The sequence below is a fragment of the Actinoallomurus sp. NPDC052274 genome (assembly GCF_040679475.1).
GTDB lineage: Bacteria > Actinomycetota > Actinomycetes > Streptosporangiales > Streptosporangiaceae > Actinoallomurus > Actinoallomurus liliacearum.
Genome location: NZ_JBFAUT010000010.1, coordinates 1 through 55,173, shown reverse-complemented (window position 1 = coordinate 55,173; position 55,173 = coordinate 1). Strand labels below are relative to the sequence as shown.

The 55,173-nt window shown below is 69.4% G+C and carries 57 protein-coding genes, 2 tRNA genes and 1 pseudogene (1 of these 60 only partly in view); 29 read left to right on the top strand and 31 right to left on the bottom strand.

Annotated features, from left to right (window positions below; genetic code table 11):
* Both AB0K82_RS11535 and AB0K82_RS11530 read left to right on the top strand, forming a co-directional pair.
* Positions 1–920, top strand: the 3' portion of a protein-coding gene (locus tag AB0K82_RS11535) for a fatty acid--CoA ligase (RefSeq protein ID WP_364395502.1). The gene continues 760 nt to the left of window position 1, outside the view; only the last 920 of its 1,680 coding nucleotides appear in the window; the start codon falls outside the window, past its left edge; its stop codon occupies positions 918–920.
* A 335-nt stretch (positions 921–1,255) separates the two neighbouring features.
* A tRNA-Ser gene (locus AB0K82_RS11530) sits at positions 1,256–1,345 on the top strand.
* Positions 1,346–1,561: 216 nt separating this feature from the next.
* Here AB0K82_RS11530 and AB0K82_RS11525 read toward each other — a convergent pair.
* Together AB0K82_RS11525 and AB0K82_RS11520 are read right to left on the bottom strand one after the other, a co-directional pair.
* Positions 1,562–1,921 carry a hypothetical protein gene (locus AB0K82_RS11525; protein WP_364395500.1) on the bottom strand — a complete coding sequence of 120 codons (360 nt, stop codon included), beginning with the start codon at positions 1,919–1,921 and terminating at the stop codon, positions 1,562–1,564.
* 177 nt (positions 1,922–2,098) lie between these two features.
* Positions 2,099–3,067 carry a LysR family transcriptional regulator gene (locus AB0K82_RS11520; protein WP_364395498.1) on the bottom strand — a complete coding sequence of 323 codons (969 nt, stop codon included), beginning with the start codon at positions 3,065–3,067 and terminating at the stop codon, positions 2,099–2,101.
* Positions 3,068–3,150: 83 nt separating this feature from the next.
* Here AB0K82_RS11520 and AB0K82_RS11515 point away from each other — a divergent pair, with 83 nt between their 5' ends.
* Positions 3,151–3,876, top strand: a complete 726-nt coding sequence (locus tag AB0K82_RS11515; RefSeq protein WP_364395496.1) for an SDR family oxidoreductase — start codon at positions 3,151–3,153, stop codon at positions 3,874–3,876.
* A 42-nt stretch (positions 3,877–3,918) separates the two neighbouring features.
* On the opposite strand, the gene AB0K82_RS11510 is transcribed toward AB0K82_RS11515, so the two are convergent.
* Positions 3,919–4,431 (bottom strand): GNAT family N-acetyltransferase, encoded by a 513-nt coding sequence (locus AB0K82_RS11510; protein ID WP_364395494.1) that lies wholly within the window; start codon positions 4,429–4,431, stop codon positions 3,919–3,921.
* Positions 4,432–4,679: 248 nt separating this feature from the next.
* Here AB0K82_RS11510 and AB0K82_RS11505 point away from each other — a divergent pair, with 248 nt between their 5' ends.
* The gene (locus AB0K82_RS11505) at positions 4,680–5,285 is read left to right on the top strand and encodes a hypothetical protein (protein WP_364395492.1); all 606 of its coding nucleotides are present in this window, start codon (positions 4,680–4,682) and stop codon (positions 5,283–5,285) included.
* Between the two features lie 200 nt (positions 5,286–5,485).
* Here the strand turns inward: AB0K82_RS11505 and AB0K82_RS11500 are convergent, their stop codons facing one another.
* The 3 genes from AB0K82_RS11500 to add all read right to left on the bottom strand — a co-directional run bounded on the left by AB0K82_RS11500 (position 5,486) and on the right by add (position 8,730).
* Positions 5,486–6,178, bottom strand: a complete 693-nt coding sequence (locus AB0K82_RS11500) for a zf-HC2 domain-containing protein (protein ID WP_364395490.1) — start codon at positions 6,176–6,178, stop codon at positions 5,486–5,488.
* Between the two features lie 351 nt (positions 6,179–6,529).
* Positions 6,530–7,492 carry an aldo/keto reductase gene (locus tag AB0K82_RS11495; RefSeq protein WP_364395488.1) on the bottom strand — a complete coding sequence of 321 codons (963 nt, stop codon included), beginning with the start codon at positions 7,490–7,492 and terminating at the stop codon, positions 6,530–6,532.
* 239 nt (positions 7,493–7,731) lie between these two features.
* Positions 7,732–8,730 (bottom strand): adenosine deaminase, encoded by a 999-nt coding sequence (gene add, locus AB0K82_RS11490; RefSeq protein ID WP_364395486.1) that lies wholly within the window; start codon positions 8,728–8,730, stop codon positions 7,732–7,734.
* A gap of 535 nt (positions 8,731–9,265) precedes the next feature.
* On the opposite strand from add, the gene AB0K82_RS11485 reads away from it, so the two are divergent.
* From AB0K82_RS11485 to AB0K82_RS11475, 3 genes are all read left to right on the top strand, one after another.
* Complete coding sequence (locus AB0K82_RS11485) at positions 9,266–10,090, top strand: chaplin family protein (protein WP_364395484.1); 825 nt, start codon at positions 9,266–9,268, stop codon at positions 10,088–10,090.
* A 360-nt stretch (positions 10,091–10,450) separates the two neighbouring features.
* Positions 10,451–11,569: a C40 family peptidase gene (locus AB0K82_RS11480; RefSeq protein WP_364395482.1), complete on the top strand. Its 1,119-nt coding sequence runs from the start codon at positions 10,451–10,453 to the stop codon at positions 11,567–11,569.
* A gap of 241 nt (positions 11,570–11,810) precedes the next feature.
* On the top strand, positions 11,811–12,401 hold the full coding sequence (locus tag AB0K82_RS11475) for a response regulator transcription factor (RefSeq protein ID WP_364395480.1): 591 nt from the start codon (positions 11,811–11,813) through the stop codon (positions 12,399–12,401).
* A gap of 215 nt (positions 12,402–12,616) precedes the next feature.
* Here AB0K82_RS11475 and cphA read toward each other — a convergent pair whose 3' ends face one another.
* Positions 12,617–15,265 carry a cyanophycin synthetase gene (gene cphA, locus AB0K82_RS11470; RefSeq protein WP_364395478.1) on the bottom strand — a complete coding sequence of 883 codons (2,649 nt, stop codon included), beginning with the start codon at positions 15,263–15,265 and terminating at the stop codon, positions 12,617–12,619.
* Positions 15,266–15,267: 2 nt separating this feature from the next.
* Entirely contained in the window at positions 15,268–16,098 is an 831-nt protein-coding gene (locus AB0K82_RS11465) for a cyanophycinase (protein WP_364395476.1), read from the bottom strand.
* Positions 16,099–16,837: 739 nt separating this feature from the next.
* Between AB0K82_RS11465 and AB0K82_RS11460 the strand changes: the two genes are divergently transcribed.
* Complete coding sequence (locus tag AB0K82_RS11460; RefSeq protein WP_364395475.1) at positions 16,838–17,530, top strand: hypothetical protein; 693 nt, start codon at positions 16,838–16,840, stop codon at positions 17,528–17,530.
* A gap of 25 nt (positions 17,531–17,555) precedes the next feature.
* Here the strand turns inward: AB0K82_RS11460 and AB0K82_RS11455 are convergent, their stop codons facing one another.
* Positions 17,556–18,779: a sigma factor gene (locus AB0K82_RS11455; protein WP_364395473.1), complete on the bottom strand. Its 1,224-nt coding sequence runs from the start codon at positions 18,777–18,779 to the stop codon at positions 17,556–17,558.
* Positions 18,780–19,013: 234 nt separating this feature from the next.
* Between AB0K82_RS11455 and AB0K82_RS11450 the strand changes: the two genes are divergently transcribed.
* Together AB0K82_RS11450 and AB0K82_RS11445 are read left to right on the top strand one after the other, a co-directional pair.
* Positions 19,014–20,429 (top strand): phospholipase D-like domain-containing protein, encoded by a 1,416-nt coding sequence (locus tag AB0K82_RS11450; RefSeq protein ID WP_364395471.1) that lies wholly within the window; start codon positions 19,014–19,016, stop codon positions 20,427–20,429.
* A gap of 295 nt (positions 20,430–20,724) precedes the next feature.
* Positions 20,725–20,797: transfer RNA gene (locus tag AB0K82_RS11445), tRNA-Arg, on the top strand.
* 70 nt (positions 20,798–20,867) lie between these two features.
* Here the strand turns inward: AB0K82_RS11445 and AB0K82_RS11440 are convergent.
* The 9 genes from AB0K82_RS11440 to AB0K82_RS11400 form a co-directional block, all read right to left on the bottom strand.
* Complete coding sequence (locus tag AB0K82_RS11440) at positions 20,868–22,112, bottom strand: tyrosine-type recombinase/integrase (RefSeq protein ID WP_364395469.1); 1,245 nt, start codon at positions 22,110–22,112, stop codon at positions 20,868–20,870.
* A complete protein-coding gene (locus AB0K82_RS11435; protein WP_364395467.1) occupies positions 22,112–22,294 on the bottom strand; it encodes a helix-turn-helix domain-containing protein in 183 nt (60 codons plus the stop codon). Before AB0K82_RS11435 ends, AB0K82_RS11440 begins: the two co-directional genes overlap by 1 nt.
* Complete coding sequence (locus AB0K82_RS11430; RefSeq protein WP_364395465.1) at positions 22,291–23,691, bottom strand: replication initiator; 1,401 nt, start codon at positions 23,689–23,691, stop codon at positions 22,291–22,293. The genes AB0K82_RS11435 and AB0K82_RS11430 overlap by 4 nt, the downstream gene beginning before the upstream one ends.
* A 95-nt stretch (positions 23,692–23,786) precedes the next feature.
* On the bottom strand, positions 23,787–23,918 hold the full coding sequence (locus AB0K82_RS11425) for a hypothetical protein (protein WP_364395463.1): 132 nt from the start codon (positions 23,916–23,918) through the stop codon (positions 23,787–23,789).
* Positions 23,915–24,283: a hypothetical protein gene (locus tag AB0K82_RS11420; protein WP_364395461.1), complete on the bottom strand. Its 369-nt coding sequence runs from the start codon at positions 24,281–24,283 to the stop codon at positions 23,915–23,917. Before AB0K82_RS11420 ends, AB0K82_RS11425 begins: the two co-directional genes overlap by 4 nt.
* A gap of 16 nt (positions 24,284–24,299) precedes the next feature.
* Positions 24,300–25,010, bottom strand: coding sequence for a DUF2637 domain-containing protein (locus AB0K82_RS11415; RefSeq protein ID WP_364395459.1), 711 nt, complete (start codon positions 25,008–25,010; stop codon positions 24,300–24,302).
* Entirely contained in the window at positions 25,007–25,291 is a 285-nt protein-coding gene (locus AB0K82_RS11410) for a hypothetical protein (RefSeq protein WP_364395457.1), read from the bottom strand. Before AB0K82_RS11410 ends, AB0K82_RS11415 begins: the two co-directional genes overlap by 4 nt.
* Before the next feature lie 28 nt (positions 25,292–25,319).
* Positions 25,320–26,678 (bottom strand): FtsK/SpoIIIE domain-containing protein, encoded by a 1,359-nt coding sequence (locus AB0K82_RS11405; RefSeq protein WP_364395455.1) that lies wholly within the window; start codon positions 26,676–26,678, stop codon positions 25,320–25,322.
* Between the two features lie 12 nt (positions 26,679–26,690).
* Positions 26,691–27,035, bottom strand: a complete 345-nt coding sequence (locus AB0K82_RS11400; RefSeq protein ID WP_364395453.1) for a hypothetical protein — start codon at positions 27,033–27,035, stop codon at positions 26,691–26,693.
* A gap of 143 nt (positions 27,036–27,178) precedes the next feature.
* Here AB0K82_RS11400 and AB0K82_RS11395 point away from each other — a divergent pair, with 143 nt between their 5' ends.
* Positions 27,179–27,559: a winged helix-turn-helix domain-containing protein gene (locus tag AB0K82_RS11395; protein ID WP_364395451.1), complete on the top strand. Its 381-nt coding sequence runs from the start codon at positions 27,179–27,181 to the stop codon at positions 27,557–27,559.
* A gap of 69 nt (positions 27,560–27,628) precedes the next feature.
* Here AB0K82_RS11395 and AB0K82_RS11390 read toward each other — a convergent pair whose 3' ends face one another.
* On the bottom strand, positions 27,629–27,862 hold the full coding sequence (locus tag AB0K82_RS11390; protein WP_364395449.1) for a hypothetical protein: 234 nt from the start codon (positions 27,860–27,862) through the stop codon (positions 27,629–27,631).
* The gene (locus tag AB0K82_RS11385; RefSeq protein WP_364395447.1) at positions 27,859–28,146 is read right to left on the bottom strand and encodes a hypothetical protein; all 288 of its coding nucleotides are present in this window, start codon (positions 28,144–28,146) and stop codon (positions 27,859–27,861) included. The genes AB0K82_RS11390 and AB0K82_RS11385 overlap by 4 nt, the downstream gene beginning before the upstream one ends.
* Positions 28,147–28,670: 524 nt before the next feature.
* On the opposite strand from AB0K82_RS11385, the gene AB0K82_RS11380 reads away from it, so the two are divergent.
* The 3 genes from AB0K82_RS11380 (at position 28,671) to AB0K82_RS11370 (ending at position 31,330) form a co-directional block, all read left to right on the top strand.
* A complete protein-coding gene (locus tag AB0K82_RS11380) occupies positions 28,671–29,633 on the top strand; it encodes a hypothetical protein (RefSeq protein ID WP_364395445.1) in 963 nt (320 codons plus the stop codon).
* Complete coding sequence (locus AB0K82_RS11375) at positions 29,630–30,337, top strand: HAD family phosphatase (protein WP_364395443.1); 708 nt, start codon at positions 29,630–29,632, stop codon at positions 30,335–30,337. Before AB0K82_RS11380 ends, AB0K82_RS11375 begins: the two co-directional genes overlap by 4 nt.
* 414 nt (positions 30,338–30,751) lie before the next feature.
* Complete coding sequence (locus tag AB0K82_RS11370) at positions 30,752–31,330, top strand: hypothetical protein (protein ID WP_364395441.1); 579 nt, start codon at positions 30,752–30,754, stop codon at positions 31,328–31,330.
* Between the two features lie 29 nt (positions 31,331–31,359).
* Here AB0K82_RS11370 and AB0K82_RS11365 read toward each other — a convergent pair whose 3' ends face one another.
* Positions 31,360–33,144, bottom strand: coding sequence for an ATP-binding protein (locus tag AB0K82_RS11365; protein WP_364395439.1), 1,785 nt, complete (start codon positions 33,142–33,144; stop codon positions 31,360–31,362).
* Between the two features lie 924 nt (positions 33,145–34,068).
* Between AB0K82_RS11365 and AB0K82_RS11360 the strand changes: the two genes are divergently transcribed.
* The 3 genes from AB0K82_RS11360 to AB0K82_RS11350 all read left to right on the top strand — a co-directional run bounded on the left by AB0K82_RS11360 (position 34,069) and on the right by AB0K82_RS11350 (position 37,030).
* A complete protein-coding gene (locus AB0K82_RS11360; protein WP_364395437.1) occupies positions 34,069–34,203 on the top strand; it encodes a hypothetical protein in 135 nt (44 codons plus the stop codon).
* 14 nt (positions 34,204–34,217) lie between these two features.
* Entirely contained in the window at positions 34,218–34,790 is a 573-nt protein-coding gene (locus AB0K82_RS11355) for a hypothetical protein (RefSeq protein WP_364395435.1), read from the top strand.
* Positions 34,791–35,962: 1,172 nt separating this feature from the next.
* Positions 35,963–37,030 carry an aldo/keto reductase gene (locus tag AB0K82_RS11350; protein ID WP_364395433.1) on the top strand — a complete coding sequence of 356 codons (1,068 nt, stop codon included), beginning with the start codon at positions 35,963–35,965 and terminating at the stop codon, positions 37,028–37,030.
* An 89-nt stretch (positions 37,031–37,119) separates the two neighbouring features.
* On the opposite strand, the gene AB0K82_RS11345 is transcribed toward AB0K82_RS11350, so the two are convergent.
* Positions 37,120–38,016: a LysR family transcriptional regulator gene (locus AB0K82_RS11345; RefSeq protein ID WP_364395431.1), complete on the bottom strand. Its 897-nt coding sequence runs from the start codon at positions 38,014–38,016 to the stop codon at positions 37,120–37,122.
* Positions 38,017–38,287: 271 nt separating this feature from the next.
* Here AB0K82_RS11345 and AB0K82_RS11340 point away from each other — a divergent pair, with 271 nt between their 5' ends.
* Positions 38,288–38,857: a PH domain-containing protein gene (locus AB0K82_RS11340; protein ID WP_364395429.1), complete on the top strand. Its 570-nt coding sequence runs from the start codon at positions 38,288–38,290 to the stop codon at positions 38,855–38,857.
* 435 nt (positions 38,858–39,292) lie between these two features.
* Here AB0K82_RS11340 and AB0K82_RS11335 read toward each other — a convergent pair whose 3' ends face one another.
* Entirely contained in the window at positions 39,293–39,856 is a 564-nt protein-coding gene (locus tag AB0K82_RS11335) for a helix-turn-helix domain-containing protein (RefSeq protein WP_364395427.1), read from the bottom strand.
* Between the two features lie 81 nt (positions 39,857–39,937).
* Here AB0K82_RS11335 and AB0K82_RS11330 point away from each other — a divergent pair, with 81 nt between their 5' ends.
* From AB0K82_RS11330 to AB0K82_RS11320, 3 genes and pseudogenes are all read left to right on the top strand, one after another.
* Complete coding sequence (locus AB0K82_RS11330; RefSeq protein WP_364395425.1) at positions 39,938–40,822, top strand: NAD(P)H-binding protein; 885 nt, start codon at positions 39,938–39,940, stop codon at positions 40,820–40,822.
* A 120-nt stretch (positions 40,823–40,942) separates the two neighbouring features.
* Positions 40,943–41,418 (top strand): annotated as a pseudogene (locus AB0K82_RS11325) (DUF6000 family protein).
* Positions 41,419–41,643: 225 nt separating this feature from the next.
* Positions 41,644–42,486, top strand: a complete 843-nt coding sequence (locus AB0K82_RS11320) for an acyl-CoA thioester hydrolase/BAAT C-terminal domain-containing protein (RefSeq protein ID WP_364395423.1) — start codon at positions 41,644–41,646, stop codon at positions 42,484–42,486.
* A gap of 115 nt (positions 42,487–42,601) precedes the next feature.
* Here the strand turns inward: AB0K82_RS11320 and AB0K82_RS11315 are convergent, their stop codons facing one another.
* On the bottom strand, positions 42,602–43,624 hold the full coding sequence (locus tag AB0K82_RS11315; protein WP_364395421.1) for a zinc-dependent alcohol dehydrogenase family protein: 1,023 nt from the start codon (positions 43,622–43,624) through the stop codon (positions 42,602–42,604).
* A 443-nt stretch (positions 43,625–44,067) separates the two neighbouring features.
* Between AB0K82_RS11315 and AB0K82_RS11310 the strand changes: the two genes are divergently transcribed.
* Entirely contained in the window at positions 44,068–44,694 is a 627-nt protein-coding gene (locus AB0K82_RS11310) for a protoglobin domain-containing protein (RefSeq protein WP_364395420.1), read from the top strand.
* Positions 44,695–44,722: 28 nt separating this feature from the next.
* Here the strand turns inward: AB0K82_RS11310 and AB0K82_RS11305 are convergent, their stop codons facing one another.
* A complete protein-coding gene (locus tag AB0K82_RS11305; RefSeq protein WP_364395418.1) occupies positions 44,723–45,070 on the bottom strand; it encodes a hypothetical protein in 348 nt (115 codons plus the stop codon).
* Between the two features lie 144 nt (positions 45,071–45,214).
* Between AB0K82_RS11305 and AB0K82_RS11300 the strand changes: the two genes are divergently transcribed.
* The 5 genes from AB0K82_RS11300 to AB0K82_RS11280 all read left to right on the top strand — a co-directional run bounded on the left by AB0K82_RS11300 (position 45,215) and on the right by AB0K82_RS11280 (position 48,615).
* Complete coding sequence (locus AB0K82_RS11300) at positions 45,215–45,763, top strand: YciI family protein (protein ID WP_364395416.1); 549 nt, start codon at positions 45,215–45,217, stop codon at positions 45,761–45,763.
* A gap of 150 nt (positions 45,764–45,913) precedes the next feature.
* The gene (locus AB0K82_RS11295; RefSeq protein WP_364395414.1) at positions 45,914–46,372 is read left to right on the top strand and encodes a hypothetical protein; all 459 of its coding nucleotides are present in this window, start codon (positions 45,914–45,916) and stop codon (positions 46,370–46,372) included.
* 450 nt (positions 46,373–46,822) lie between these two features.
* The gene (locus AB0K82_RS11290; protein WP_364395412.1) at positions 46,823–47,107 is read left to right on the top strand and encodes a hypothetical protein; all 285 of its coding nucleotides are present in this window, start codon (positions 46,823–46,825) and stop codon (positions 47,105–47,107) included.
* Positions 47,108–47,451: 344 nt separating this feature from the next.
* Positions 47,452–48,135: a dihydrofolate reductase family protein gene (locus AB0K82_RS11285; RefSeq protein WP_364395410.1), complete on the top strand. Its 684-nt coding sequence runs from the start codon at positions 47,452–47,454 to the stop codon at positions 48,133–48,135.
* A complete protein-coding gene (locus AB0K82_RS11280) occupies positions 48,136–48,615 on the top strand; it encodes a dCMP deaminase (protein WP_364395408.1) in 480 nt (159 codons plus the stop codon).
* Positions 48,616–48,617: 2 nt separating this feature from the next.
* Here the strand turns inward: AB0K82_RS11280 and bla are convergent, their stop codons facing one another.
* Positions 48,618–49,535, bottom strand: a complete 918-nt coding sequence (gene bla, locus AB0K82_RS11275) for a class A beta-lactamase (RefSeq protein WP_364395407.1) — start codon at positions 49,533–49,535, stop codon at positions 48,618–48,620.
* Between the two features lie 230 nt (positions 49,536–49,765).
* Here bla and AB0K82_RS11270 point away from each other — a divergent pair, with 230 nt between their 5' ends.
* Both AB0K82_RS11270 and AB0K82_RS11265 read left to right on the top strand, forming a co-directional pair.
* Positions 49,766–50,047 (top strand): hypothetical protein, encoded by a 282-nt coding sequence (locus AB0K82_RS11270; protein ID WP_364395405.1) that lies wholly within the window; start codon positions 49,766–49,768, stop codon positions 50,045–50,047.
* An 89-nt stretch (positions 50,048–50,136) separates the two neighbouring features.
* Positions 50,137–50,790 (top strand): DUF6518 family protein, encoded by a 654-nt coding sequence (locus AB0K82_RS11265; protein WP_364395403.1) that lies wholly within the window; start codon positions 50,137–50,139, stop codon positions 50,788–50,790.
* A gap of 338 nt (positions 50,791–51,128) precedes the next feature.
* Here AB0K82_RS11265 and AB0K82_RS11260 read toward each other — a convergent pair whose 3' ends face one another.
* From AB0K82_RS11260 to AB0K82_RS11240, 5 genes are all read right to left on the bottom strand, one after another.
* Positions 51,129–51,485, bottom strand: coding sequence for an STAS domain-containing protein (locus tag AB0K82_RS11260; protein ID WP_345366749.1), 357 nt, complete (start codon positions 51,483–51,485; stop codon positions 51,129–51,131).
* 37 nt (positions 51,486–51,522) lie between these two features.
* Positions 51,523–51,909, bottom strand: coding sequence for an ATP-binding protein (locus AB0K82_RS11255; RefSeq protein ID WP_364395401.1), 387 nt, complete (start codon positions 51,907–51,909; stop codon positions 51,523–51,525).
* Positions 51,910–52,391: 482 nt separating this feature from the next.
* Positions 52,392–53,555 carry an FHA domain-containing protein gene (locus tag AB0K82_RS11250; protein ID WP_364395399.1) on the bottom strand — a complete coding sequence of 388 codons (1,164 nt, stop codon included), beginning with the start codon at positions 53,553–53,555 and terminating at the stop codon, positions 52,392–52,394.
* Positions 53,543–54,220 carry a 4Fe-4S single cluster domain-containing protein gene (locus AB0K82_RS11245; protein WP_364395397.1) on the bottom strand — a complete coding sequence of 226 codons (678 nt, stop codon included), beginning with the start codon at positions 54,218–54,220 and terminating at the stop codon, positions 53,543–53,545. The genes AB0K82_RS11250 and AB0K82_RS11245 overlap by 13 nt, the downstream gene beginning before the upstream one ends.
* Positions 54,217–55,173: AAA family ATPase (locus tag AB0K82_RS11240; protein ID WP_364395395.1), on the bottom strand; the 957-nt coding region annotated here is incomplete at its 5' end. The genes AB0K82_RS11240 and AB0K82_RS11245, both read right to left, overlap by 4 nt.

Sequence of the window (55,173 nt, the reverse complement as noted above, 5' to 3'; positions counted from 1 at the left end):
ACGCCTGGGGCCTCCCGTACGCCGCCCTCATGGCCGGCGCGTCGCTGGTCATGCCCGACCGGTTCCTGCAGCCCGAGCCCCTCGTCCGGATCATCGAGGACGAGCGCCCCACCGTCTCCGGCGCGGTCCCGACCATCTGGAACGAGGTCCTCCGGTACGCGCAGGAGAACGAGTCCGACCTGAGCTCCCTGCGCCTCGTCCCCTGCGGCGGCTCCGCGGTCCCCGAGTCCATCCTCCGGGCGTTCGACGACCTCGGCGTCCGGATCGTGCAGGCCTGGGGCATGACCGAGACCTCCCCCGTCGCCTCGGTCGCGCACCCGCCGCCCGCGTGCCCCGACCCCCTGCGCTACCGCACGACCCAGGGCCGCGTCCTCAGCGGCCTGGAGGTCCGCGTCGTCGGCGACGGCGACACGGTCCTGCCCGCCGACGGCGCCTCCGTGGGGGAGATCGAGATCCGGGGCGCCTGGATCACCGGCTCGTACTACAAGGACGAGGACCCGTCGAAGTTCCACGACGGCTGGCTGCGTACGGGCGACGTCGGCACCGTCTCCTCCGACGGCTACCTCGTCCTCACCGACCGCGCCAAGGACGTCATCAAGTCCGGCGGAGAGTGGATCTCCTCCGTGGAGCTGGAGAACCACCTGATGGGCCACCCCGACGTCATCGAGGCCGCCGTCATCGGCGTCCCCGACCCGAAGTGGCAGGAACGCCCGCTCGCCTCGGTCGTCCTCCGCGAGGGCGCCACCATCTCCGTCGGCGACCTGCGGGCGTACCTGGCCGAACGCGTGCCCAAGTGGCAGGTCCCGGAGCACTGGTCCTTCATCGCCGCCGTCCCGAAGACCTCGGTGGGCAAGTTCTCCAAGCGCACCCTCCGCCAGATGTACGCCGACGGGATCCTGGACGTGATCGAAGCGGACTGACCGGCGCCCCAAGACACCCGCCCCCAGAGCCGCAGTCGCGGCCCCGGCCCGCGGCGCCGGCCCCTGCCAGAGCGCCGCGCCTCGCCGTCGCCCGGAACTCTTTGCCGCCGTCGTTGCTGTCCAGATGGAACAAAAGGGGCGGCGTGCCGTCCATGCCGACGGCAAGGTGTCCACGGCGACGGCGGGGTGACGTCGGCCGCGCTCAGCGCCCCGGATCCTCGTCGCCCCAGCGACGGAAATCCTCGGCGTAACGGCCTGAGTCGAGGGACACCACCGAACGCTTTGCTCACAAGGGCTGATGCCCGGTACGCTGTGTGCGGCCTGGTGGCCACCGAGGAGGCTTCGCCTAGTCCGGTCTATGGCGCCGCACTGCTAATGCGGTTTGGGCTTACCGTCCATCCGGGGTTCAAATCCCCGAGCCTCCGCTCCTTGATCAAGGGCCTTCCCCGACGAACGTCGGGGAAGGCCCTTGATCGTTCCTGGGGCTCCTGCGGTCCCAGTCGCAGTTCCCGTTGCGGTTGCTGCTCCTCGCCCCACAGGGCAGCGGCCATCCGGGCGCTGGCGTCCTGACCTGGGCGGCGGCCACTAAAACCTCAGATGAGAGCTGTGCCTGAGAAGCCGCCATGATGATGGGCAAGGGCTCATTGCGCGCGCCACGTGAACCGGGTCATCAGATGCGGCACGTCATGGGCCAGCCGCAGCGCGGCGAGCCCGGTCTCGGGCCGAACCATGGCACCCGCCGGGACCCACGCCTCCTGCCCGCACAGCACGATCTCAACAGGATCGGCATCCGGTGACTCTTCAAGCCAGTACCACGTCCGGTCGTGCAGCAGCGAAACGGTGCTGAAACCCTCGTGCACCGAGACGATCAATACGTCCTCACCGCCGCAGCCGTACGCGAACACCGGTTCATGGTCCGGAACGTACAAGCCGGCCAACTCATCGATCGTGACGACGCGGGATGACGTATAAGGCTGATACGTCTCCATCTCGTACGGCACGGGGCAATGGTAGAAGCGATCCCATGGACAAGCGCCGAACCTCTGGCCAATGGGATCGAGCGCGGCTTCGGGCGCGCCGCCCGCTCCGGTACGCCCTGCGGGTGTGCGGCGTGGGTGCCGGTCCCTGGCGTGTCGACCGCCGGCCCCCGCGCGAGTTCGTCGGACAGTGGCTGTGAATCACGTGCCCGGCGGGGCCGGTGGCGGCGAATGAATCATCCCGGTCGCGGTTTCCGATGCGGTTCCCCGACCAGGGCGGCCGGGTCGTACCCGGCCCGCGAGGGAAGGCAGCGCGGTGCCGTGGAGGCTGGTCGCTGAGCGGACGAGTGATGCGACCGCCGGTGAACGACTGCTTCGCGGCCATGCGATCACCGTGGTGACCTCCGGCGCGTCGACGACGGGCACCGCGACGTGCTCGGGCCACTGCCAGGCGCGGCTGGAGGCCGGGATGACGAGCAGCGTCCTGCCGAGCGCCACGAGCTGAGCGAGCTGCGACTGGGTGCGCACCTCCGGTCCGGGCCCGTCCGGGTAGGTCCCGTCGAGCCGGGGCCATCGAGCGATCGGCAGGTCCGGCACGTCGCGGACCTCCGCCAGCGTGAGCTGATCGCGTGCCGCGAGCGGATGCGCCGCGGGAAGAATCGCGACCTGGCCTTCCGTGCAGAGGTCCTCGGTGTCGAACCCGGCGAGGTCGTCGAACGGCCGGTGCATGAGCGCCACGTCGGCGCGCCCGTCGCGGAGCAGCCCTGCCTGCTCGCCGACCTCGCACAGGAGGACCTCGACCGGTGCCGCACCGGGTTCGCTCGCAAGCGCGTCGAGGAGCCGTTGCAGCAGCTCGTGGGACGCTCCGGCCTTCGTCACGAGCACGAGTGGCCGCTTCGGATCCCCGGCACGGCGCGTCCGGCGCGCGGCGGCCGCTACCGCGTCGAGGGCCGCTCCGGCCTCGCGGAGCAGCACCTGGCCGGCGTCGGTGAGCGCCACTCCACGACGGTTTCGGTCAAGGAGCTGGACGCCGAGCCGCCGCTCCAACTGGCGGATCGCGCGTGAGAGCGGCGGTTGTGCGATCCCGAGCCGAACAGCGGCGCGTCCGAAGTGCAGTTCCTCGGCGACGGCGACGAAGTACCGGAGCTCGCGGGTCTCGAGATCGTCCACGCGAGTAGCCTACCGAGTGATACCCCGTGGGTATCACAGCAGACTGAAGCGGTGTTGGACCCCGAGCGTGCGGCTCACCGAGCATGGGTCGAGTGAACGACACGAAGATCGCGCTGGTCACCGGCGCGAACAAGGGAATCGGTTTCGCCATCGCACGAGGTCTTGGGGCGATCGGCTTCACGGTCGCGGTGGGGGCTCGCGACGATGCCAGGCGCGAGGAGGCCGTCGAGCGTCTACGGGCTGCGGGCGTCGACGCGTTCGGGGTCGCCCTCGACGTCACCTCCGATGACAGCGTCGCCGCGGCGGCGGTGACGATCGAGCAGACGGCAGGGCGGCTCGACGTGCTCGTCAACAACGCGGGCATCTCCGGCCGGACGGACGGTGGCGCGCAGGATCCGACGACGCTCGACCTCGACGTCGTCCGCACGGTCCTCGACACGAACGTGTTCGGGGTCGTGCGGGTGACGAACGCGATGCTCCCGCTGCTCCGCCGCGCGGACTCGCCGCGCATCGTCAACATGTCGAGCAACATGGGCTCGCTGACGCTGCAGACCGGTCCGATCATGGCCGCGTACGCGCCGTCGAAGTCCATGCTCAACAGCGTCACGGCACAGTACGCCCGCCGACTCGCCGAAACGAACGTCATCGTGAACGCCGCCTGCCCCGGCTATGTGGCGACCGACTTCACCGGCTTCAACGCGCCGCGGACGCCCGAGCAGGGCGCCGCGATCGCGATCCGGCTCGCGACCCTGCCGGATGACGGACCGCGCGGCGGCTTCTTCGACGACGAGGGCGTCGTCCCCTGGTGACCTCAGACGGAATCCGCTGGGCGGCTTCCTCGACGAGGTCGTTCACGCGGGGTAGAGGGCTTTGCGGAGGGTGATCCCCTGTCGGTGGTAGGCCATCCGCTTCTCGTAGAACGGGACCGACAGCGGGCTGCTCAGGTTCGTGTCGGTCACCGCGATCTCCGCGCCCCTTCGCCGTCCCCACGCCTCGACGGCCGCCATGAGCGCCGTGCCGGCGCCCTGGCGGCGGCACTCCGCGGCGACGGCGAGTGCGTTGATCACGAGGCGTACCCGTGACAGATCGCGCTGGATCTGCCAGCGGGCGTCGGGCGCCGGCCGGATCACCGCCGCTTCGATGAGGCCGACCACCTGACCGTCGTCCTCGGCGACCAGCCAGGCGGTGTCCTCCTCCCGAGGCTCGCCGATGGCCTGCTCGAACCACTCGGCGAGACCCTCGGGATCAGGCTCCTGAACGACCTCCGGCACGACCGCGGCGTAGTGTCGGCCGGCGTCTCGCCACGCCCGCGCACAGCCTTCGCCGTCTCCCGGCCGGATCTCCCGCACTATGAGTCCGCTCACGCCATCCATCCTGGCCGCCGGTGTCGGTGGATCCGATCTGATCACCGGGACGGCGGCGCCGAACAACGGTCCGGCGAGCGCCGCACTCAGCGGAATCTCAGGAAGACCACGCGACCGGTGATTGCGTGCCTCGGGTGGGCGTGGGGAGAATGACGCGTTGCCCGGCGGCCCGCGCGCCCACCGTGATCGACCACCGATCGTGGCCCTGCGCCTGGGCTGCCATCCGGCGATCGTCGAGGAGTGGTGCGGTGCTACACGCCTTCGTCTACAACGAGATCGCGATCCTCGCCCGGCACTGGTTCGAGGTCAGCGTCAAGGACAGTCACCTCGAGCACGGAGCACGCATCGAGCTTCGCCTGCGAAGCCCTCAGCCACATCGCGGGACCGAGTCGGCGGCCCAGAAGATCGTGGCGGATCAGCCGCTGTGGCGAGCCGACCTCTTCGATCGCATCGACGGCGTGCGCGGAGGGTTCGAGGCGGCACACTTTCATCCGCGCTTCCATGATGCCGAGCCGTGCGAACGTCATTGGGCCGACGAGGTCAAGGCCGCCCCATGGGACTGGCTGCACGACCAGTTGTCCGACATCGCCGGCGTCGCCGCGGCGGCCGGAGTACGGCTGCGGGATGCCGCGGACGGCGAGCAGGTCCGGGCCGACGCCCCGGCGATCGTCGCTGTCGCGAGGAGCCGCGCCGCGATCCAGTGCGGGACCAAAGAGCAGTGTTACGCGTGGACTCAGGACGCGGCGGGCTCGGTGCACCTCATGCTGGACCGGCTCGCCAGACCCGAACTCCTCGATCGTGATCGCGTGTCCCCGTGGCTGGCGTCGCAGAACGCCGCTCACCGTGCCCCGTAGGGCGGCCGTCGCGAACGGGCGGAAGGCAGGTGCCCGTTCCTCACGGACACGCTGACGGCGCGGCGGCTCCCACCGCCCATCGCCGCGCTGCCCGGCCGGGATCCCATTTTCGCGCAGGCCAAGACGCAGTGCGTACGCCGGCCCTGAGCTCGTCATGCTCGCAGCGGCCGGCTCATTCTCATGGGGCTGCCGAGGGACTCTTATACGGGGATCCGCAGGAGTGTTCCGCCGTCGTCGATGAGCACGTCGAAACGTACGATCTGCGAGCGCTTGGCGACCGTTCCGCCGTGCACCTGAAGATGGGCCGGCGCGCCCGGCACGCCGTACCCCTTCGCCGGGACCGCCCACCCCGTCACCGCGCGCCGTTCCCCGGACCGGGTCACCGCCACCAGCCGGCACGTCAGCGGGCCGCGTATGCCGGCCAGGTCCAGGGCGACCTGTGTCCCCCACGGCGCGCTCTCGGTCGCGACGGTCCCGCTGGCGTGGGTCGTCGGGTCGGTGGCTGTGTGGCGTTCGCCCCGCGCGAGGAGGTCGGCGGCGGGGCTGCCGTGGTGGTGGGTGTACGCGCGGGGGCCGGTCAGGGCGGCGCCGATGGTCACGCCGCCGGCGACGATGGCGACACCCGCCGCCAAGCCGATCACGGCGTTGCCGCGCCGGCGACGGCGTGCGGCCCGGCGCCGGCGCCGCAGCAGGTCGGTGACGTCCGCCGGCGGCGCGTCGGGGACGGGCTCGACGGGGGCCACGCCGCTCAGGAGGTGCCGCATGCCGCCGAGCTCCTCGACCTCCGAGGCGCAGGCCGCGCACCCGGCGAGGTGCTCTTCGAACGCCCGGCGGTCGTCCTCTTCGAGAAGACCCAGCACGTAGGCGCCGACATCGGTGTGCGCGACGCTCATCCGGTCATCCCCTGGTCTCTTCCGCCCGGCACGCCCCGCCCCGGTGCATGTGATCGACCCTGGCGTTCACCGTATCCGGGCACGGCCGCCGTGCCCACCTCACAGCAGGCCCGCAGAGCCGAGTACGCGGGCCGGACCAGGGGCGGCCGAAGGTCTTCCGGCCGCCCCGCCCCCGACGATTCGGTCCCTGCCCGATCGCGCCTCGCCGCGCGAGGCGCGATCGGGCCGGCGAGCGGTCGTCCCGCCCGTGCGGGTCCGATGTCGGCAGGGAGTACGCGAAAAGACGCGCCGGGGTTCAATCGGCCGACGTGGAGATCGGCGCGATGCCCCGTCGCCGGACCGGGGGCCGCCTCAGCCCGTGATCTCGGCGAGCTTCGTCAGGTCCTCATCGCTCGGGGTCCACTGCGAGGCCTCGACGTTCGTACGGATCTGCTCCGGTGAGGTGGCACCGGCGATCACCGAGGACACGGTCGGCTGGGCGGCGAGGCCGCCGATGGCCACGTGCAGCATCGACACGCCACGCTGGTCGGCGAAGTCGCCGATCGCCTCGATGGTGTCCCAGTCCGCGTCGGCGTGCATGGCGCGCCGGGTGTCGCCGATCCGCGTCCCGGCCGGAGGAGCCTCGTCCCGCCGGTACTTGCCGCTCAGCAGGCCGGACTCAAGTGGGAAGTACGGCAGCAGCCCGACGCCGTACGCCTGGCAGGCGGGTACGAGCTCCGCCTCGGGGTCGCGGTGGAGCAGGTTGTAGTGGTTCTGCGCGCTGATGAAGCGGGCACCGCCCGCGGCGCGGGCGACGTAGTCGGCCTCGACGACCTGCCATCCGGCGAAGTTCGAGGAGCCGATGTAGCGGACCTTGCCCTCACGGACGAGTTCGTCCAGGGCGGCGAGCGTCTCCTCGATCGGGGTCACGCCGTCGGGAGCGTGGTACTGGTAGAGGTCGATGTGGTCGGTGCGCAGCCGGCGCAGGGACGCCTCGACGGCCCGGCGGATGTAGCGCCGCGACCCGCGCGCGCCGAAGTCGGGGCCGTTGGCGCCGCGCATGTCCATCCCGAACTTGGTGGCGACCACGACATCGTCGCGGCGGCCGACGAGGGACTGGCCGAGGAGATCCTCGGACAGTCCCGGCTCGGCGCCGTAGATGTCCGCCACGTCGAAGAGGGTGATGCCGGCGTCCAGCGCGGCGTCGACGACCTTTCTGGTGCCTTCGAGCGTCTCCGTACGGGTTTTCGTACGGCCCAGGTTGTTGCAGCCGAGGCCGACGACGGAGACGACGAGACCGGAGTCGCCCAGCGGGCGATACGCCATATCGGACATGCTTCCGACCCTAGTGAGGCAGGTCGCAGACGCGCGGACAGGGGCGGCCCGGGGATGGTGGTGTCGCGCCGGGGCGGCGCGAACGAGACCGCGGCCGCCGTACGAGGGTCAGCCGCTCCCGGGCCGTCCAGGGTCGTCCAAGGCCGGCCCGCGACGTCCAGGGCCGCCGGGCCGGCCCGTGACCGTCGGCCCGTGACCGTCGGCCCGTGACCGTCGGGGGGCCGACCGTGCCCGCCAGGTCAGGAGGCGGGGGCGGCCAGCCAGGCGTCGATCTCCCGGCGCAGCCGGGCCTTGGTCGGCTCCGGGGCGAAGGACGCCTCGACCCCCGCCCGCGACAACTCGGCCAGCACGGCGTCGTCGTATCCGAACGCCGTACGGATCCGGGCGTACTCCTCGGTCAGCGTGGTGCCCACGATCACCGGGATGTCGGTGTTCACCGTCACGACGAGCCCGGCGTCGCGCAGGAGCGGCAGCGGGTGCGCGGCGAACGAGGGGGCCACGCCGAGCGCGACGTTCGACGAAGGGCATACCTCGAGGGGCAGGCCGCGGTCCCGTACCTCGGCGAGCAGGTCGGGGTCGTCCAGGACGCGGATCCCGTGCCCGAGCCGCTCGGTGTGACCGACGGTCATCGCCTCGCGGATGCTCGCCGGTCCGCAGGTCTCCCCCGCGTGGTGGACGAGGTGGAGGCCCGCGTCCCGCGCCGACTCGATGACCTCGGCGAACGGCGCGAGGGAATGGGCCTCGTCGCCGGCCAGGCCGATGCCGAGAACCCCGTGCGTCGCGTACCGCGCGGCCAGGTCCACCGTGTGCCGGGCGCGGTCCACCGAGCGCCGGCGCGAGTGGTCCAGCAGGACCCGGCATTCGATGCCGTACGCGGCCTGTCCCTCCGCGAGTCCCTCGAGCACCGCCTCGAGGGGCATCTCCGGATGGCCGAGACGCTCACCGTGCGCGGCCGCGGTGAAGGTGACCTCGGCGTACCGGGTCCCCTGCGCGGCCTCGTCCGCGCAGAACTCGACGGCGATCCGCCGGAAGTCCTCCGGCCGGCGCAGGCAGTCGCGGACGAGCGCGCCGAGGTCGGCGAACCGGCCGAAGTCGTCGAACACGACCGGGCCGTCGGCGGGGGGCTCGGGCACCGGAACGCCGTTGGCGGTCCCGATCTCCCGGAGCGTCGCCCAGCGGATGGTGCTCTCGAGGTGGACGTGCAGGTGGGCCTTTGGCAGGCGGGTCAGGTCACGCACTCGAGGCAGCGTAGGAACCGGATACCGGCATGTCATCCGATTTTCCCCGCCCTCGCGGACGCCGGCGGACGGCCTGGCCGGGGGAGCCGCGGAACGCGGGTAATGGCGACATCAAGGATCGGCGTCGAATGGCGCGTTCTCCGTTGCCTGCCGTTTGCCTTCTCGGCTCCCGCCTGGTCTGGCCTGACCCTCGCCGTGGAGAACACCGCCGCGCGGCGGGTGACCCTTTTACGTAGCGATTCGACGTGCTCCGGAAGACGGGAATGGCGGTGTTAGCCTTTCCACCGGTCAGCAAGAACCTTCGACTTTCGAGATCATCGGCCACCTGGAGAGTGCGTGAAGCGGACCGACTCGTACGCGTGGAGCACATTCTGTGCCGCACGTCCGAATCGCCGCTCAAGCATCCGGGTCTCCGCTCTCGCGGACACGATGGGTGGATCTCGCCAATATTCCGATCCAACGTGATCGTGCGATCCCGCCGCGACGGAAAACCACCCGCATCATCGCTGGAAAAACAGACACCCTTGGGGGACCAATGCGTAAATGGACTGTTCGCGCCGCCCGAGCCCTCCTCGTCGGAGCCGCGTTCGCGGCGGTCGGCGGCGGCATCGCCAACGCCGACAACAACACCACGCGCGGAGACCGCAGCCTCCTCGGCGGCGTGCTGGCGGACGTGACCGCTCCCGTCACCGCCCCGATCACCGCCAACAACCTGCTGCGGAACACCACCGTCAACGCGAACGGCAACGCCGTCAACGCGCTCAGCCCGCGCTCGACCCTGGCCACGGGCGCCGCCCAGCGCCTGAGCTTCGTCAACCACCACCACGACCACGGCATCGAGGCGACCTCGATCGGCAGCGACGACAAGGTCCACGCGCCGCTGACCGCTCCGATCCTGATCTGCGGCAACGCGATCTCCGACAGCGGTCTGGGCACCGCGGCCTGCCGGGGCCACTCCAGCATCAGCAGCGGCGGCGCGTCCTCGCAGGCGAACTCGGCCTGCCCCGCGACGTGCTCGTCGTCGACCCAGGTGACGGCCGAGCCCGCCAAGCCCGCCGCTCCGGCCTGCCCGACCGCCTGCGACGCGGCCCAGCCGCCGGCCCAGACGACCGTCCACCAGGCGCCGGCCTGCGCTCAGGCCTGCTCGCAGCCGGTCGGCGCGCCGGTCTGCCCCGAGGCCTGCAACCAGTCCTCGGCGCAGGGCAGCAGCTCGTCGGCCACCCACCTGCTCAGCAACGACCAGGTCAGCGCGCCGGTCGCGGCGCCCATCGTGATCTGCGGCAACTCGGGCGCCATCCGGGGCCTGGCGGCAGCGGCCTGCGACGGCGACGCCTCCTTCGCCCGGGGCGGCAACTCCTGACCTTCGGCTCCGATTTCCGCCCGGCCGGTACTCCGGCCGGGCGGTTTTCGTTTTCACGGAGCTCCACGTCCTCACCTAATCGCCTTATTCAAGGCGGTTGGGCGGCGTTCTGTTTACCGGTGACTGGCCATTTCCCGTGTCGGTGCTGACCTTTCTTATATGGCGGCCGATCGAAATCCGGATAGCGGGGATTGCGGCGAAAAGGGTAATGGTACGTGTCCCGTCTTTCAGGGTAAGTGTTGCGCTGAAAAGGCTCACTCGCCATTTGGGGGACGGTGGATGAAGTCGACGTACCACGACCGTGTTCCGGCCGGTAAAGCCCACCTCGGCGCTACGCGTCCCGCTTTACTGCGATACCCGGTGATCGGCGTTAGCGTGCTCCTGGCCTTCTGGACGCCGTCCGGCGCGGCGGCCCGTACGGAGCGGGGATACGCCGTGATGGCGGCCTCGGCGCCGTCGCATCGGCAGTTCCGGGTCCTGCACGCCTATGAGCGTTACCTGGCCCGGATCGCCGCGCAGCGGGTCGCCGCCCGGCGGGCCGTTCGATTCGCCTATCGGCAGATGGGCAAGCCGTACCGGTTCGGCGGGGCCGGACCACGGTCGTACGACTGCTCGGGCCTGGCGATGGCGGCCTGGCGGAAGGGCGGAGTCAGCCTGCCGCACCGCGCGGACATCCAGTACCACCTGATCCGGCGCAAGGTCCCGATGAGGAGCCTGCGCCCCGGCGACCTGGTGTTCTTCTCCGGGGCGAGTCACGTCGGCATCTATGTCGGCCGTGGCCGGTTCGTCCACGCCCCGCACACCGGGACGGTCATCCAGCGCGGCTCCCTGACGGGCTGGCGGCGCCGGGCCTTCGCCGGTGCCGCCCGGCCGGGAGCCCCCGCGTACCGGGTGTGGCCTCGATGGGTCCGGACGCTCGCGGGCCGACCTCGCCGCAAGGCTCTCGGCTCGGTCTCCGTCCCGGCCCGATCGGCGGCATGGGACGGCCCGGTGTCCGTGCCGCGCCGCGGGCCGGCGGGGGCGGGCGGCTCGGCCTCCGCCCCGGCGCGGTCGGCGGCCGTCCCGCACGGGCCCGGGCCCGCGGCGAGCCGGACGAGCGACGCCGCGAAGCCGGACGGGACCCGACCGGCCGCTCCCGCCGGAGCATCCGCCGCGATGGCCGCTCCGACGCCGGCCGACGGCACCCGCACGACGCCGGCCGACGACACCGGCACGGCGCGGATCCGCGCGACGCCGACCGGCACCCAGGCGGCGCCGGCCGACGACACCGGCACCGCGCGGATCCGCATGACGCCGGATCGCATCCGTACGGCGGCGAGCCGCGTGACGCAGACCGGGATCCGGACGGCGTCGGGCGACACCCGGACGACGCCCGGTGGATCTCCGGGGACGCCCGGCGGGTCGCAGGCCTCCGGCGGTTCCGACTCAGTCGCCGCCTTGCAGGCCGCACTTGCGGGCTCCGCGCCCACGGGCGGGTGACGGCCCGTACCGAGTCGGTCGCTCTCTGCCTCAAACGGGGCATACTGCGGTGGCTTGACTAGTAACTTCTAGCTCGCGGCGCTTTGCAAGGTTTATCCGCGATGTACGGGGCAAAGTGCCTTACGGCTGTCGACAGGGGCGATGCATGAACAAAAGCGATCGATGTTCGGAGCGCCGACCGGGGTTAAGGCGGTGGGGATCATCGCGGAACGACTCGCGGCACGCGGCGATCCGTACGCTCGTGGCCGAGCATGTGCACGTGCTCCGGTTAGGGTTGTCCGCCTGTCTCGACCGGGAACCCGACATCCAGGTCGTCGCGGCTCTGTCCCACGGGGAGGGCCTCGCGGCGGCGCTGGCGGAGCTGCGTCCCGCCGTCGCGGTCATCGACATCGACCTGCCCGGCCCGGCGGGATCGACGGGCGTGGCACACCTGCGCGAGTTGACCGCGGAGTGCTCCGTCGTGATGCTGGCCGATCGCCGTGATCCCGTGGGCGTACGGCGGGCGCTGGCCGTCGACCCGCTCGGCCTGCTCAGCAGGCAGGCGCCGGCCGACGTCCTCATGCGCGTCGTCCGTCAGGTCGCGGTGGGCCGTCCGGTGATCGACCCGGAGTTGGCCGGGACCGCCCGCGCCGTCGAGGAGAATCCGCTGACACCTCGCGAGCTGGAGGTCCTCCGCATCGCGGCGAACGGGGCCACGACCGCGGAGATCGCCGCACGGCTGTCCCTGTCGGTGAAGACCGTGCGGAACCACCTGTCGAGCGCGATCACGAGGACGGCGGCGCGCAACCGGATCGACGCGATCCGGATCGCCAGCGAGCGGGCGTGGCTTTAGCGACCGGGCTTCAGCGATCGGGCTTTAGCGCTCGGGCTTCAGCGATCGGGCCGGGTGCCGCTGTCGCCGCACCCGGCCCGATCGGCGCGACCGCCGCGGACGCTCTCAGCGGATCGCCGTGCGCGGCCCGGAAGGGCCGTCCACGGGTCGCCGGGAGCGCCCTCGGCGGGGACGGCCCTCCGGTCACAGCGCGCCCGGGAGCGAGGCCTCTCCGGTCACAGTGCGCCCGGGAGCGAGGCTGCGCCGAGCGCGTCGAGCAGGTCCATGACCGGCTGCAGCTTCTCGTACAGCAGCAGGATCGGCTCGCCCGGCGCGGAGACGCCGAGCGCGATGCCGACCGCGTCCTTCAGGTCGCCCGCCGGGTGTACGTGGACGTCGGGGCGGGCGTCGACGAGTCCCCGCCTGATCAGCTCGGCCATCTCGCCGGGCCGCCTGCCGCGCAGGTCCTCGTCCTCGTACACCACCACGCGGCCGAAGGAGCGGGCGACCGCGCGGGCGGTGTCGATGACCAGTTCGTCGCAGCGGTCGCCGGGCAGCGTGACGGCGGCGACGCAGTCCCGCCGCCAGACCCGCCGCATGAGCTCGCCGACGGCGGCCACGGCCGCCGGGTTGTGCGCGTAGTCGACGACGATCGGACGGTCCTCGACCTGGAAGGCGCAGCCGCGGCCCGGGTTCAGGTCGTGCGGTTCGAACGTCCGCAGTCCCCGCGCGACCAGGTCGATGGGCATGCCGAGGGCGCGCGCCGCCGCGGCGGCCGCGAGCGCGTTGCCGATGACGTGCCGGGCAAGCCCGCCGAACGACCCGGCGACGTCGGCGGCCGGCAGTATCTCCGACCGGCCGGCTCCGCTGGCCTCGGTGAGCATGCCGTCCTCGACGAAGTACGCGATCCCGCCCGTCCGCAGGTGCCGCTCGACGCGCGGCGCGGCCGCGGACATGGCGAAGTAGCGGACGCTGGGCTCGCGGTCCCGTACGCGGGGACGGTCGGCGAGCGCGGCCGTCCGCGGGTCGTCGGCGTTCAGCACGAGCCGGCCGCCGTGCCGGATCTCCTCGGCGACCAGCGCCTTGATCTCGACGAGGTCGTCGACGGTGGCGATGTCGTCGACGCCGAGGTGGTCGTCGGTGACGTTGGTGAGGACGGCGACGTCGGCGCGATCGTAGCCCAGCCCGCGTCGTACGATGCCGCCGCGCGCGGTCTCCAGCACCGCCGCGTCCACGGTGCGGTCCGCGAGCACCATGGCCGCGGAGAGCGGACCCGACGCGTCCGCCCGGTAGACGAGCTCCTCGCCGACGTACACGCCGTCGGTGGTGGCCATCCCGACCCGCCGGCCGTCCTGCGCCAGCAGGTGCGCGATCATCCGTACCGTCGTGGTCTTGCCGTTGGTGCCGGTGACGGCCACGATCGGCACGCGCCCGGAGGTGCCGGGCGGATAGAGCCGGTCGATGATCTCCGCGGCGACGTCGCGGGAAGGACCTTCGTACGGCGCCAGGTGCATGCGCAGGCCGGGCGAGGCGTTCACCTCGATGACGCCGGAGGCGCCGGCGTCCGCCGGGAGCGGCGCGGTGATGTCCGGTAGGCGCAGGTCGATGCCGCAGATGTCGAGGCCGACGGTCGCCGCGACGCGGCGGCAGAGCCGTACGACGTCGGGGTGGACGTGGTCGGTGACGTCCTTGCTGGTCCCCCCGGTCGACAGGTTGGCGTTGCGGCGTAGCGCCACGACCTGGCCGGCGTGCGGCACCGAGTCCGGGGCCAGGCCCTGCCGCGCCAGGTGCGCCAGCTCGGTCTCGCCGAGCGCCAGGCGGGTGAGCGGCCGGTCGTGGCCCTCGCCGCGCGCCGGGTCGGTGTTCGCGGCGGCGACGAGGTCGGCGACGGTGGACCGGCCGTCCCCGGTCACCCGCGCGGGACTGAGCTCGGCGGCGGCGACCACGCGGTCGCCGACGACGAGCACCCGGTGGTCCCGGCCCGGAACGTAGGTCTCGACGAGCGCCTCGCCTCCGTCGGCGGAGGCCGCGTGGAAGGCGGCGGCGACCTCGTCGGGGTCCGTCAGCTCGATCCAGACGTTCTCCCCCTGGTGGCCGGAGAGCGGCTTGACCACGACGGGCGCGCCGATCTCCTTGAACGCGGCGATCGCCTCCTCGACGGTCGTCACGACGGTGCCCTCCGGCACCGGCAGCCCGGCGCTCTCCAGGAGCCGTTTGGTGAGCATCTTGTCGCCGGCGGCCTCGACGCCGATCGCCGAGGTCCGGTCCGTCATCGCCGCCCAGACCGTGCGCCGATGTCGCCCGTACCCGAGCTGCAGCAGGTTCAGGTCATCGACCCGGCGTACGGGGATGCCGCGCCGCCGGGCCGCCGCGGCGAGGGCGGCGGTGCTGACGCCCAGGCTCGTCCGCTCGTGCGTCGCGGCCAGGGCGGCGAGTTCGGCGTCGAACGCGATGTCCCCGTCGTTCAGCAGGCCGGTCACCGTACGGATGGCGAGGTCGATGAGGTCGCCGACGAGCGGCGTCTCCGCGGGTTCGTCCGCCGGGCGTTCGAGGATGAGGTCGTAGCGTCCCGGTATCCCGGCCCACACCGTACGGCCGAAGCAGACGTCCCGGCCGATCAGCGCGGACAGCTCCAGCGTGACGTGCTCGGTGACGTGCCCGAAGTACGTGCCGCGGGCCATCGCGCCCAGCAGTCCGCCGGGCCGGCCGGCGGAGCAGTGGTGCTCGGCCAGACCGGGGAGCGCGGCCACCAGCCGCTCGGCGAAGCCGGGGAAGTCCGTCGTCTCCCGGCCGGTCAGCTCTCCTAAATCGAGCCGAGCGATCACCACCGGCCGCGAGATGTAGACGTTGGGACCGTTCAGCCGGCGCAGATGCTCGAGGTGCATGGTCACTCCTCTGCTGCGGGTACGGGGCCGAACCACGGTTTGCGCTGTTCCATGTCGAACCAGCAGCCGGCCGGAAGGAGATGGAGGCGGACGTCGAAGAGGGCCATCGGATCGTCGTCGCACTCGGCGTACCCGACGGTGGCCTGGTCGGCGTCCACGATGGTCACGACCCCGCTGCCGATCACCTCGAAGCGGCCCTCGCGGACCACGATCGCGGTGTCCTCATCGATGCCGACGCCCAGCCGCAGGGTGTCGAGCGCGATTCCGCTGAGGAGCCGGGGCAGCCGGCCCCGTTCGGCGAAGTGCATGTCGATGAGCACGTCGTCGAGCAGGCCGAGTCCGGGGCCGATTCGGACCGTGGAGGCGGCGACCTCGTGACCGTTCCCGCCAAGGATCATCCAGCGGCCCATCGCGGTGGCGCCCGCGCTGGTCCCGGCGATGACGAGCCCGTCGGCCGTGAGGCGCTGCCGCAGCAGGGCGTTGGCCTTCGAACCCACGAGGCTGCGGATGCGGGACTGGTCACCGCCGCTGAACAGCACGCCGGTGGCCCCCCGCAGTACGTCGAGCGACGCCTGGCTGTCGGCGACGGCGCGGCGCGGCAGCCGGAGTTCGGTGACGGATGAGACGCCGAGCCGATGGAACACCTCGGCGTACTCGGCCGCGACCTGTTCGGGTTTCTCGGTCGCCGTGGTGACTACCACGATGCGGGATTCGTTCGCCCCGGCGAGGGAGACGAACTCCTCCAGCGGCCCGGTACCGCAGGTGCGGTTCTCCGCGCCGCCGATGACGAGGAGCCGGCCGTTGCGGCGTCCCTCCTCCGTTATGTCGGTCACGACAACTAGTTACCCTAATGTCACCTCAAGTAGTCAGACGGATCGTGACGCGGTCGTACACGAGCAGGGGAAGGCGCCGTCGACGTGGGCGGGTCGTCCAGGGCGGTCCTCGCCGGGGGCCTTGACCGGCGGCAGGACACCGTCGGGCCCGGGGTCCTCGCCGGGCGGCTGCTCCTCGGCCGCCCGGCGGCCGGGCCGCCGTCGGCCTGAGGGCGCCGGTCGCCGTCCTGCCGGTCTCCGCGGTTCTTTGACGGGCTCGACGTTTCGCACCCGAATCGCGAAGCCGGCGGAATGGCGCCCGGAGCGCGATGGGGCGGCGGGCGAGAAGGTCGCCGGTGCGAGAGTGTCGGTGCCGACCGGTAGGGTCACGAATAATCGCCCTAAAGACCGCGAAAACTGGACTTATGCGTAACGCCGTTCGCCGAACCGACCGCCATGGGTCTCTCCCGCCGAGGCTCCTGGCCCCTCCCCGTCGCCGGTTACGACTCGCTGAACTGGTCGAACGGCTCAGGCGGCCTGCGTGATCCGACAGATCCACTACCTCCATGGTAAGGGTTGTCTTACCCGCAGGATCTTTCGTTGCCGTTCTCGCGTCTAAGGTTCGCTGGATTCAGCGGTCACCGGAAGGACGTGGGGAAGGTACCGAAAAAGAGAGGCGCTGGTCATCCTCCGAGAGGCACACTCTCTCCGCAAGTGGAGCGAATGGGGGCGCGTAGCCCGGTTTGCTTTGGAGGTGTCCATGCCGCTCAAGGACGTTTATGCTGACGTTCGCCTTACCTACCGCCTTGTCCTGGCGGTCGATGTCGAGAAATACAGCACGCGCGACGCGCGTGGCCAGCTTCGGGCCCAGACCGATCTGCGCAATATTCTCAGCCTGGCCGCGCAGAACGTCGGCCTCGACCGCAGCCGCTGGTACGAACAGGTCAGCGGCGACGGCGAGCTCGCGGTGCTTCCCGAAGACGTCGACGTCTCCCTCGTCGTCGGTGACTTCACCCGCCAACTCGAGGCCATCCTCGGCGAGTTCAACCGGGAGCGCGGCGGCGGCAGGCGACTGCGGCTGCGCGTCGCGCTGCACCACGGCACTCTCACCCCCGGTCCGTTCGGCCCGGCGGGCGATGCCCCCATCGTCGTCAGCCGGCTGCTCAACGCCAAGCCGCTGCGCCGTCTGCTCGCCGACCAGCAGCACCGGGACGTCGCACTGATCGTGTCGCAGACGCTGTTCCAGGACGTCGTCCGTACCGGCTTCTGCTCCCTCGATCCGTGCGACTTCGAGCCGGTCCGGGTGAACGCCAAGGGCGTGCTCTACCACGGCTTCGTGCAGCGGCGCGCGGCCGAGGCGGAGATCGTCCAGCCGGTGCTGCGGGCGGTCGGCGAGGCCGGCGGCGCGGTCCACGGCGCGAACCTCGTCGCCCTGCCGGGCGGTCGGGGCTGACGACGGCGGCACGGCACCTCCGTGATCAGAGAAGCGAGAAGTCCCAGGAGACGGTGACCGCGGTGGAACGGCCTCCGCCGTCGGTCACCGTCACCGTGGTCTGACCGGGCAGGACGATGCCCTTCCGGTCCAGGATGACCTGGAGCGTGGCGTGCTCGCCGGCCGCGATCGCGCCGCTCGCGCTGGACAGGACGATGCTCGGGTCGGCGCTGGCCGCGGTCCAGTCGACGTCGCCGTCCTTGGCGGTGAGATCGACCTCACCGGTCTTGCTCGAGGACTGGATGTGGACCGCGAGGGGCGCCACCTCGAGGACGCCCTTGGGCGGCTGCGGCGTCTTCGAAGGCGGCGGCGGTTTCGTCGGACGGTTCGTCGGGAGGAGCTGCGGACCGGTGTTGGGCGGCGCCTGGCCACGGGACGGCGAGGAGACCGGGGGCCGGGTCAGGATCGGCCCATCGGAGGGAGGCGTCGTCCGGGAGGTCGGCGTCCTCGAGTGCGGCTTGCCCCCGCCGGGCCACTGCAGGTCCGGAACCGGCACGTTCGGGCCGATGAACATCATCACGGCGACGGCGGTCGCCAGCGCCGCCACCGATCCACCACTGGCGAACGCCCAGCGCCGCGCCAGCCGGGACGGCGCGTCGGGCTGCCGGGGCATCCCCTCGGCGGTCAGGGCGCCACCGCGCGCGGCGATCTCCGTCCGGTACCCGGCGAGCTCCGGGTCGGTCCCGGCGTGCAGCACCCGATGGCGGAGCGCCGGGGGCGGTTCGGGCACCGAGACCGCCGCCACGATCGTCTCGGCGTCGGGCGACAACTGGGCGCCCCGGTGCAGCCGCCGCTGGGCCCGCAGCGTCGTGACCCCGAGAGCCGCGGCCAGGTCCTCGCCGGTCAGATCGTGCCGGTGAACGAGGAAAAGGATCTCTCGGTAGAAGAAGTCCAGCCGGGCGAACGCCTCATCGTCCGCCATGGCGGCGGGCCGCTTGCGGAGGAGGCAGCGTCGGCGCGCCGCGGCGTACAGCCAGGCGCGGAGCCGCTCGCGTTCCCGCAGCCGCGGGGCGCGACGCGACGCGTCGATGAAGGTGTCGTGCACGACGTCCTCGGCGGCCTTGAGGTCACCGAGAAGCGCCGCACAGTAGTCGTACAGCCGCTCGGCGTAAACGTCGTACAGCGTCGCCAGGGCCTCTTCGTCCCCCTCGTGCAGCGCCTTGACCAGGCGTCTGTCGGCGGTGGGGGCGAACGCGGACCACCTTGCCATGCACGTGCTCCAGGTATCGGACGGTGCGGCTCTGTTTACACCAGTGTCAAGGATAGGTCACAAGATCACCCGAATTACCGCAAAAGCCGTGGCCTCGATCCATTGTCCAGTTCGGCGAACCCGAACGTGGCTCACATTTCGGGAAAATCGCGTCACATGCCACAATCCCCCTTGCGCGGTGGCTGATCGACGAGCGCGCCCCGTACGCGGCGGCACCGTACGACAGGGGGTTCGATGAGGAGATCACTCCGACGGGTCTGGGCCGTCCTGGCGGCACTCGGCGTACTGGCCGGCACGGGCGGAGCCGCCGCCGCGGCGACGCCGCCGTCCCGCGCGGCGGCCGTCCCGACCGGCGTCGTCTTCAGCACCCCGTCCGGGACCCGCGCCCAGCAGGACGCCATCGAGAACCGATTGATCCAACTGGTCAACGGGGCGGCCCGCGGCTCGACCATCCAACTCGCGATCTACTTCCTGCGCGACGGCGCCCTCGTCAACGCTCTCATCAACGCGCATCGCTCGCGGAACGTCGGCGTCAAGGTCGTCGTCGACGAACGCAACACCTGGGAGCCGCCCCGCGACACCCCGCTGCAGCCCGGCCAGGTCCGCGTCCGCAACGCCGGCGTCGTGAAGCTGGAGAAGGCGCTCGGCACGAAGATCACCGCACGGTCGTTCCTGCGCGTCTGCAGCCCCGACGGCGCCTGCATCGGCACCAAGGGCTCCCCGAAGAACCACAACAAGTTCTACCTGTTCTCCGACACCCTCGGCACGAAGAACGTCGTGGTGCAAGGCTCGGGCAACATCAGCCCGAACACCCGCCTCACCAACTTCAACGAGGCCGTCACCTTCCCCGGCAACACCGCGCTGTACGGCGCCTACCAGCGCTACTTCAACGACCTCGCGGCGATGCGCAAGAACGCGAACTACTACCGGACGTACAACGCCGGCGCCGTCAAGACCTTCTTCTATCCCCGCCGGGGAGCCACCCCGTGGGAGGCGGCCACCGATGACGTGTACCAGATCCTCAAGAACGTCAAGTGCACCGGCAACAAGAAGGTCGGCACCTCGGACCACCGGACGATCGTCCGGGTCAACATGTTCGAGCTGAACCGCGCGGACGTGGCGCACAAGCTCTTCGACCTGGACGCCAAGGGCTGTTACGTCGAGCTGATCTACTCGGCGATGAGCCGGACCGCCGAGAACATCCTCACCGCGAAGGCCGGGAAGTACCACGGCCCGGTGCTGCGCTGCTCCAAGTTCACCTACCCGGTCCGCGACGACCAGGGCCGGCCCGTCCTCGGCTCGAACGGCAAGCCGAAGACCCAGGGCGCCTTCACCCACGACAAGTACCTTCTGATCGAGGGCGTGTACTACGGGCAGAAGGACAAGAAGATCATCCTGGCCGGCAGCCACAACTTCAGCTACAGCGCGCTCCGCGAGAACGACGAGACGCTCCTGCGGATCGACAGCCCGGCGCTGTACAACGCCTACCGCGCCGGCTTCGACGGCGTCCGCGCCCAGATGACGAAGTACCACTCCGCGCCCATCGCCGGCTGCCACTCGCCGGGCGAGGACCTCCAGGCCCGTACGTACCTGCCCAAGCCCGCGGAACAGGAGCTCGAACGCGAGCTACAGGACGAGTACGAGAACTGACGCCGCGCACCGGCGTGGACGGCCGAGTACGAGAGCCGCCCGTGCGGATGGCCGAGTACGGGAGCCGCCGGCGCGCGCCGGCGCGGATGGTCGAGTACGAGAGCCGCCGTACCCGCCGCCGCGAGGGTCGGCCGCCGGCTGAATTCCGTCAGCGGTCCACTCCGTTCGGCGCGTACCCCGCGGGATCGAGCGACGGTGGCCTCCGGCGCGTACGCCCCGGCCAGGCCGCCGTCAACCCGGCTCCCGGGATTCGATTCGCGCGCCGAGGTCAAGTCCCGTACACTCTTGCAAGCCAGCAGCCGTAGCTCAACGGATAGAGCATCTGACTACGGATCAGAAGGTTGGGGGTTCGAATCCCTCCGGCTGCGCCCAGGTCAAAGGCCCCTTGCGATCACGCAAGGGGCCTTTTTGCTAACGGGTTTGCTAACAGCGACCGTCCTACGCCGCCGTGATCTGCTTGGCGAAGATGTCCGCCGCCTCTACGAGCTGTTCGTTGATCACGTGCGCGTAGACCCGGAGGGTGATCGATGGGTCGGCGTGGCCGAGGCGAGCCGCGACCACGTGAACGGGAACCCCGGCGAGCAGGAGCATGGTCGCGTGGATGTGCCGGAGATCGTGCAGCCGGGCCGGCGGGAGCGCGGTCGCGGGGGTTGCCTTGTTGTGCCGGGCGATCAGGGAGGCCATCAGCGACGACACCGTGTCAGGGTGGATCGGCTCACCCCATGCCGTGGTGAACAGGTAGTCGTCGTCCTTGCCGGCCGCACCCTTCCATTCCTCACCGGCCGCCAGGCGGTCGGCGTTCTGCCGCTGCCGGTGCGCCTTGAGGACCTGGACCGTCCCGGCGTCGATGCTGACGACACGGGACCGGCCGCTCTTGGTGGTCCCCTCGATGCGCTCCCCCGCGATGAACGCCGCCGAACCGGAGATGGTGATCTGCCTGCCGTCGAGGTCGACGTCACGCCACCGTAGGTTCAGCAGTTCACCCCGCCGGGCGCCGGTGTAGGCGGCCAGGTGGAAGAAGGCCGACAGCCGGTGTTCCTTGGCCACGTCGAGGAAGGTCCGGAGCTGCGCGGCATCCCAGACCTTGCCAGGCTCCCGGAGCTGCATCCGGGGACGCTTGGCCCGCTCGACCGGGTTCGAGGCGAGGAGCTGGTCAACGCGGACGGCATCGCCGAACGCCTTGCGAAGCACCGCATGGACGTAGGCGACGGTGCGAGGAGACAGGCCCTTACCGCCACGACCGCCGCTCGTCGCAAGGTCCCGATAGAGCTTGGTGATCCGGGCCGGGCGCACGGCCTGAAGTCGTAGGCCACCGATGTGCGGTTTGATGTGCCGTTCGATGAGATGCCGGTAGTCCGCCAGCGTCTTCGGCTTGATTTCGACCGCGTGCGCCTCAATCCATTCGTCGAGGTATTCAGCGACGGTTGCGCTATTCCGGTCGATGTACTCGCCCCGCCGAGCCTTGACCCGTGCCTCGTCGCGGGCGGCCTTGGCGTCTTCCTCGGTGGCGAAGCCGCCGACCCATCGGGGCTTGCTGACGCCGGTCTCAGGGTCCTTGACGCGGATCACGTACGACCAGGTCGCGCCCCGCTTCATGACGCCGTCACGCAGCTTGGGCTTGCTCTTCTTGGCCCGCTTGCGCGGTGTGGGCTCGTCGGGCGTCGCGGTCGCGGTCTTGGTCATCAGGCGGCGGCCTCTTCCATGAGCTGATCAACGTAGGCGGTCAGAGCGCGGTACGGGACACGGCGAGAGCCGTCGATGCGGAGCGATGCAATCGCGCCGGCCTTGATGAGTTCGTAGAGTTTGCTGCGGGAGATGCCGAGCGCGGTGGCGGCCTCGGGCACGGTGAGCAGGAGCTTGGTCATGCGGTGATCCCTTCGCCGAAGGCAGGGCTGAGCGGTGGCAGGGGCTTGCCGCTGAGCGCAGCGGATAGGAAGGCTTCGCCGGGGGTGTGGCCTTGGCCGACGTAGTCCCAGTGCGCGACGACGAGGACCTGGTCGTCGTCGAAGAGGGGCAGTCGGCCGGTGGTGATGTCGTGTTCGCGCTGGTTGAAGGCCATGCGCGCCTCACGCAGCGCGCCGAGGGTGGTGGAGTAGCGGCGGGACTTGGTCGAGAAGTGGCCTCGGAAGCCGAGCATGTGAGCCCAGTCCGCAAGCCGTAGATCGGCCATCTCCGCCAGTGCGCCCAGCCGCCGACACTCACTGATGAGCCGTCGGGCGTGCTCGCGGATGTTCAGCCGGTCGAGGTCGTCTGTCGGGCGGATGCGCCGGTCGAGGGTGCCGACGCACTCAGCGGCTTTGGTGGCGTATTTGGCGATGTAGCCGGCCACGGCTTGGTCGGTCAGTTCCCCGGTCGTGGTGATGGTCCGCAAATCAACTTGCGGACCCCACGCCAGCGAGCGCGCCGGTACGTCCTCCGCGTCGGGCGTGGTGACCGTGACCGCGCGGGCCGCGTGGCGTACGGCGTCGTCGAGGAGGTCATGCGTCGCCCAGGCCGGTGGGGCAGTGGTTGGCCCGTCGGGTCCGTCGAGGCGGATGACGGCGTGGAAGTGGACGACGCCCCGCCGCTGGTATTCGGCGACCTTGGCAAACGACACGGTGAGAGCGCCGCGAAGTTCGGCCACGGTCAGGCCCGCCGCTTTGGCCAGCCGCCGGCGCAGAGCGAGCGTGAAGCGCCGCCACAGTTCGGGGGCGAGGGCGTTGAACAGGACTGAGCCGGTGTAGTCGTAGCAGTCTGGGCACAGCGGTTCGCCCAGCCGCGGATCGTCGACCCCGTGCCGGTCGGTGCAGGACTGCGGACGCCCGTGCGGGCATTCGGGAAGGTCGCGGCGAGGGTGGCAGGGCTGGACGGCGCCGGCCTTTTCGCGTCGGGCGTGGACCGGCCCGAACGAGGGAGCGGTCAAGGTGACGAACACGGCCGGGTGAGCGGTGACGGTGTCGGGGACGCCCTTGCCGCCGACCAGGCCAGCCCGCACCAGTTGGTAAGTGTCGGCCCGGTAGACCTCCGCACACGCGGGACACCGCGAGGCACGACGGGTCTTGCACGCCACCCGCAAAACCCCGTCCGGCTCATGCGCGGTCGAGTAGCGGTGGAGCAGGGCACCGGTCAGCGGGTCCCGGTAATCGACACACCCGCGCAGGTGGATCGGTTGGGCGCAGCCGCCGGTCCGGCGGACCTGGGCGGCCCAACGCTGGTAGTCGGGGGAGCCAGCGCGGCGGGCGATGTCGCGGAGGGTGAGCGGGGAGGGGACGGCAGCAGGCAAGATGAAGAGGTCTCCCATCGTGTGAGCGGTTGGGGATGGCCCCCGACGTGGCGCGGAACTTGGCGGTTGTGTGGCCACGCCGGGGGCGCAGGGCGTCAGGAGAACCCGAGGCCCTGGCAGTGCTGGCAGGTCTGGCCCTCGGAGGTCAGGCCGCCGGTGCAGTGGCAGCACGCCCAGCGCTCCACATGCGGCACCAGCGCCGCACGCTCCTCGTCGAGCCCCATCACGCGGCGTCCTGGGCGGCCGTGGCCTCGAAGACGTCGGCGTAGCTCATCAGCGCTTCGTGGGCGGCCATGCGGCGGGCGGGGACGTGGACGACCTTGTACGTGATCCGGCCGAAGGTCTTGGAGGCGGTGTAGTGGCCGCCGGCGCCCCGCTCGTCGACCGGGACGGCGTCGAGCAGGGCGGCGATCCTCTCAACTTCGGCCGCCTCGTGCTCGTCGGTGTCGTGGGGGTGGTAGCTGAGCTCCCACCCGAAGGGGTTGACCGGAACGCCAGGGTTGGCCTCCAGGAAGTCAGCCAGCGCCCGGAGGCCGGCGATGGTCTGGTGGCGGGCGAACAGGTCACCGGGAACGATCGGCTGTGCGGTCATGACGTGATCTCCCTTGTCAGGCGGTGCGGATCTGGCGGAGCAGGTCAGAGGCGAGCTGGTTGGAGACCCCGAGCCGTGCGCGGAGCGCATCGCGGGTGATCGGGCGTCCGTGGCGTTGTTCGTGTTCGGTGGCGACGCGGCGGGCGAAGGTGAGCAGTTCGGCCGCCGGACCACCCGCCGGGCCGCCCGTCGAGGCAGGCTCGTCCCGACGCTCGTCCTGCTTCGGCGCGTCGTCCCGGACGAGGACGAGGTCCGAGGACGGCCGTCCGAACGACGGCGGCACCGGGGACGACTCGACAGCGCCCGTCGCGGACGAGGACGACGAGGAGGCCTCCGCCGGGTGTCGACCGGCGGAGCGTCGTTCGAGCATCGAGACAGCGACCAGGAACGCGCCCGCCGGGGTTGCTGCGGTGAGCCAGCCCCAGGGGGTGGGTTCGGCTTGGGCGAGGTTGGCGGCCAGGGACAGCACGACCCCGCCGGCCAGGACGAGCGAGGGCCAGGAGATCGGTCCGGTGCGGCGGCCGGTGCGGCGGTCGCGTTGGCGTTCGCGGGCGGCCATGACGCAGGTGAGGTCGATGCAGATGGCGATGGCCCAGGCCATCCAGCCGTGTTGTCCGTGCTGGCGGGCGGTGTCGCGGATGTGGGTGAACGAGCCCGCCGCAGCGATCCCGGCCAGCACGACGACCGGCCCGGAGTCGGCGAGCAGGCCGCCGAGGCGGGGGATCATGCCGCCTCCTGGTCGCACGCGGTGAGCAGGGCGGCCAACTCCGGATCGCAGCGGTGGGTCTCGGCCCAGTCGAGCAGCCAGCCCAACCCGCCGGAGTAGGCCGATTCCGTCTCGGCGCAGCGAGCGCAGGCCGCGACGTGGACACCGCGGGTGTCGTCGAAGGTGACCCGGACGGCGTCAAGGACGAGGCGGCGGGACGAGGACGGGCGGCCGTCCCGGAGGCGAGGACGAGCGGACGGGATGCGGACGGCGGGACGGCGCAGGGCGATGACGTTGGACACGGAAGTCTCCGGAAGGTCGAGGAGAAGTTCAGGCGGCTTGGTCGTCCGGGATGGCGCGCGGGCCGGTGCGGACGAGGTCACGCCAGGGGGTGGCGAGGTGGCGGTGTGCGTGGGCGGCGTCTTCCGCGTCGGTCTCGGTGGTGAGTGCGGAGCGGGCGCGGTGCCAGGACCCGTCGCTGCCGGCCACGATCGCCACGCCGGGGGTTTCGGCGGGGATGGCGCGGGCTGCTTCGAGTGCGGCGGGGTCCATGTCGCCGAGCGTCATCGTGGCCGTCTCCGGATCGTTGACGCGGTGACAGACCCGCCCGGACAGTTGGGAGCGCAGCGCGGTGACGCCGGGTCCGAGGTCGGAGCCGATGCGCTGGCCACAGACGATCAGGTAGACCCCGAACGCCCGCCCCAACTGAGCGATGCGCAACAGCGCCACCGACGTTTTCGCGACGGTGTCCTTTTCCGTCTTGTCGGCGACGAGGAAGAGTTCGGCGACCTCGTCGACCACCACCACGATCGGCATCGGGCGTAGCTCGTCGGGGAGTCGCCACACGTTGCGCACGCCGTGTTCGCGGCAGTCGGCCATCCGGTGCGTCAACTCCGACACCAGCCCATCGAGGAGCCGCACACACCCCGCCCGCGTGGTCGCGAGCGCGGACATACGGGCCGCGTAGGGGGTGAGTTCCACGCCGCCTTTGAGGTCGAAGCCGACCAGGGCGACCGGTTGCGGGGCAAGGCCGCGGATGATGGCGTTGAGCAGCGTGGACTTGCCGGATTGGGTGGCGCCGGCGAACAGCCAGTGCGGGACGGTCTTGAAGTCGATCACCCACGGCCGCCCGTTCTCCAGCACCCCAGGCCGCACCCTTAGCAAGTCATCCGGCTCAGGCGGCACCGGCGGTACCGAGGTCAGCGGGTCTTTGCGGGTGGCGATCAGCACGACCTTGCCCGGCCGGGACTCCAGCACCCGCACCGCATGAGCCCGCCACGCGTGCGCCAGCCGTTCGGCCACCTTGGCGAAGTCGTCCGGGATCTGACCGTCGTTCAGCGTGATCGGCAACCGCCAACCCAGCCGAGACGGCCGGATCAACCCGAGCCGGGGAGCCTTCTCGATCTCGACCCGCCGCACGTGCCGGCGCTCCACGATCGCCGTGGCCTCACGCGAGGCGGCACCCAGGACCGGGATCGAGTCGAGGGTGACGCGCCAGCGCCGCCGCTTGTGGGTGAGCTTGCAGGCCGAGGCGACGTGTTGCCAGGTCGCGTAGAGCCAGACCGCGCGGGCCGGGAACCCGACGCACAGCCAGAACGACAGCGGATGCACCCGCCGCCACGCCAGGCCCCCGGCAACCACGGCGACAAGACCCGCACCCGCTACCCACAGCGTTGCCTTGTCGAACATGACGAGCCCCGCTCAGGCGGCCCGGACGGTGGCCGACGCCGGAACCACAGCCGAGGCCCCGAACGAGATCCCGTGGCGCTCCTGCCCGCCGATCACCTGCTTCCACGGCCGCGCGATCAGATCCGAGACCGTCACGATCTGGCCCACCTGGACCTGCGGGTCACCGGGGACGTTCACCGTCACCAGGTCGATCCGGCCGGCCTCGGTCGCCACCGACAGACCCACCTGGAAGACCGTGCGGCCCCCGGCGTCGACCTTGACCTCACCGGTCTCGCGGTTGACCAGCTTGGGCGCAGGCGGCGCCACGCACACGAAGGTCAGAGCGCGGGTGTCGACCGGGATACCGATGTTCTGCATGACACTCCCTCAGGAACGGCCTCCCTAGCTTCTCTAGGAAGGTCAGTTTCATAGGTTAGTCAGGAAGGAAGGAGAGTCAAGCGATCTTGGGCAACTTTCTTGGGGAACCTAGAAACCTGGGCTGGATCGTCTACCCTTGACCTATGCCAAGTGCGCACCCGGACCGCCGGAAGCTGTACGTCCGCATCGCGGATGAGCTGCGAGAAGACCTCGCCGCCGGGCGGTTTCCGATCGGGGAGCCGTTCCCGCCGATCGGGGAACTGGCCGAGCGGTTCGGGTCGGCCAAGGCGACCATCGAACGCGCCGTGGATGTCCTGCGCAGCGAAGGGCTGCTAGAGAGCAGGCAGGGAAGCCGTACCGTCGTCATCGCATTGCCGGACTCATCAGCCGCCACCGAGAACGACTCGGCAGAACGCAGCGAAGAGTTCCAGATGATCTTCGGTCAGCTGCAAGAGATGCGCAGTGCCATCGGGCACCTACGCGCGAGGATCGAACAACTCGACGAGCGCACCAAGAACCTCTGAACGGGCGCCCGGTCCTTCTGCCCGTCGACTGCGCGCAGGGTACGGACGTACGGCGCGGTTGCGGGAGCGTTAGCGGTACCGACCGACGCCCAGCGTCCAGCGTGCGCCTTGACGCGGCGAGGGCCAGGGCCACGACTGGGACTTGATGACCGCTTGGGTCAACTGATCAGGATCGGCGGCCTCGATCAGCCGCCATCCGGCCGGGGGCGGGACGATCGCCCACCACGCTCCCGTGCGCGCACCGAACCAGAACACCAGCCCCGGGAACCGCCGATGCAGCACGGCGGCCGGATCGGCCGTCATGACTGTTCGCCTGGCCCCGCGTCGCGCCGCTTCAGGTACTCGGCGAGGCGTGCCGCCGCGCCGGCCGGGTCGTCGAGGGGGTGGCGCTCGTGGTCGTCGCGGCGCCACACGAACGCCCCACGCGAGGCGTCGACCTCCACCCAGATCTTCCGGTGGCTCAACTCGGTTCGTATCGACAGGGCCGGGCGAGCGTCGCTGAGTCCCGGCTTGACGCCGAGCCGGGCTAGTTCGCGGCACAACTCGACCAGCGTCTCCAGCTCCTGTTTTCGGTTGATCCCGTCCATGCTGTGCTCCCTCGGTCGGAAGCGAGGCCGGCGACAGGGGCCCAGGTCATCCCTCAACTCCACCCGCGCGGAGAGAGGCAGGCCACAAATGACCCGATCTCGCGCCACCGGCCCCGCAGCTCATCACAGCGCCACGGCCAGCGCGTTAGCTGATTCAGGCCGTCCGCTGCGCCCGTGAACTCGACAAACTCGCAACGCGACGCGCGACCTCAGCAGCCTTGACCTGCAAGTCGCCCAACTCCGCAGAAATCCGCGCGATCTCTTCGAGCAGTAGCCGACGCTCGACCTCCGTCAAGCCCGCAGCCCTCCTGTTCGCAGCCTGCCGACGCGCTCGATCAATCGACGCGACCCGCCCCACGCCCTCCAGACGGGTCGGCGTACCAAGCTCGGTGTTCCGTTCAACGTTCACGATCCCGAGCCTCGCCCGGCAGGGTGTTTCGCTGCGAGACCGCGCCTATCGCATCTCGGCCGTCTCGTTCTCTCTTCGTCTCATCTATTGCTCACCTCGTGTTACGTTCGCCCTAATGGACGAGCAAGCGAAGACGAATCCCCCCGTGCGGTTGAAAGCGCTACTCCGCGAACGCCATTGGCAGACCTACCGGACGTTCAGCGCCGAATACGACAAAGCCGCGCGCAAGGTCGACCCGTCCCTTGTCGGCAGAGGACCCAGCCGCGCGCAGCTCCACCGCTGGATCTCCGGAGATGTCAAAAAGCTCCCGTATCCCGACCACTGCCGCGTTCTTGAAAAGATGTTCCCCGGATGGACTGCGGAACAGCTATTCGAACGCGTCAATGACGAGCAAGACGCACATCAAGGCGTGGCAGTCCCCGCCGGCCCGACCGCAACAACCGCCACGCTCCCCATCGACGCAGCGGTGGCCCCCTCACCGATCAGCATCCGGCCCTACGTCGAAGCGGCCTTCGACCGCGAACACGTCGCGATCGACTTCTTCGGCTTCTCCGGCGAGACGCTGCACGGCGTCATCCAAGAACCACTCGACAAGATCCGCGCCGGCCAGCTCAAACCGCAGAGTCTCACCCTGCGTATCCTCGTGCCCGATGTCTCCAAGCCGATGGCCGTACCGTGCCGCAGTGACGACCTGGGCGATGACCCGGAGTTCCGCGAACGCGCGACCCGGATCATGCTGCGCCACGGGCAAGCCATCCTGGACTCGGTCGAGGAACTGGCCGACCTGGGCATCCTCGACAGCGCCAAGGCCGAAGTCCGCGTTCACGACTGCCCGCCGCTGTTCAAGCTCTACATCGTGAACAACGAAGAGGTCTTCTTCGGCTTCTACCCGATCAGGCAACATGTCGTGCAGATCAAGGGCACACCGCATCCCATGTTCGACCTGATGGGGAAGGAAGCAAGCTTGTTCCGACACACCGTCCATGACGGCTCAGCCGTCGGGGCACAGTACGTCACCCAGGCCCGCCAGTGGTTCAACACCGTCTGGGAGACGATCAGCCGCGAGTTCACCGGATGACCCCGCCCCCTACTGCCCTGGCCGACGTCCTGTCCCACAGCCGGTATCTGCTGTTCGACTTCGACGGCCCCATCTGCGGCATCTTCTCCGGACTACCCGCCCCCACCATCGCCGTTCATCTCCGCGGCCTGGTTACGGGAGAAGGCGTCGAGATCACGGGTGGCGCCGCATCCTCTGGTGATCCGTTCGACGTGTTGCGCTTCGCCGCGACCATCAGCCCCGACCTCACCCAGACCGTCGCAGACGAGCTGCGCAAGATGGAGCTCCGCGCCGTCGAGGTAGCCGACGCCACCTCACACACCCGACAGGTCATCGAAACGGCCTACAACGACGGCCGCGCCCTCGCCGCCGTGAGCAACAACTCCCGCGAAGCAGTCGCGCGATACCTCACGGCCGCCGGCCTCGCACCGATGTTCACCGCCATCATCGGCCGCACCGACCCAGACCCCCGGCTGCTCAAACCCGACCCCCACCTGATCGGCCAGGCCGTCAAGGAGCTCAGCGCGGCGCCCGCCGACTGTGTCCTGATCGGCGACTCCCTCAGCGATATCGAGGGAGCACACAACGCCGGAACGCTCAGCATCGGCTACGCCAACAAGCCCGGCAAGCTAGAACGCTTCACCGCAGCCGGAGCCGACGCCGTCATCACGGACATGGCCGAACTCATCCCGCACCTCACCAGGCGGCAGCCCGCTACCGACTGACCAGGAGACAGCCAGGCACCGCCGCGAGCACCAGACAAGACACCAGCGTTCTAGGGGCTGAACGGGCAGACCTGCCGAATGAGGACTTTCTCTACGTCTTCAAGGGCGCCCCGCTACGCGGGCCGCCGGCGGCCGACCGGCCCTCGGGCCGGGCGTGCGGCCGCTGCGGGCCGATCCCGGCCCGAGCCGGCCGACCGCCACGTCGTTGCGGGAGCAGACGACGGAGACAAAGGCAGCCGCTGGCGGAGCGTCGAGCGCTTGAACTAGCCAAAATGCGCGACTTCTCGGCATCGTTCCCTCATACTGTTGACTATGGGGTGGCTCCAATTCATAGACAAAACAATCGGTCACATCCTGTCCTGGCCAGTCTTGGCCCTTGTAGCTCTTATGTTTTTTCGTAAACAGATTGGGTCTTTGATCGAGCATGTGAGGAGCTATGAGGGTCTGGGTCAGAAATTCACCTTTGGCGATGAGCTAGCCGAGGTCGAGCAAGCGGCGGACGAACTTACCGGAACAGGTAGTGATGAACTAGCGGATACGGAGGTGCACTCAGAGCTCTGGCGGACTTACTCGGAAATGGCTGAGACCGCACCATCCGCGGCGATCATGGGTGTTTGGTCAGAGATTGAGAAATCCGCGCGGCGCCTGGCTATGCTCTATGGCATCGACAAAAAAGCGCCAGGCAATCTGTTCAGGCACTTGATTGAAGTTCGAATCATCCCAGGGAGTATGCTCAAAATCATCGACCGTCTTCGTATTCTGCGCAACCGTGTTGCCCATGGAGACCATGAGCCGACGGCAGGGGAAGCACTGACTTACGTGTCCACTGCAAATGAGGTTTCTACGATACTTCGAAAACTCGAAGCTCTCGTAAAAGAGGAACCGCGTAAGGATAGTGAAGAGCCTCGCCCGCAAGATCTGGACGAGCTGTTTAATCGCCTGTTTGATGCGCGCAATAGCGAAAAACGAGAACCTGATAGCGGGGCACCATAACGGTTGGTATTGAGGACGGCTAGTCGGCTTTAGTCGCTCGCTTCTGGGTGATCTTCAAAAAGCGGACGCTGCAAGGCCTTACCGGACAAGCGGTAACGAGTGTTCTTGCTGGAGCGGCTACCCTCGGTCGCTTCGATTTCGCCTTCTCTCTTAAGAACCCTTAGCCAGTGCTCGACGGTCTTGGGGCTCACGTCAAGCATGTCGGCGATTTCACTCTTCGAGAGGGTTCCACGAAGATGAATAGCTTCAGTGATCTGCGCGCGACGGTTAGGCCGGGGTATGCGCCGAGACCCTCCGCTCCCAGCATTCCTGGCGAAGTCCGAAAGAGTATAACGCGCGCTCCCGCGCGTGCCGGTTTGATCTACAAGCTCCCGCGCGACGAGATCTTGAAGTTCGAAGGTGGCAGTCCTGCTATCAGTAATTCCCGTAGCGGCCCTGTACTTCGTATTGTCGAGAATCTCACCTCTTCGCATCATCGCCAATGCGATGCACTGCCCGTTTCGCAGCCCTTCTCGGCCAATTGAGTTGAGCCAAAGTATGGTCTCTTCATCAAGCAGCGCGTGATTCGGCATAGTTACTTCAAAGGAAGTAACTTTATCCCGGAATCTTGGCGGGCTCATGCCTGCTCGGCGCAGGGAGGCGATCATGTCTCTAATTCCCGACCCACGATTCTCGCACACAGGGCGATCGTCGCCCGGAATAACCACATCTTCGAGCATTTTCATCAGTACGGCATTTCGAGCAGAGGAACGCCCCTCTTCGCCAAGATGGTTGATATCAAGAGACCCGAAAAGTCCACCTGGGTTGTGGATTCGTAGCCGATCGGGATACATCTCTATTTGCACCTGAGTGCCCCGAGATCCAGGGGATAGGTCGCGGTGTACGAGCGCGTTGACAATCGCTTCCCGGAGGGCGACAGGCGGATACTCCCATACGTCCATTCTCCCTTCTGCGGCGATCAGTGATCGACGGCTCATGTTGCGTTGCACAATGGCCAACGCATCTCGCACCATGTATGGAATCGAGCCGTCGATGGATACGTTATCTAGGAATCTCACGCCTGAAACAGTTGTCTCACCTGAAACGGTTGGGTAGTGAACGAAAGTGACATTGAGCTGCGGGAAATACTGTTGCGGATAGCGACCTAGAGCTAGCAGGCCGGCCATGGTCGGCCTAAGGACACCTTGGGAATCAACAATAACCACGCGTGTCATTCGAAGAACGGTTTCTTCGGCTTCGTTCGACCATAGTCGACTGTTTTGGTGCCGCAATCGCTCGACGTAAGCGCTGATTGCGCCAGCATCTAGGTCTTCTATACTGGAGCCTGCCACCGGCTCAAAATCGAAGGCCGGTTGCCCCCGCTCGGCTATAAGTTGTTGGACTTCCTCAGACGTTAGAAGTCTGTCGGTATCGGCGACTCTTATGTAACTGCCCTTATTTATACCCTGCGTCTTGATATAGCAGGGTTTCTGCTCTCTAGGCAGTTCTGGGATGCGAGCTGCGACTACGGGGGAACCGTCGATCTCCGCGATAGCAATCTCTGGATGCAACGGCGGAGAGAATGCCTCTCTGCATAGATCGGCAAGGTCGGATTGCAATTTTCCCGGATTGGTCAGTCCCGATACAGGGAATCCCTCGCCATCTTCTAGGCCAAGAATCAGAGTGCCGCCGCCGGGTGTATTAGCGAACGCGGATAGGCTTTCGCGTGCGGACCGGGGTAGACCACCTGCTGCTGATTTCGCCTCGATCCGTGCGGCTTCAGCGCCGAACTTCCGGAGCGCCTGCACTTGGTTCTCGACCCAGTCGCCGGTCATCGTCTTCCTCCTCGGTTCAGCGAGCGTCCTCCTAAGTTAGGAGGCGACACCTCCCCGCATAGGAGGTTGTCCGTCTAGCATAGGAGGAGGTAGAGACACTTTCAGCGCTACCGTTCGTTTGGGGCCTGCCTTTGCTGCATCAGAGGCTGCCGGGGCTAGCCGCTGCCGCTGCGGTGGGCTGTGGCCGGCCTGTGCTCGGACTACACGCCGTGGCAGTAGGACAGGCTTCTGGCTGGATACCGTCGCTACGCTCCGCCGCTAGGCTAACTGCAAGCAGTTGCGGAGCGTAGCGACGGTATCCCACTCCAGGGGCGTCTGTCGCTAGATCGTTACCATCCTGTAATGTTGATCACTGGATGGAGCGCAGGCTTGGACCATGCTCTAGCCGTGGCAGGGAGTGCTTAGAGAAGGCTGCGCATGCAGAGGCGAGCGTCATAGGCGTTCAAGTCGATCGCCGTGCTTATACCGTTGAAGAGGGCGGGGGGCGATCGCTGCCGCGCGGCTTCCGGTGCTCGGGCCGTAGCCGGCCCTGCGCTCCGGGTCCGCTTGCCACCGAATGCCGAAGCTTTGCATGCCCACGGCGGATGCTAACGCCTCTGCTAACAACGACCCCGGACCATCGTGGACACATCCGGACACTCCAACAGCCGAGCAGCAGGTCAGTGGACGCTTGTGGACGCTCTTGGACACTTTCGATCTTGCTACGGATCAGAAGGTTGGGGGTTCGAATCCCTCCGGCTGCGCACCAGGTCGAAGGCCCGTTCCGAGCAAGGAACGGGCCTTTGCCTTTGGCCATGGGAGCCACCGGGTCAGGACCCGAACAGAGCCCGGCTCATGGACGTCGCGGCAGCCCGCTTGTCCCCCTCCATCAGGTGTAACACAGTCATCCCGCAGCAGGCCGGCGGAAGCCTGTGACAGGTCCTCATGGGTGAGTACAGCTGCGGCCTGCCCTACGATCTGATGACCTTCGAGAAGCGTGACCAGGTCGACGCCGAACGCACCGATGCGATCCGAGAGACCGCGTCCAGCCTGCCCGCGCGGCCCGGTACCCGACGCTAAGGAGCCCCCCGACCGTGAAGATCATCGAACGCGTCAAGGCGTACATCCGAGAGAAAAAGGGACGCGACCCCCGCTCGACCGACCACCCCCTCGGTGAAGCGGCTGACCCCGCCCCGGCACAGCGCGACCGCGCAAGGCACAAGCAGGACCCCGATGACAAGAGGCTCGCAGTGTCCACGGCCCACGAGGCGCCGGAGCCCGAGCCGGCGACCGAGCCGGTCACGGAGCCGGTCACCGAGTCGGCTACGGAGCCGGCCGCGGAGCCGGTCACGGAGCCTGTCACGGAGTCGGCCGCGGAGCCGGTCACGGAGTCGGTCACGGAGTCGGCTACGGAGCCGGCCGCGGAGCCGGTCACCGAGTCGGCCGCGGAGCCGGTCACGGAGTCGGCTACGGAGCCGGCCGCGGAGCCGGTCACCGAGTCGGCTACGGAGCCGGTCACCGAGTCGGTCACGGAGCCGGTCACCGAGTCGGTCACGGAGCCGGTCACGGCGCCCGCTGCGTGCCCGCGCTGCGGCGCGACCGGTGAGGCGCCCTGCACGACCCCGTCCGGCAAAGCCACGAAGACCCACAAGGGGCGCGTGCAATGAGCAGCGGTGCTGCGGACTCCCGGACGTGTCCGCGGGCCGACGCTGTGCGTGTGCCGCACTCGGCGCACACGCAGGTCGCCCTCTTGCTCTGGTGGCGCAGGGGTTGAGTAACAGCCAGGCGTGTCGTGTGGTGGGTGTGAACCCGCGGACCGGGGCGTGAGTGGCGGAACGGGCGACCGGAAGGTCGCGCGAAGAGGTCTCGGCCTCCGGCGCGGAAGGTGCTGGTGGCCGGGGCCTCGTCGCGGTTCTTGACCGAGGACGAGCGGATCGTGATCGCTGACCGGCGGCGGGCGAAGGCCTCGGTCCGGGAGGGCGTCGCGCCAACCGATCCGCGCGCAAGGCACTCAGCCACTTCGCCGACAACAGCCGACACGACGACCCCTGGGCCGCCGACCTCTACGAACGCGCCCGTGACCGCGGCGAACGCCACCCGCGCACCGTCCGCATTCTTTGGCCGGGCCTGGCTTCGCGTCATGCACGCCTGCTGGCGCGACGGCACGCCCTACGACCCCGCCATGCACGTCCCGCCATCACGATGACGTGCTGCCGCGGCGTTTCCAGTCCTTGCTTCGCTGCGGTCCGGATCACCTTGGCCTCGGATCGCCCTGGCCGGCCAGGCCGCCACGGAACGCACAGCTCAGCCGGCGGTATCGCAGGAAACGGCGAGAAAATCAGGTGTGAGGACAACAACGGGTGGCGGTGGAAACCCGTCTAAGTGTGATCTTTCGATACTCATAAATCCACGCGGGATGCGCGGAAGCCGAGTACCACGTCGCCGTCGCGGCCCTGAGATCGGCGGCTCTGTCTTTGGCCATGGGAGCCATGCTGGGTGCCACCGAGGGGTACGACCCGAGCGGGGCCCGGCTCATGGACGTCGCCGCCGCACGCCTGCCGCCTTCCAGCAGGTGCCCGTACACGTCCTGGTGATCGTGATGCTGGCATCGCCCAGAACCTTCGACACCGCGTGCAGAGATGTTCCGCGCGATCATGGCGGCCGGCGCCCATAGGAATTCCCTATGGCCCCTGCTGACATTTCGTCTTTGCTTCCTGTTATTTCCCGGCCGTACCGTGAAACGGCTCGACGAGCTGCCCGCCGCGATTCCTCGAAAAATTGGCGCGCTGCACGCCGTCGACTTGTTTTCGACAACGGTTCAGAAGCACAGGAGGACAAAATGTCGCTCACCCTCGACACCTACCGGTTGCTGGGCCGCTCCGGGCTGCGGGTCTCGCCGCTCGCGCTGGGCGCGGCGACCTTCGGCACCGAGTGGGGCTGGGGCGCCGAGCAGGAGCAGGCGCGCAAGCTGTTCGACCTCTACGTCGAGCGCGGCGGCAACTTCATCGACACCGCCAACACCTACACGAATGGCAGCTCCGAGCGCCTGCTGGGCGAATTCACCCGCGACAACCGCGAAAGCCTGGTGCTGGCAACGAAATACTCGACGCTGCGCCGTCCTGGTGATCCGAACTCTGGCGGCAGCCACCGCAAGAGCCTGTTCGCGTCGGTGGAAGCCAGTCTGCGACAGCTGAGGACGGACTACATCGATCTGCTCTACCTGCACGTGTGGGATTTCACGACGCCGGTTGAGGAGATCCTGCGCGGCATGGACGATCTGGTCCGGCAGGGCAAGGTCTTGTACGTGGCGATCTCCAACGCCCCGGCCTGGCAGGTGTCGCGCATGCAGGCGATCGCCGACCTGCGCGGCTGGTCGCCGCTGGTCGCGCTGCAGATCGAATACAACCTGATCGACCGTGCCGGGGAACGCGATCTGATCCCCATGGCACGCGAGATGGGGCTGGGCGTGATCCCGTATTCACCGCTGGCCGGCGGGGTGCTCACCGGCAAGTACAGCCGTGACGACCTGGTCGCGACGAACATCGCATCCGACGACGGTACCCGCAAGAACTTCAACTTCGCCCTGGGTGCGGTCACCGAACGAAACCTCGGCATCGCCGAGGTGGTGAAGGAGATCGCCACGGAGTTGGGCCGCACACCCGCCCAGGTCGGGCTGGCCTGGGTCCTGCAGAACCCCGGCGTGACGGCGCCGATCATCGGCGCACGTACCCCCGCGCAGTTGGAGGAGAACCTGGGCGCCCTTGAGGTCGACTTCACCGCCTCCCAACTGGCCCGCCTCGACGAGGCCGGCGCGATCGAACTCGGTGCTCCGCACGACATGCTCGCCAGTGACCACATCCGTACGGTGACCAAGGGCGACCTGAAGATCGAAACCCGCCGCCGGTAGCCGATCGAGCCTCGGGGGGGCGGCACTACCGCCGCCCTCGGGGCGATCATCGGCGTTCCCCGTCCGATCACTCGACTCCCTCTCGGCCCTCAGGGCACCGGTGAGGAGGCGAAGCTGTACCAGGTCTCTTGACGCAAGAGTTCGAGCAGGGCCGTTTCCGCAGGGCCCGCGCCGGGCCGGACCGCGGCGACGACGGGCTGGGACACGACCGGGAATACCGGGCGCGCGAGGTGCTCGTGACCGTGGGGCACCGCGGAGGCCGGGACGAGCGTGACACCCAGTCCGTGGGCGGCCCAGTGCACGGCCGTCGCCGTCTGGGATACGCGGGCGGCCGTGGTGGGGGCGAGCCCGTTGCCCCGCAGAACGTCCCGCAGCACGCCGTCGAGCGCGCTGTTGTGGTCGAACCTCACCCACGGCTCTCCCTCCAGGTCACGCAGCTCGACCCGGTCCGCGGCGAGCTGCCGGTGCCCGGCGCCCAGCACCACGACGAACTCCTCGTCGCCGAGGCGGTGGCCTTCGTACAGCTCTTCCCCGCATGGCCCGGCCACCAGGGCGAGGTCCAGTACGCCCCGGCGCGCCAGCCGCTCCAACTCGGCGAGGTTCGGCTCCTCGAAGACGGTGACCTCCAGCCGCGGGAAGCGGTGGCGCAGCGCGCCCAGCGCGCCCGGCAGTTGCCGCGTGCCCAGGCCCATCTGTGCCGCGACCACCAGCTCGCCCACCAGCTCATCGGCGCCGGCCCGTGCCGTCGCTCTCGCCCGCCGCGCCGCGCTCACCGCGGCCTCCGCCTCCCGCAGGAACGCGCGGCCGACCACGGTGGGCACCAGTCCGGTCGGGGTGCGGGCGAACAGCTGCACGCCGAGTTCCCGCTCCAGGTTGCGGATCTGCTGGGACATCGACGGTTGGGCGACGTGCAGCAGCTCGGCCGCCGCCGTCACCGACCCCTCCTGGGCAACGGCCAGGGCGTACTCGAACTGACGAAGGCTCATCGGCTCCCGCCCCCTCCCCGCGGTGGACCGCCGTCCACCCCGCTTGTATCACTGTAATCACAGTAATCGCTGTAACAACAGGTGAGGTTCCAGCCTCGGTAGACGGGGTTCTCCCCGCCGCTTCCGGTCCTCGGGCCGTGACCGGCCCCGCGGTCCGGGTCGGCTCGTCCTCGAATCACCTGGCCTGCGTCTGTGAGCAGGAGCGACGCCGGACGACGGCCGGCCACGGGTGAGTGATCCATCCGAGGGCCGGAGATGTAGCGTGCGCTCCGTGAACGAGCTGAGCTTCCGAGGGAAAGATCGGTATCACCCATCCTGGCCGCATTTCACGGCGCTGGGCCTCGGGCTGGTCGTCGAAGGAGGCTTTGCCTTCTATCGACTCGGCGTCGTGGCCTGCTGCTGGTTGCTGCTCGGGACGGTCGCGCTCGTCGGTCTTGGCATCTCCATGGCGCTCCGGAGCTGGACCACGGTCGGGGCGGCCGGAATAACCATCTGCTGGGGTATCGGGCGTGGTCGTACCTACTCCTGGCAGGAGATCCGGTGGATCGACGTACGCGAGACCAAGAGCCAATATGGGACGGCGCTCGCGGCTCGTATCACCCTCGCGGACGGGCGGCGTCGCTCACTGCCTGCGCTCCAGCACAGCACCCGGTACCCCGACCCCGACTTCCAGGTTGATTTCCAGCGGGTAGTCAACTGGTGGGAGTTGAACACGGAGTCGGCCGCGCGGTTCCAGCCGCCGAAGCGGTTGCGGAACCGGCTGACGCCCCAGGCGATCGGACTCATCCTGGGTCTGCTCATAACGATCGTCATCGTGCTCGGCGTCGCCATGGAGGGCTAGGCGAGCGTACGGTCACGAGCTGCGAGAATGCCGACTTCTCGCCGAGGGGCGCTGCTAACGCTCTTGTTGACAACTGCTCCGGAGGATCCCGGATGAGCATCGGGACCGGATGCTCGGCGAAGGCCCGCGTGTGCTGCTGACATGCGGGCCTTGTCCTCGTGCTGAACCGCGGTTGCCGAGCATTCGGTACGCCGGGGGTGGCGGACCGGAGCCGTCCCGGCTGCCGGCTCGGCCGACCAGGGTGACGAACCCTCCACTGTCGGGCAGTGATCACCCTGGTCTCCGTACTGCCGTGGAGCACCACAAGATCCGTCGGACGGGTCCTGGCCGCGTCTCACGGCACGGCGGACCGATACTGCGTGTACGGGTGGTCGTGCCGCTGAGAAGCGACGGGGTGTCACGTAGCCGGCCCCGTTCCGGTCGAGGAGCGGGCCTTCAGTGTTCGGCGCCGCGGATGCCCTCGAGCAACAGCGTGACGTGTCTACGCCAGCCACCGGCGCCGGTCATGTTCGCCATGGCGCCGCGGGTGATGAGGACGAAGTCATCGGCGCGAAAGTCTTCACGGAGGCGGCCGGCGTCGACGGCGCGCCGCACGATGCGTTCGGTGATCGCCGAGAAGTCTGTCTTCTCGGCGGCGATGTCGTTCCAGCTCGGCTCTTCCGGGCCGAGGAGCGCGAAGCGGAACGCGGCGTCGGCCTGTGCGGATTCCAGATAGCCGTAGAGCAGCGTCTCGAACGCCGCCCAGGGGTCCTCGGCCTCGTCGGCGGCGCGGGCGAGGGTGGTCATCGCCTCGAATCGGCGGCCGATGATCGCTGCGAGTAGCGCTTGCTTGTCGGCGAAGTGCCGGTAGAGGGTGCCGACGCCCAAGCCGGCGCGCTCGGCGATCTCGTCCATCTGCACGGCGTCGCCTCGCTGGGCGAACAGCTCGCCGGCGGCGTCGAGGACGGCCTCGCGGTTGCGCCGGGCGTCGGCGCGCAGCGGGCGTTCGGGAGCGGTCATGGTCACTTCACTCTAGTTGACCTCAGGCGGAAGCCCGCTATATTCGGAACCGGAGTTCATGTTCAGCTTATGGAGGGTCCGATGTTCGTCATCACCACACCGACAGGGCAGATCGGCAGCCGGTTGGTCCGTCAGTTGCTCGACCAGGACAAGGAGGTCCGGGTCATCGTCCGTGACGCCTCGCGTCTGGATGACGGGGTCCGCGAGCGGGTCGAGATCATCGATGGCTCCCACGACGATCCGGCCGTGCTCGACAAGGCACTGCCCGGGGCCGAAGCGCTGTTCTGGCTCGTCCCGCCGAACCCGCAGGCGCCGAGCGCCGAGGAGCACTACCTCAATTTCGCCCGGGTGGGCGCCGCCGCCATCGCCCGCCACGATGTCGGCCACGTCGTCGGGGTGTCCAGCGCCGGGCACGGCTGGCCGACGCCGGCCGGCGTCCTCTCGGCGGCCTTCGCGATGGACGCCGAACTCGGCAGGTCCGGTGCGGCGTATCGGGCGCTGTCCATGCCCTTCTACATGGAGAACCTCCTCCGGCAACTCGACGCGATCTGCGGGCAAGGCGCGTTCTACCTGACCTGCGCAGGTGACCTGCCGCTGGCGACGATCGCGACACGGGACATCGCCGGCACCGCCGCCGGCCTGCTCACCGATCTGTCCTGGACCGGGCAGGAGAACCTCCCCGTGTTCGGCCCCGACCGACTGACCCCTGACGGGATGGCCGAGGTGATCAGCCAGGAACTCGGGCGTCCGGTCACCTACCGTCGTATGAGCATGGACGACTACGTGTCGCTGCTCCGCTCCGGAGGCGCCGGCGACCAGACGGTCAAGGACCTGACCGAGGCGTTCGCCGCACAGGACCAGGGCATCTACGACGCGGACTGGGCGGCCGCCGCGCCCACCTCAACAGACTTCCGCACCTGGTGCAGGGAAGTGCTCAAGCCGGCCGCGGACGCCCGGGCATCCTGACACGAAGCGGAAGCATGACCTGCCCCGCGGGGCGCGTCCGTGAAGGCCTGGTCACCAGGATCCTGCCGAAGATCCGGAGCGGGGAGGCGCCGGGACGGTGAGCCGAGACGGTCTTTGCTGATGCGATCGTTGGCCGAAGACGCACGCCAGATCACCGACGATGAACTCGACTCTCTGCTCACCAGCGAGTGGCGTTCCCGTCTCACCGCGGCGTGGCTGATCGGCCTCGATCACCGAACACGGTTCCGCGACCGCATCGGTTCCCTGCTGCGCGACGGCGCGCTGATGAAGGCCGGCGCCGGCTATGCTTCGCCCTTGCCCGTTTCGGACAACACTCCGACGCCGAGCTTCTGGCCAGGGCTCTTGAGCGCAGGCTGTCCCCACCAGAGCCGTTCTACGAACAGCACTTCGTGACCGGCGCGCTCCTGTATCTGGACGAACAACTGGGAACCGATCGCGCGGCGGGCGTCCTGGGCCGTTCCTGGCAACAGCCCGTAGCCGACCAGCAGGTCCGGGAACGCTTCAAGGGCTACATGAAGCGACTCTGTGCGTTCGCCGACGAATGCATGCTTCAAGCGCCCGGCGCGCCGGAGTGACCGTCGTCGCATGCGCGTTCGACTCGTGCCTGCCGGCTGCGCGCCAAGGCGCCGACTGGAGTGGGTGTGAGCGGGGTCGGTCAGCGGAGTGATACGGATGGACACGTTGTCTCCGTCGTGGGGATGTGGGATAAGGCAGTACGCGAGGTCCCCTGAGAAAGGCTCGTGCGCATATGCCGTACACCTCCGATGCGTACGCGTGGCGAGGGACGAGCGGAGGCGAACATGGAGGAGCGTGAGCTGACCGAGCCGTGGGAAGGCGTTCTGGTCGCCCCGGACTCAGATAGCGGCACGGGCGTACTCGTCCTGTCAGGCTCCAGCGGGCGCATCGAGCAGGAGAGGGCTCGGATCCTCGCGCGAGAGGGGATGGTCGCCCTGTCGATTCGGTGGTTCGGAGGTTCCGGGCAGCCGCCGGGCATCTGCGAGGTTCCCCTTGAGACCTTCGTGTCCGCCATCGATCTGCTGGAATCCGTGGGGGTGCGCCGGTTCTGCCTGCTGGGTGTGTCAAAGGGGGCGGAGGCCGCCTTGCTCACCTCCGTCTACGACCGGCGGGTGGACGGAGTCGTGGCGCTGTCGCCGACCTCGGTCGTATGGGCGAACGTCGGCCCGGGACGAGACGGTCAGCGGCATCCGTACCGATCGTCCTGGACCTGGAAGGGCCACCCGCTGCCGTTCGTCCCCTACGACGATGAATGGGCCGCTGGACCGAAGGATCGTCCCGTCGCCATTCGTGGCTGGTACGAGCGGAGTGAAGAGACGTTCGCTGATCTGCTGCCCGCTGCCAGCATTCCCATTGAGGAGACCCGGGCCGACGTATTGCTGGTGGCCGGAGGGGACGATGCGATGTGGCCGTCGCTTCCCTTCGCCGAGCGACTGGCCGATCGTCACCGCGCCTCTGGCGGCACGACTCATCTGATCAGCCGAGCCGACGCCGGCCACCGGCCGCGCCTTCCAGGGGAACGCCCTGCTCCCGCGGCACCGCACTTCCGCTACGGGGGTCATCCATCGGCCGACGCCGAGCTCGGAGCCGCCGCGTGGCCGCACATCCTCCGTCTCTGTCTGCGTTGATCGACCGTCACCGGAATCGACTTCTCCGCTGACGGCGACACCGGCCGACGTCGCTGGATGATCAGGGAGCCCGTATCCGGGGACTCCTTGCTCGAGTCGCGGTGGCCGTCGCGGGTCACACGCGCAGGAGGGCCTTGATGGCGCGGCGCTCGTCCATCGCCCTGTAGGCCTCGGCCGCCTGGTCCAGCGGGAGGGCGAGGTCGAAGACCTTGCCGGGGTCGATCTTCCGCTGCCAGATCAGGTCGATCAGTTCGGGCAGGAACCGGCGTACCGGGGCCGGCCCGCCGAGCAGGTGGACCTGGGCGAAGAAGAGGTCCTCCCCGCTGAGGCTGACGTCGTGGCTGACGCCGACGAAGCCGACGTGGCCCCCCGCGCGGGTGGAGCCGATGGCCTGCTGCATCGACTCCTGGGTGCCGACCGCCTCGACGACCGAGTGCGCGCCCAGCCCGCCGGTCAGTTCCTGGATCCGCGCGACGCCCTCGTCGCCGCGTTCGGTGACGATGTCGGTGGCGCCGAACTCCCGGGCCAGCTTCTGGCGCGTCTCGTGGCGGCTCATGGCGATGATCCGCTCGGCGCCGAGCTGCTTGGCGGCCAGCACCGCCAGCAGGCCGACGGCGCCGTCGCCGACGACCGCGACCGTCTTGCCGGGCCCGGCCTCGGCGGCCACCGCGCCGAACCAGCCGGTGCCCAGCACATCCGAGGCCGCCAGCAGGCTGGGGATCAGGTCGGGTTCGGGGATGCCGGGGGTGGCGACCAGAGTGCCGTCGGCCCAGGGGATCCGGGCGCGCTCGGACTGGGTGCCGACCTGGGACATGAACACGCGGTGGGCGCAGGAGGAGGGAAAGCCCGAGCGGCAGATCTCACAGGTGCCGTCGGAGGCCACGAACGAGCCCACGACGAACTGGCCCGGCTTGATGGTCGTGACCGCGCCGCCGACCTCCTCGACCACGCCGACGTACTCATGCCCCATCGGCATGGGCTCGTCGACGGGCTCGACGCCGCGGTAGGGCCACAGGTCCGAGCCGCACACACAGGCCGCAGTCAGCCGGATGATCGCATCGGTCGGCTCAATGATCTTCGGGTCGTCGATCTCCTCCACCCGAACGTCTCCCGGAGCGTGCAGGAAGGTAGCGCGCATGATGATCCTTCGTCCTGTTGGTCTCGCAAGCTGTTGATCTGCCGATGGCCGGCCGCACCGCCCGCCGACAGGGCCGCCTCGAAGCCGTCGCGTGCCTGGCGGGCCCCTCGGTTCCCGGCACGGTGCCCGCAGCCGGTCAAGTGAGGGCACTACCCATCGAAGGCGCTGGTCGGCGCGGCAGAAAGGCACTGATGAAAGGTGTACTGGCAGGGCACCCCTACCCGAGGAGAGGCCGCCTAGCCTCGGAAGGGCCGACCGCCGCGGCGAGATCCGTGACTTCCCGACCTCCCGCCGGGCCGAGATCAGCGTGCGGCAGACCCGTGGCGCCGCGAATCGGCTGTGGAAGATCAGATGATCCCACCTCACCGTGTGATGATGCTTCGACCGTCGTGGAATCGTCCCGCGCTTAGCGTGCGGGTATGGCTTTACCAGGGAGGAGCAGGATGAGTGACCACACGCCGACATCCGAGTCGGTGGTCGAGCACCCCGAGCGGATCCCCGGCTACACCTACGGCACCGCGGCGGCCGCCACCTCGCCGCTGACCCTCCAGGAGCTTGAGCGGCTGAAGGACGTCGTGGGGCTGACGCCGGGGGACGAGGAGGCGCTGCGCGAGGCGGCCGTGATCCTCGCCGACCAGGCCGATGACATGGTCGGCGCGTACCGGGCGCGGCTGGGCGACCTGCCGTTCATGCGTGCCTACTCCGGTCATCCCGATGGCACGCCCAACCCGGAGTACGGCGCCGCAAGCAAGCCCCGTTTCGCCCGGTTCATCATTGACGCCTGCACCCGTCCCCTGGACCAGGACTGGCTGAACTACCAGCACGAGATCGGGCTGCGTCACACCCGGGCCAAGAAGAACCTCACCGACCACGCCGACTCGCTCGACCACATCCCGATGCGGTACCTGCTCGGCTTCACCGCCGTCGTGATCGCCACGGCGCGCGAGTACCTGGCCGCCAAGGGTGCCTCACCCGAGCAGGTCGACCGCATGCACGCGGCGTTCACCAAGTCCGTGATGCTGCACGTCACCGTCTGGACCCGGCCGTACGTCGACGCCGCCGCGTGGTGACGACGAGGACCACCGGCCACCGAGGGGTCTAGGCCCCTGCCTCGAGGGCATCGGCTCGGCGGCGGAGGTCCGCGGCGATGTGGTCCCAGTCGGGACCGTGCAGGTAGAGGCTGTCCGCCGCCTCGCGCGTCAGGGTCGGTTCGCCGGGCCGCTGCAGGAGCACGAGCCGGTACGCCAGGTTGCGAATCCACACCGGAAGCCGACCGTCGACCAGATGCGGAGACAGCTCGCGGAGCATGGCCAGGATCGAGTCGGCGTCGGCGAAGGTCAGCTCCTCGACGAAGTGGTGCTCGTGGTGCTCAAGGTCGCACTCGGGCGTCGGCCGGTACTCATCGCCGTAGAGGCAGCGAGCGTGCTCCGTGAGGGTGGCGTGCATGGTCGGGAGCCTAAGCGGCCGACGTCGCCCAGCCCTGTTCCGGCCATGTCCAGCGGCAGTCGCCGACGGGAAACTCCCGGTCGATCACCTCGCCGAGGATTCGGACCGCCTTCTCCCGTGCGGCGGTGGTGAAGACTGTGGGGCATGGAGTTCTTCTGCTACCACCGGGACCGGCCCGGTTCCTTGGAGTTGCGCCGGGAGTTGGGGGAAGAGCACTGGTCCTACATGGACCGATACGCGAAAGAGCTGATCGCCCGCGGCCCGACCTTCGCCGACGATGGCGAGACGCCCACCGGCAGCGTGCACATCGTCGACCTGCCCGACCCCGCCGCCGCCCGCGCGTTCACCTTCGACGAGCCGAACCATCAGGCCGGCGTGTACCGGGACGTGCTGCTGCGCCGGTGGCGCAACATGCTGGGGCGCACCATGTGGGAGTTCCCCGGTGGCCGGACCGGCGGCAACCGGTTCCTCGTGCTCGGCCTCGGCCCGACGAAGGACGCCGACCTCGCCCTGCCGCCCGATCAGGACGAGCTGATCGCCTACGGGCCACTGCTGTCCGACGACGGCACCGCCTGGCTCGGTACGGCGGTGCTGGTCAGGGCGCCGGATCCGGACACGGCCCGCGCCGTCCTGGCCCCGGACCGGTACGCCGACATCGAGGTCCACGCGTGGGAGTTCGGCGGACGCCGGTAGCGAGTCGGCGCCGGCCATGACCGCGCCGGTGGGTCAGCGGGCCGGTCGCGACGAAGATGCCGCCTCCGTGGCGTCGCCGAGTCGCGGTACCGATGACTTCTGGTCGTTCAGGCGGTCTTACCTGTGACGGCGACCGAAGAGGAGAAGGCCATGCGGAACCCGGCGTTCAAGCGGCTCGAAAACCTACTGGGTGAATGGAGGATGGAGGCGATCGTCGACGGGCGGTCGATGGGTTTCGCGCACGCGCGATTCGAGTGGGTCGAGGACGCCGCGTTCATGCGTCAGTACACGTACGCCGAACCCGCCGAGGTGCTCGACACCGACTGGGCGGCCCACTCACCCATGCCGGTCACCTCGATCATCGGGCTCGACGACTCACGCGACGAGTTCACCATGCTCTACGCCGACGCGCGGGGCGTCTTCCGGGTCTATCGGCTCAACGTGGTCGACGGCGTCTGGACGATGTACCGGGAGGCGCCCGGTTTCAACCAGCGGTTCTCCGCGACCTTCAGCTCCGACGGACGGACGGTCTCCGGCGCGTGGGAAGGCTCACCCGACGCACTGGACTGGCGCCGGGATTTCGACGTCATCTACACGCGCGAGGCCTGATCCGCGCCCTCACCGGATGGCCGCAGCGGGTGACGTGCGGCGGGTACCGCGCCATCCCGGAGGCGAGCGGCGCTCGGCTCAGCGCGTCGGCGACGCCACTTCCCCGGTCCACCGCCGGACCTGCGCGAGCCAGTCGACACGGTCAAGGTCGTGATGCGCCACGACGAAGCGACGGGCCCGAGGCTTGTCGCTCCAGTACCGCGCCCAGGGCGCGGCAGGCCGTACGAACACCTCGCAGCCGACCGCGTTGGTGAGGAAGGTGAGCTCCAGATCGCCCGGTCCGCCGGCGGCCCCGCGATCGGTGAGCGTGAACGACTGTCGACCGCACCTCCGCCGAGCCGCCTCTGCAGACGCCTGAACATCGCGGGCACGGCCTCCCTCAGAGATGGTCAAGGCGCACGTTACCCGTCCGACGCGGACGCCCGGATCGTCGGGGATAGTCTCCCGGACATGGAGCGATCGCCGCTGATCACCCACATCTCCTGGGGCCGCATGGTCGGCGAGGGCGTGGGTGAGGGAAAGGACTTCAAGCTGTACCCCGGCGGCGGCCGGGCCTGGGACTGGAACGAGACGGGGACGCGTCACCGCCCGGGCATCCAGCCCGCCGACGTCACCGAACTCCTCGACCACGGCAGCCGGGCGATCGTCCTGTCCCGCGGAATGGACCTGGTCCTGCAGACCTGCCCGGAGACGCTGGACCTGCTGCGACGAGAAGGGATCGAGGAGCAGTGGTAGCCGACACACCAGAGGATCTGGAGCAGATCCGTTCCCTCGGGGAAGGCGATCTCCGGGAAGTCCCCGGCGGCCAGCTGAGCCAGGGCGACCATGGGAGAGCACGGATCCTCTCCGGGATACTGATCGCAGTCGGGGGCCTCGCAGTGCGGCCATGACTCCGTGGCCGGCCACAGCAGGGGCCCTCCGATGTGACTGTCCCGAGGGCCGGGACCACCGGGTCGGGGGTGCAACCGTACGGTGGTGCTCGCGTAGGCGCTCAAGTCCGGGATGATCTGAGCGAGATCTACTGAGGGGGCTTCCGTGGTACGGGTCATCGGGTCATCGTCGTCCATCTCCCACAGCGCATGACGACGCGTCCGTACGTCCTGCTCAGCGTCGCGACCTCCGTGGACGGGTACATCGACGACACCGGTCCCGACCGGCTACGGCTCTCCAACGAGGCCGACTTCGACCGGGTCGACGAGGTGCGCGCCGAGTCCGACGCGATCCTGATCGGAGCCACGACCCTCCGGCGGGACGACCCGAGGCTGCTGGTGAAGTCCGCCAGGCGACGCGACGAGCGCGAGGCGCGCGGTCGCCCGCCGTACCCGCTGAAGATCACGATCACTCGCAGCGGGGACCTGGACCGTGACCTGAAGTTCTGGCACCACGGCGGGGACAAGCTCATCTACTGCCCCGACGCGGCCGTCCCCGGTCTGCGCGAGCGGCTGAGGGACCTGGCCGACGTCGTCGGGCTCGGTACCAGTCTCGATCTCGAGGTCATGCTCGATGATCTCGGTCGACGGGGGGTCGAACGGCTCATGGTCGAAGGAGGCGGGACGATCCACACCCAGTTCCTGACCGCCGGCCTCGCCGATGAGATCCACCTCGCCATCGCGCCGTTCTTCCTCGGCGACCCCGATGCCCCGCGGTTCGTCAACCCGGGCGACTTCCCGTCCGGGCCGGGGAACCGGATGACGCTCGCGGAGGCCCGCCCGATCGGGGACATCGCGTTCCTGCGCTACCTCCCCAAGGAGAAGGTCATCTAGTTGTCCTCCACACCGTCCAGCCGCACCGAAGATCACCGATGGCTGTCCCTCGCCATCGACCTGGCCGAACAGTGCCCGCCCAGCGACACCGCGTTCTCGGTCGGGTGTGTGATCGTCGATGAGCACGGAGCCGAGATCTCCCGAGGCTTCTCGCGAGAGCGGCCGCACTTCCACGCCGAAGAGTCCGCGCTGAGCAAGATCGCATCCGATGACGAGCGGCTGCCCGGAGCCACGCTGTACAGCTCCCTCGAGCCCTGCACACGCCGCAGATCCCGGCCCCGGACCTGCTCCGAGCTGATCATCGACTCGCCGATCCGGCGGGTGGTCACCGCGTGGCGCGAACCACCGGTGTTCGTCTCGGACGCCCACGGAGTACGAGCCCTGGAGGCCGCCGGGATCACCGTCGTGGAGATCCCCGAACTCGCCGAGGCGGCGGCGGCGATGAACGCCCACCTTCTCGATCAGGGCGGTGACCGCTGACCTCAGGTCAGCGCGGCGACGATTCGCCTCGTGGCCTCGGCGATCAGGGCCTCCACGGGCGGCGTGTGGTATCCGGGCCGGTCGGACATGACGGCGATCACGAGCGGGGCGGTGTGGGGCGGCCACACGACGGCGATGTCGTTGGCTCGGCCGTAGTCGCCGGTCCCGGTCTTGTCGGCCACCGTCCACCCCTTGGGAAGCCCGGCCCGGATGCGTTTCCCGCCGGTGGTGTTGCGGCGCAGCCAGTCCTGGAGCAGGGCGCGCTTGTCGGCGGTCAGCGCGGTACCGAGCAGCACCTCCCGGTAGGCGGTGGCGATCGCCCGAGGAGTGGTCGTGTCGCGCGGGTCCTTCGGCGGGATCCTGTTCAGCTCGGGTTCGTAGTCGTCCATCCGGCTGACGCCGTCTCCGAGTTCGCGCAGGTAGGCGGTCAGCTGCGTCGGGCCGCCGATGTCGCGCATCAGCAGATTGCCGGCCGTGCCGTCGCTGTGGCGGACGGCGGCATCACACAGCTGCCGGATGGTCATGCCCGTCGCGACGTGGTTCTGGGTGATGGGCGAGATGGAGTCGACGTCGGCCCTGGTGTAGGTGACGCGCTTGTCCAGGTGACCGAGCGGGTTCCGGTGCAGGACCGCGGCCGCGGCGAGTGCCTTGAAGGTGGAGCAGAACGCGAACCGCTCGTCCGCGCGATAGGCCACCGTGGCGCCGGTACCGGTGGCCAGGGCGTACACGCCCAGCCGGGCGCGGTGCTCGCGTTCGAGCGCCGCGAACCGCGACGTGTCCGGGGAAGGGGCGGGGCTGCGAGTCGGCACCGGGGACGCCGTGGAGCCCGAGCGGTCACGTGAACCGCAGCCCGCCAGCGGCAGGAGCGCCGCGGCCACCAGCAGACCACGGCGGGACGGACCGGACCGCGCGACGAACATTCGGCAGTACCTGCTCTCACTTCCCTCGGGCACTGCGATCATCTTTCCACCCGGCGTCCTCCCACAGCGCCGGACGCGTACCGTCTGGATCGTGACCGCAGATCGGCGCCCTCGCCTGGCCGACGCATGGCCATCACCCGTCGAGGTCGTCGACGGCCGCGACCTCGGTCCGGCGACCTGATGCGCAGAACCAGCGAGCGGTCGACGATCGGGGTGCCTACCATCCATTCATGGATCTCAAAGACGCCTCATACATGGTGCTTGCCGAATCGGCTCCGCATTCGGATCTGATGGACGTCGCTCGAGCCGTGCACGACGATTTTTCCGCAGGCCGTGAGGTCCCTCACTTCGCCCTGACCGGCATGCTCGCCGAAGCGAGCCGCAAGGGGGTGCTGAGCCGACTCAAGCAGCGGTACGGCGACGGCGCGATCAACGACATGGTCTTCGTGCTCGCCCGTGAGGCGGATCGGCAGCGGACCATCGCCGGAGACTCGCCCTCGAAACGGAGCTGACCCGGCTTGGTCCGGGTCGCCCACGTGGCCGCGCATTCGGCTTGCCGAAGTCGGCCGGAGGGCGGCGGAAGTATGGCATCGTCGTCGACGTGACAGGCACCGAGGCCCTCGAAGACGAGACGACCGCTCGGTCCGCGATTCCGCACTGGGGTGTACGGATCCTGGCCGCTCCGGCGATCGGGATCGTGATGGGTGCCGTGACGGACGTCCTGCAGAAGTATCTCGACCTGCCGTGGAGCAGCCTGGTGAACGCCGCGAGTCCCTGGCTCGCTCCGGCGTTCGCGGTCGGGGCCCTGCAGCGGCGGCTCTGGGGAGCCGCCGTGGCTGGGCTGGCGACGTGCGTCTTCGAGCTGGTCGGGTACTACGTCACGGCGGCGGCGCGCGGTTACTTCGCCGGGGGCGGGCACGGGATCCTGCTGTTCTGGGGTGGCTGTGCGGTGGCCGGAGGGCCCGTGCTCGGGATGGCCGGCCGGCTGTGGTGGCGCGGGCCCGGCCGACTGCGCGGGCTGGGAGCCGCGGTGCTCGCGGCGGCGTTCCTCGCGGAGGCCATCGTGGCCTACGGGTGGCGCCTCCACTACACCGCGAGCGCCGTCCTGTTCGCGGGACTCGGCGTCGCGGTGGGCGTGCTGCTCGGGCTGCGCGGCCGCCGTTACGTGGATCTGGCGCGCTGGCTGCTCGTCGTGCTCCCCGTCGGCCTCCTGGCGGAGCTCGCGCTTGGGCTGGTCTACGACCAGACCTTCTAGACCTCGCCGCGCGCAGGCCGGCCCGTACAGCCTTGGCCGCCGTGTTCCTAGTGCTTTCGGTTCGTGGTGCTCCCAGGAGCTGTACCGAATGCTCGGAGAAGCCGACCAGGCAGGGCGAAACCTCCCGGAATGGCGGCCTGCGGGCGGGCCTTTGCCGAGTCCTTGGTGCGCGTCGCAGGGCCGCGGTCCTGGCGACCGCCGCGTCGGCTCGTCGTGGGTGGTCGCCGTGGCGGCGACGGCGTACGCAACCGGTCCGTGTGGAGGCTGCGGCCGGCGGCAGGGGCGCGTGTCGGTCGGCGGAGCGCTCTCAGGCTTGAGGGGGCCTTCGGGCCGTCGTCTCAGGTGCGGCTCTCGGTGTCGGCCAGGGCGGCGGCGACGTCGTCGTACATGGGGAGGCGCTGGGCCAGGCCGGTTATCCACAGGACGCGAGCGGTGCGGTACTGGGCGCCGGCCAGGGCGAGGAAGCCGCCTTCGCCGGCGGTCAGGCGCTTCCAGTAGGAGACGACCGTGCTGAGCGCGCTGGTGTCCATGAAGTCCAGGCCGGTCAGGTCGAGGATGATCTTGCCGCCGTGTTCCTTGATGGTCTTGTCCAGGAACGTGACGAGTTCAGCCCGGCTGATGATGTCCAACTCGCCACTGATGCGCAGGACGGTGCGATCGCCATGCCGGCTGGAGGATAGTTCGAGCGCTGCCATGGTGCCCCCCTCGGCCTTGGAGGACCCACGGTACCGGTCAGATGTACCGCGCTGTCGGAGAGAGTTCCAATCGTACGACGGTGCCGCTGATTCCCGTACTGATCTGGACGGCCGCGCAGATCTGGCGGGCGACCCAGATGCCCATGCCGCCCTCGGCCTCCGGTGGGGGCGGGCTGCCGCCGGGGTCGGCGAGGAGCGTCCAGGTGCCGCTGTCGTGGATCTCCGCGATGACGCGGCCGTTCTCGGTCCACATGCGCAGCTCGGCGTGGGACGACCCGTGGCGTACGGCGTTCGTGGCGATCTCGTTGACGGCGATCACCAGGTCGCCGAGCAGGTCTTCGTCGACCTTGTATCGGCGGGCGTGCTCCTCGGTGAAGCGCCGCACACCTGGTAGCTGTTCCGCCGTGAACTTCATCTCGTTCATGGGGCCGGCCGAATCGTTCGGTGGTGGCTGCCAGGGCTGCGCTATGGAGTGCCTGGCCACCATAACGAGCCCTCGCATGTCTGTCTCACCGTGCCCCTCATTCGAGGTCATACTCATCCGTGCCACCACGACTCAGCTCTTGCCCCGTGTCATATACCCATTTGCCGCCCTTTGGTGCACGTCGCATTGTCGGGACTTCTCGGGGGGAGGGGTGAGCGTCGTGAGCCTGGCGGCAGGGGAGGGCCGGCCGGTCGAGTCCCGGGCCGGTGCCTTCGTTCACGGTGGTGGCGTCTACCGAGAGGCGTACGGGGCGCTGTGCGGCGCGCTCGCGGTCCTCAGGGGCCTCGGAGCGGATGAACCGCCCGATCTCGCCTGGACGCGGATGAACGCGCGGGAACGGCCGCCGTGGCGACGGCCGGCCGCTGATCCACGCCGGCCCGGCCCCGGAGATCCGGGACCGGGCCGACACGGACGAGACCACCTCAGCGGCCGAACCTGACCTGGCCGCGCGCGTCGGCGGCGAGCCGTATGGAGTCGCCGTCCCGTAGCGGCGCCTGCTCGCCCGGTCCCAGTCGTCGGTCGTTGACGAAGGTGCCGTTCGTGGAGCGCTCGTCGCGCACCCACGCCTGGCCGCTGCCGTCGAGGCCGACCACCGCGTGTCGCCGGGACACGTTGTCGAACCGGGAGAACGTGCCGGAGACCGGCGACTGCACCGGGTCGCGGCCGAGGACGAGCTCCTGACCGGCGCCGACCTGCACCTCGCCCGAGGAGAACTGGATGAAGATCGTGATCTGCTGCGGGCCGGGGCCGCCGCCCTGGTCGTGCAGCGGGCGCAGGCAGGAGACGCAGACCGGGTTGCCGACGTCGGGGATGTCGGCGCCGCAGTGCGGGCAGAACGGCGTGAACGAGGCCGTCGACTCGCCGCCGGTCATGGTCGGCTCGCGCGGCGGCGGCGGCACGTGCGGCGCGCCGGGGCCGCCGTATCCGCCCCCGTACCCCTGCTGCTGCGGCGGGGCGTACTGCTGCTGCCCGCCATAGGGCTGCTGCTGGTCCTGCCCGCCGTAGGGCTGCTGGTCCTGCTGCTGGTGGCCGCCGTACGGGGACGGCTCCTGCTGCGGCGCGCCGTACCCGCCGGGCTGGTTCTGCGGCGGCGGGTACTGGTTACCCCGCTGCTGGTCCTGCGGGGCGCCGTAGGACTGCTGCGCGCCGCCGTACGGAGACGGGTCGTACTGCTGCTGCGCGCCGTAGGGCTGCTGCTGGTCCTGCTGCGGAGCGCCGTACGACTGCTGGTCCTGCTGCGGAGCGCCATAGGACTGCTGGTCCTGCGGGGCGCCGTAGGACTGCGGCGGCTGGTCCTGGCCGTACGGGGACTGCTGCGGCGCGCCGTACGGCTGCTGGTAGTCCTGTTGCGGCTGGCCGTACTGCTGCTGCGGCGGCGCGCCGTAGGGCTGCTGCTGGTCCTGTTGCGGCTGGCCGTACTGCTGCTGCTGGTACGGCGCCTGCCCCTGGTCCTGCGGCGGGTAACCGCCGGGCTGCTGGGGCGCCGGTGGTGCATCCCGCCGGGCCAGGTTCGCTCCGCAGTTGATGCAGATGAGATCCCCTTGCCGTACCGGAGCGGCACAGACCGGGCATGTCAGGGGCGCCATGAAACCTCCCCGGCGTGTACCCCGGAGAGCGAGAGTCGCTCCGTCAGCCGCTCCATGTCGCCCCTCCGAGGAATCCCGATGTAGTAGATACGGTTGTCTTCCACCGAAACCTGCATATGGGGGGTTTCTTTGCCCCTCTTGGCGTCACCATAGCGTTTCCTGCCAAGGTCGCTGACGGTGATGAGCTGTTGGTTCGACGATCCACGCCAGCGAAGCCCCCGATCTGCCTGGTTCAGGCGTTCAATGTACGGTCCCGCGACCACCGCATCACACAACTCGAGGAGTTCGCGGCTGCGGGCGGACCGGCGGAGTCGTGACGCGGCGTATCCGCTGTACACCAGAATGTCGATCTCGGGCGGCGCCCAGGCGCGAATGCCGAGCAGGAGCGCGCGCAGCGCCTCCGGCTGCTGGAAGGGCTCGCCTCCCGAGATGGTGACGCCCTCCACGCCGGTCAGCGACCTCAGCCAGCCCAGAACCGTGGCCACCGGGATGGCCGTGCGCGGATCGGCCGCCCAGGTGTCACGGGACAGGCAGCCGGGGCAGTGGATCGTGCAACCCTGGGTCCAGATGCCCGCCCGGCGGCCGGGTCCCAGGGTGGTGACCGGGAAATGCGCCTTGGCCAACAGCAGTGTCCGCTCCTGGCCACCCGCCTCGTCGGCGGTCACCGCAGGTCCAGCCGGACGATGCTGCCGTCGCGGTGCACGCCCGAGACCGTCACGTCGGCGGCCGGGCCCCGGTCGAACAGCGCGCGGGCCAGCGGGTTGATGAAGTAGGACTCCAGGGCCATGCCGATGCCCCGGCCGCCCTTGTCGAGCTCGCTCGTGCACCACGCCCGCAGGGTCGCGGTCACCTCGTCCGAGAGCCGGAGCTTCATGTGGTGTTCGTCACTCACGCGCCGGCAGATGTTGGCCAGCTGCAGATCGAAGATCCTGTTCGCCGCGTCGGGACCGATGAAGTCGAAGATCACGATGTTGTCGCCGAAGCGGTTGAGCAGCTCCGGGCGGTTCAGCGCGGTCGTGAAGTGGTCGGTGATCGCGCTGCGCACCTGGGCCTCCAGGTCCTCGTACGGCATGCCGGGCGTGATGCCGCGGGTGCCGAGGTTGGAGGTGAAGACGAGGATCGACTCGGAGAAGAACGCGGTGTTGCCGCGGCCGTCGGTGAGCCGCCCGTCCTCCAGGATCTGCAGGAACTTGTCGAGGATGCGCGGATGGGCCTTCTCGATCTCGTCGAAGAGGATCACGCGGAACGGGTCCTGGCGGACCGCGTTGGTCAGCTCGCCGCCGGCCTCGAAGCCGACGTAGCCCGGCGGCGAGCCGATGAGCCGGTCCCCGGCGTGCTCGGCGGAGAACTCGCTCATGTCGAAGCGGAGGTAGGCGTCCTCGTTGCCGAACACCAGCGAGGTGATGGCCTTGGCCAGCTCGGTCTTGCCGACACCGGTCGGCCCGGCGAAGAACAGCACGCCGCGCGGGCGGCTGGAGGCGCGGGCGGCCTGCGCGCCCGACAGGCCCAGCACCGCGCGCTTGAGGATGTCCAGGGTCTTGGTGACCGCCTGCGGCTGCCCGACGACGCGGGACGGCACCCGCTCCTCCCCCTCGACGATGCGCCGGCGCAGGTGCTC

Excerpts from the sequence above, each read along its gene's own strand:
- AB0K82_RS11250 (WP_364395399.1), bottom strand. The coding sequence starts at position 53,555 with ATGGCGCCCCTGACATGCCCGGTCTGTGCCGCTCCGGTACGGCAAGGG.
- AB0K82_RS11440 (WP_364395469.1), bottom strand. The coding sequence starts at position 22,112 with ATGACCAAGACCGCGACCGCGACGCCCGACGAGCCCACACCGCGCAAG.
- AB0K82_RS11305 (WP_364395418.1), bottom strand. The coding sequence starts at position 45,070 with ATGCACGCCACCCTCACGGAGCACGCTCGCTGCCTCTACGGCGATGAG.
- AB0K82_RS11345 (WP_364395431.1), bottom strand. The coding sequence starts at position 38,016 with ATGAGCCTTCGTCAGTTCGAGTACGCCCTGGCCGTTGCCCAGGAGGGG.
- AB0K82_RS11270 (WP_364395405.1), top strand. The coding sequence starts at position 49,766 with ATGGATCTCAAAGACGCCTCATACATGGTGCTTGCCGAATCGGCTCCG.
- AB0K82_RS11300 (WP_364395416.1), top strand. The coding sequence starts at position 45,215 with ATGGAGTTCTTCTGCTACCACCGGGACCGGCCCGGTTCCTTGGAGTTG.
- AB0K82_RS11420 (WP_364395461.1), bottom strand. The coding sequence starts at position 24,283 with ATGACCGCACAGCCGATCGTTCCCGGTGACCTGTTCGCCCGCCACCAG.
- AB0K82_RS11515 (WP_364395496.1), top strand. The coding sequence starts at position 3,151 with ATGGGTCGAGTGAACGACACGAAGATCGCGCTGGTCACCGGCGCGAAC.
- AB0K82_RS11435 (WP_364395467.1), bottom strand. The coding sequence starts at position 22,294 with ATGACCAAGCTCCTGCTCACCGTGCCCGAGGCCGCCACCGCGCTCGGC.
- AB0K82_RS11365 (WP_364395439.1), bottom strand. The coding sequence starts at position 33,144 with ATGACCGGCGACTGGGTCGAGAACCAAGTGCAGGCGCTCCGGAAGTTC.
- AB0K82_RS11320 (WP_364395423.1), top strand. The coding sequence starts at position 41,644 with ATGGAGGAGCGTGAGCTGACCGAGCCGTGGGAAGGCGTTCTGGTCGCC.
- AB0K82_RS11380 (WP_364395445.1), top strand. The coding sequence starts at position 28,671 with ATGGACGAGCAAGCGAAGACGAATCCCCCCGTGCGGTTGAAAGCGCTA.
- AB0K82_RS11385 (WP_364395447.1), bottom strand. The coding sequence starts at position 28,146 with ATGGACGGGATCAACCGAAAACAGGAGCTGGAGACGCTGGTCGAGTTG.
- AB0K82_RS11485 (WP_364395484.1), top strand. The coding sequence starts at position 9,266 with ATGCGTAAATGGACTGTTCGCGCCGCCCGAGCCCTCCTCGTCGGAGCC.
- AB0K82_RS11415 (WP_364395459.1), bottom strand. The coding sequence starts at position 25,010 with ATGATCCCCCGCCTCGGCGGCCTGCTCGCCGACTCCGGGCCGGTCGTC.
- AB0K82_RS11295 (WP_364395414.1), top strand. The coding sequence starts at position 45,914 with ATGCGGAACCCGGCGTTCAAGCGGCTCGAAAACCTACTGGGTGAATGG.
- AB0K82_RS11405 (WP_364395455.1), bottom strand. The coding sequence starts at position 26,678 with ATGTTCGACAAGGCAACGCTGTGGGTAGCGGGTGCGGGTCTTGTCGCC.
- AB0K82_RS11450 (WP_364395471.1), top strand. The coding sequence starts at position 19,014 with ATGAGGAGATCACTCCGACGGGTCTGGGCCGTCCTGGCGGCACTCGGC.
- AB0K82_RS11495 (WP_364395488.1), bottom strand. The coding sequence starts at position 7,492 with ATGTCCGATATGGCGTATCGCCCGCTGGGCGACTCCGGTCTCGTCGTC.
- AB0K82_RS11290 (WP_364395412.1), top strand. The coding sequence starts at position 46,823 with ATGGAGCGATCGCCGCTGATCACCCACATCTCCTGGGGCCGCATGGTC.
- AB0K82_RS11395 (WP_364395451.1), top strand. The coding sequence starts at position 27,179 with ATGCCAAGTGCGCACCCGGACCGCCGGAAGCTGTACGTCCGCATCGCG.
- AB0K82_RS11390 (WP_364395449.1), bottom strand. The coding sequence starts at position 27,862 with ATGACGGCCGATCCGGCCGCCGTGCTGCATCGGCGGTTCCCGGGGCTG.
- bla (WP_364395407.1), bottom strand. The coding sequence starts at position 49,535 with ATGTTCGTCGCGCGGTCCGGTCCGTCCCGCCGTGGTCTGCTGGTGGCC.
- AB0K82_RS11460 (WP_364395475.1), top strand. The coding sequence starts at position 16,838 with ATGCCGCTCAAGGACGTTTATGCTGACGTTCGCCTTACCTACCGCCTT.
- AB0K82_RS11350 (WP_364395433.1), top strand. The coding sequence starts at position 35,963 with ATGTCGCTCACCCTCGACACCTACCGGTTGCTGGGCCGCTCCGGGCTG.
- AB0K82_RS11255 (WP_364395401.1), bottom strand. The coding sequence starts at position 51,909 with ATGAACGAGATGAAGTTCACGGCGGAACAGCTACCAGGTGTGCGGCGC.
- AB0K82_RS11500 (WP_364395490.1), bottom strand. The coding sequence starts at position 6,178 with ATGAGCGTCGCGCACACCGATGTCGGCGCCTACGTGCTGGGTCTTCTC.
- AB0K82_RS11360 (WP_364395437.1), top strand. The coding sequence starts at position 34,069 with ATGGGTGAGTACAGCTGCGGCCTGCCCTACGATCTGATGACCTTCGAG.
- cphA (WP_364395478.1), bottom strand. The coding sequence starts at position 15,265 with ATGCACCTCGAGCATCTGCGCCGGCTGAACGGTCCCAACGTCTACATC.
- AB0K82_RS11315 (WP_364395421.1), bottom strand. The coding sequence starts at position 43,624 with ATGCGCGCTACCTTCCTGCACGCTCCGGGAGACGTTCGGGTGGAGGAG.
- AB0K82_RS11260 (WP_345366749.1), bottom strand. The coding sequence starts at position 51,485 with ATGGCAGCGCTCGAACTATCCTCCAGCCGGCATGGCGATCGCACCGTC.
- AB0K82_RS11375 (WP_364395443.1), top strand. The coding sequence starts at position 29,630 with ATGACCCCGCCCCCTACTGCCCTGGCCGACGTCCTGTCCCACAGCCGG.
- AB0K82_RS11285 (WP_364395410.1), top strand. The coding sequence starts at position 47,452 with ATGACGACGCGTCCGTACGTCCTGCTCAGCGTCGCGACCTCCGTGGAC.
- AB0K82_RS11310 (WP_364395420.1), top strand. The coding sequence starts at position 44,068 with ATGAGTGACCACACGCCGACATCCGAGTCGGTGGTCGAGCACCCCGAG.
- AB0K82_RS11400 (WP_364395453.1), bottom strand. The coding sequence starts at position 27,035 with ATGCAGAACATCGGTATCCCGGTCGACACCCGCGCTCTGACCTTCGTG.
- AB0K82_RS11335 (WP_364395427.1), bottom strand. The coding sequence starts at position 39,856 with ATGACCGCTCCCGAACGCCCGCTGCGCGCCGACGCCCGGCGCAACCGC.
- AB0K82_RS11455 (WP_364395473.1), bottom strand. The coding sequence starts at position 18,779 with ATGGCAAGGTGGTCCGCGTTCGCCCCCACCGCCGACAGACGCCTGGTC.
- AB0K82_RS11330 (WP_364395425.1), top strand. The coding sequence starts at position 39,938 with ATGTTCGTCATCACCACACCGACAGGGCAGATCGGCAGCCGGTTGGTC.